A 56,855-nucleotide genomic window follows, 5' to 3' on the forward strand; every position below is an offset into this window, starting at 1 on the left:
ATTTGCCTGGCGGCCATAGCGCCGTGGAACCACCTGATCCCATGCCGAACTCAGAAGTGAAACGCGGTAGCGCCGATGGTAGTGTGGCATTCGCCATGCGAGAGTAGGACACTGCCAGGCACCCAATACAAGAAACCCCGCTCGATGAGCGGGGTTTTTTATTGGCTGCAATTCAGCAAGTCGCCTGATAATTGACCTTTTATTCCCTCTTCTTCTGCCGTTTTCTCTGTTTTTCCTCCTCTATTTTCTCCGGTTCTGCCATAAACCCCAGTTTCTGTAACTATATGATATTTATCTATTTGTTAATTTAACACCGATCTCTATGAGGTATGGCGGTCTGTTCTGCAGGACAATGACTTAAAGTCACAAATGATAATGATTATTGTTTAAGTGATCTGGGTGGGGTCGTTACAATGCGGGCTGATTAATAAAGTGCTTTTCAAATGAGCCTTTGCTAATGCTGCGCCTGGCCGGATGCCAGGGCGTTGTAACGAGTGAAGTAAGGGAATACGCCACTTTCCTACTAAAAACGTTCAGGCCAAAACATGACAACAGTGAAACCGAACAAGCTTGCCTTGCTGATCTGCTCCCTTCTTGCGTCCCAAGCCTATGCTGCCGAACAAGAGGTGATGGTCGTCACCGCCTCCGGCTTCCAGCAGAAGATTGAAGACTCTGCTGCCTCCATCTCCGTTATCACCCGTGAGCAGCTGGAGAAGCGGGCATATCGCGATGTGACCGATGCCCTGAAGGATGTACCCGGCGTTGTGGTGACGGGTGGTGGCAGCAGCAGTGATATCAGCATTCGTGGTATGGGTTCGAAATACACCTTGATGCTGGTTGATGGCAAGAAGGTGGATAGCCGCGGCACTCGCCCCAATAGCGATGGCCCGGGTATCGAACAGGGTTGGTTGCCGCCATTGCAGGCGATCGAGCGGATTGAGGTCGTCCGTGGCCCCATGTCATCCCGTTATGGTTCGGATGCCATGGGCGGCGTGATTAACGTGATTACCCGTAAGACCACCGGACTGGCCTGGCAGGGCTCGGTGCACGCTGATTCTACCTTCCAGGAGAACAAGGATGCCGGCAACAGCTTCCAGACCGATGCTTATACCGCAGGTTCACTGATCGATGGTGTATTGGGGCTGCGTTTCAATGGTCAGCTGGCGCATCGTGGTGAAGACAAATTTACCCAGGGCTTTGCTGAGCAGGAGACTCGCAGTGGCACGGCCGTGCTCAGCTTCAAGCCTGACGACCATAACCGCTTCGATCTGGAAGCCAGTCGCAGCCTGCAGGATCGGGATCGTACGGCCGGCAATTCACTGGATGCCAAGGCGAAAGATAGCCTTAACCGCTACGAGCGCACCAACTATGCGCTGACCCATGATGGTCAGTATGATTTCGGATCTTCCAGCAGTTATCTGCAGCAGGAGACCAACACCAACCCCGGCCGCAAGATGGAGCTCACCAACACCATCGCCGACACCCATACCCAGTTCATTCTTGGGGATCACTACCTGAGTGTCGGTGGTCAGTACCGCTATGAAGACCTGCACGATCAGGGCAATACCCTGAAAGTAGCCAACCCTGCCGAGCAGCTGACCCGCTGGAGCTGGGCGATGTTTGTCGAGGATGAGTGGTCACTCACTGACAGCTTTGCTCTGACCGGTGGCGCCCGCATGGATCGGGACCAGAACTACGGCTCTCACTGGAGCCCGCGCCTCTACGGCGTCTGGCATCTGGACCAGAGCTGGACGTTGAAAGGGGGGGGCTCGACCGGTTACCGCTCCCCTGACTTGCGGATGTCGGCGGCCAACTGGGGTCAGGTCACCGGTGGTGGCAGCCTGGATGGCATGCTGGTCGGCAACCCGGATCTCAAACCGGAGACCAGCGTGAGTGAAGAGATTGGTCTGCTGTGGAACGGTCATCAGGGCTTCAACGCCGGGGTTACCCTGTTCAACACCGACTTCAAGAACAAGATCTCCGAAGTGCGTCGTTGCACCAGCAAGAGCGATCCCGCCTGTACCCTCAATGGTCACAGCTATGACTTCATCAGTGACCGGGTCAACGTCGACAAGGCGAACATGCGCGGGGTCGAGGGGATGATGGATTGGGCCATCAATGAGGATTGGTCGGTCAGTTCCAGCTACACCTTTACCCAGTCCGAGCAGAAGAGCGGCCCACTGGCAGGGTATGCCCTCAACCAGATGCCCCGCCATATGTTCAACGGCAGCGTAGACTGGCAGACCACCGAGGATCTCAGCCTCTGGTCACGGGTCAACTTCCGTGGCGAGACTTCCGAGTACCTGAGCCGGGTCAAGATGGCGGAGGGAACCCCATCCTACACCTTCTTTGACATGGGTCTGGTCTACAAGGCCAACAAGCATCTGGATCTGACCGCCGGGGTCTACAACCTGTTCGACAAGACGGTGGATTACAGCAGCTATGGCACTGTGCTGGACGGTCGCCGCTACAACCTTGGCGTGACCTACAACTTCTGATAGGGAACCTGTCATGCGGCCGCCATCTTCTGATGGCGGCCGTTTTTATTGCACGTCCGTCAGGGGGCTATGCCTGATAGGGGGCGGCTTGCCAGGTATTGCGCCCCAGTCCCTTGGCCTGATACATGAGGGCGTCAGCCTGCCGCAGTAGCTGGTCGGCATCAGCCTCTCTCTTTGCTTCTACCCAGACGGCCCCTGTGCTGATGGAGAGGGTCACCTCGCCGCTGCTGGTGTGCAGGGTTTGCCGGTTGCTCTCTAGGCAAATGCGCTCGGCCCACTGTTCTGTCTCTGCTAGCGTCGTCAGCGGCAGCAGCAGGCAAAACTCCTCGCCGCCGATGCGGGCCAGTAGAGCGCCTTCGGGCAACAGGTTCGTTACCGTAGTGGCCAGCTTTTCCAGCAACAGATCCCCGATGCCATGCCCAAAGCGGTCATTGGTCTCCTTGAAGTGATCCACATCGAACAGCAACAGTGCGCAGGGCGTGCCGTTTGCCAGCCGTTGCTCTATGGCGGGCATGAATGCCCGTCGGTTGAGCAGGCCGGTCAGGGGGTCGGTGCTGGCTTGCTTCTCCAGTCTGGCGTTAGCGCGGCTCAGCTCGGCGGTGCGGCTGGCGACGGCACGGCGTAGCTGCACTATGTGGGCCACCATGATCAACACCCCGGCCAGTAGCAGCCAGGGACCGAGGTGGATGGGATAGACAGTCTCGACATGCATCCACTTGCGGATGATCCGCTCCCGATCGCTCTCTTTGAGCTTGGCGAAGCCCTCTTCCAGCCGGTTTAACAGGGCAAGGTCGCCCTTTTTCACCGCAAAGCGGATCTGGTCGGTATAGAGGTGGCGAACCGGAATAAAGCGGGTGGGATCGTCCGAGGTATAGATGTAGAAGTTGGCGACCTGCAGATCGGCGATAAAGGCTTTTATGTCGCCCCGAAAGGCCGCCGCCAGCAGGGTGTCATTGTCATCGAAGGTCTGCAGTCTGGTACCGGGGAAGTAGCGTCTGGCGTAATACTCCTCGTAGCCACCGGCCACCACCCCGACCGTTTCATGGAGCAGGTAGTAGTGGACATCGGTGCCGCGCAGTTCGCTTGAGAAGAAGAGCTGGGAGTCGAGCTGGGCGAGGGGCTGACCATAGTCGAACAGCTTGTCCCGCTCCGGTGACCAGAGCAGCCCCGCGTGAACGTCCGCATTCCCCTCATGGAGCAAGTCGAGGGAGCCCTGCCAGTCGACCAGCCTGAACTCGATCTTCTGGCCGGTCACCCGGGCATATTCGCGCCACAAATCGATCAGCAAGCCATCCGGCTGGCCCGACTCATTGATATAGGAGAAGGGCTGCCAGGCTTTGGAGTTGGTAATGATGATCGGCTCTTCCGGGGCTTTGGCCCAGGCAGGCAGGGCAAGAGCGAGCAGCAGGAGCCCCCATCCGATACTGACTATGACTCCTGTCCTGGAAGAGGCCATCCTTGCTCCAATCCGTTGCCGTATACCGTCCCGTGGTCACCGATTATCACCGCCTTTCTCATCGAAGAACAAGCGCTCAAATGATGAAGTTTGCATGATGAAAAAGGCGCCATGACAAGGCTGGCGGATAGAGTGACTACTTACAGCGGCAGGCTGATCCGCGCTTCCAGTCCCCCTTGTGGTCGATTGAGCAGGGTCAGCTCGCCGCCATGCTGATGGACCAGAGTGCGAGCGATGGAGAGCCCGAGCCCCACGCTGCCCGACTCGGTGTTGCGCGCTTCGTCCAGCCGCACGAAGGGTTTGAACACATCCTCCAGCCGCGCCGGATCGATCCCCGGCCCGTTGTCGCAAACCCGGATCAACAGCTCTTCCTTGCAGCGTTCCAGCGACACTTCGGCGCTGCCGGCATATTTGATGGCGTTGCCGATCAGGTTCTGCAACACCCGGCGCAGGGTGTTGGCCCGGCAGGCGTAGACCTCTTTACCCTCTGCCAGACAGGTGACCGGCTGGCCGGTATCGGCATAGTCATCGCACAGGCTGACCAGCAGGCTGACCAGATCCAGCTCGCGGGTCGCCTCCTGTTGCCCCTCCTCGCGGGCAAAGCTGAGGGTTGCCGCCAGCATCTGCTCCATCTGTTGCAGGGTCTGCTGGATGCGCTCCTTGTCCTCGCCATCGGCCAGAAACTCGGTGCGCAGCCGCAGGCTGGTGATGGGGGTGCGCAGATCGTGGGAGATGGCCGCCAGCATCCGGGTTCTGTCCTGCACGAAGCGGTCGAGCCGGGTGTGCATCCGGTTAAAGGCCTGAATCGACTCACGGATCTCGGTCGGCCCCACCTCCTGTAGCGGTTCGATATCCTCGCCGCGACCCAGCCGCTCGGCGTTGCCTGCCAGCTGCTGTAGCGGGCGGGTGGCACGGCGAAACAGCAGCACCATCAGCCCGATCACCAGACTGGCGACCAGCATCAGGTTGAGGGTGGTCTGCCACGACCAGCTGCCCGCCTCCTTGTCGACCAGCGAGCTGAACTGCAGCCAGCCCCCCTGCGGCAGTTCGATGGAGCCATAGAGCCGCATATCCCGTGGTGGGGGCGGCCCCTTGCGATCCCGCATCATGCGGGCGTGATGCTCCCACGCCTTGCTGCGCTGGGTATCCTCTTTCAGCTCAGCGCTGATCTCGACGGTGAGGCCGGGGGGATAGTTGAGGCGCGAGCGCACCAGTTGCTCGAAGCGGGGGCTGCGGTTATCCGGTTGCAGCGGCTCATCGGAGAGGCGCAGCAGCAGGGTCTCGTTGCGACTGGCTTTGAGGATCTCATCATAGAGAGACGGGGGGGAGAGGGAGAGCAGCCGCACCACCGAGATGATCCGCTGCATGGCGTTGCGGCTGTTGACGAAGCCGAGCGCCTCCTCCCGATCCGAGCGGTAGATCTGGATACTGAGCAGCTGGATCAGGATCAACCCCGCCAGCGCCACCAGAATGATCTGGCCGGTCAGTCCCTTGGGCCACATCCGTGCCCACAGTCTTCGCAAGGCGCTCACTGCTTAAACCTGCGTCACGTCGGCGGAGAACATATAGCCACCACCCCAGATGGTCTTGATCAGCTCGGGGTTCTTGGGATCCCGCTCCAGCTTGCGGCGCAGTCGGCTCACCAGGGTATCGATGGCGCGATCGAACGCCACCGCCTCGCGGCCACGGGCCAGATCCAGCAGTTGATCCCGACTCAGCACCCGCTGCGGGCGCTCGAGAAACACCTTGAGCAGATCGAACTCGGCGGTGGAGAGGCTCAAACCCACCCCATCCTCATCGACCAGCTCCCGGCGATTGATGTCGAGCAACCAGCGATCGAAACGCAGATCCCGGGTCAGGGTCTCGGCGGCGGGCTGGGTCTCTGCTTGGGTACGGCGCATCACCGCCTTGATGCGCGCCAGCAGCTCGCGTGGGTTGAAGGGCTTGGCCAGATAGTCGTCGGCCCCCATCTCCAGCCCTATGATGCGGTCGGTCTCTTCCCCCATGGCGGTCAGCATGATGATGGGCAGGCTCGATTTGACCCGCAGCTCGCGGCAGAGGGTCAGGCCATCTTCACCCGGCATCATCAGATCCAGCACCAGCAGGTCGAACTCCCGCTCCTCCAGCAGTCGCTTCATCTCTTTGCCATCCCGGGCGCAGCTGACCCGCAGGCCGTGCTGTTCCAGAAAGCGCTTTAAGAGATCGCGGATCTCGCTGTGGTCGTCGACCACCAGAATGTGGGTGTTGCCTTGATTCATGGGAAGGGCTCCTGCTTGACGTTGGCACGAGTATACGAAAATCCGACCTGCGGTTTGTGTCAAAGTGTGCCAGATCCGCACGATGCCACACTCTGCTACAAAAAAGGGCGATGCTGGCAAAGTTCAGACACTTGACGGGTGTTTACTTGAGGGCAAGGCAAGAGCGCCGAACCAGAATCATCCCTACCGGAGATAGACCATGAAAAAGCTGACCAAAACCCTGTTGACCGCCACCCTGATCCTTGGCCTGCCGCTGGGCGCCTATGCCGCCAGTGAAGCTGTCCCCACCGGTCAGCCCGGTGCCATGATGGACTGCCCGATGGATGGCAGTGGTATGAAAGGTGGCAAACACCACGGTGGCCGCCACGACAAGATGGCCCGCATGCAGAACATGACCCCGGAGCAGATCCAGGCCAACCTGCAGCAACGTTATGACCGCATTGAAGATCCAGCCAAGAAGGCGGAGTTCATCAAGAACCTCAACGAGCGTGTCACCGGCATGACCAAGCACGCCGAAGCGATGAAGCAGTTCGCCGACGCGAACCAGTAACAGCGCCTGCTGTTGCACATGACAGTGACAAACCGAAGGGTGGCCGAGGCCACCCTTTTTGTGATCCCATCGATCCATTTTTGCTCGAATCCTTATCTTGCTATCGCTTATGTGAGCGATGGCAAACGCGCCATGAGCGAATTGCAAGATAATGCTCGCTCATATAACAAGCTGCAGTTAGCAGTGGCCGTAAACAGGAGAGGGTATGGGTTGGGATCTGGGGACGATCAAGGGGCGATATACCGCCGTTTTTTTGGGATTCATGGTGGCGGTCTGTGTGCTGACCGTTATCGGCATCCAGTTATGGGTCAAGCCCGAGCTGCAACGGGCGGGTGAGCAGAATCTGGTGCTGCGGGTCAGCGAGATTGCGACCGACATTCGCGACCAGCTCAACGGGGTGCAGAGCCAGTCACGCAGTATCACCCAGCTGGTTGCCCAGCTGCCGAGCGAGCAAATCGATGCCGTTCTCCCTGCTCTGATCGATCAATATGGCAATGCCATGGTGTTTGGTGGCGGCATCTGGCCGATGCCGGATCAGCGGGAAGCTGGTCGCATCAAGTTCAGTACCTTCTTTCATCGGGATGGTGCCAACCAGCTGATCCCCAACACCTACTGGAACTCGGCCGAGGCACCCAACTATTTCGAGCAGCCCTGGCACAGAGCCGGGCAGCAGGCGGCGAAAGGCATGTGTGTCTGGGCGGCGGCTTACAAGGACGGTGCCAGTCAGCAACCGCGAACCAACTGCGCCATGGGGATCTACCGTGATGGCTCCCTCTACGGGGTGTCCACCATCGATGTGACGCTGGGTTTCTTCAATGATCTGGTCGCCAAAAAAGAGCAGGAGATCGGTGGTCAGGTGATGATCGTCGAAGCCGATGGCAAGATCCTCAGCAAGAATGGCCGTTTGAACGGGGATGTGGTGCTGGGCAATCTCTCATCTCGCGGGGACTATCCCTTTGCCAGCGCCATCGCCAGCCTGCTGGGGCTGGGTAATGGCGCCGCGTTGCAGCGCACCACTTTTCAGGATCTGGGTGAAGAGCAGACATTGCTGATGCAACCCATCGAAGGAACCCCCTGGCTGTTGGCGGCGGCGCTGCCGACCAGCACCCTGACCCACGACAGTCAGGAGGTGCTCAAGACGCTGGCAGCGATCCAGCTACCGCTGGTGGTGCTGCTGTTTGCGCTGATGTTGATGGCCATCAAGCAACTGGGCAGTCGACTCGACACCCTCAAGCAGAATATCGATGCGCTCTCGGCCGGAGATGCTGACCTGACCGCCCGGATCCGGGTCAAGGGGCACGATGAGCTGGACCATATCGCCCAATCGGTGAATCGCTTTATCGCCTATCTGCAGCAGATGATGTTGCAGGTGACCGAGACCACAGAGCTGATTACCCGTGAATTGGCCCAGCTGGACCAGCAGACGGGGCAGGCCAGACGCATTCTCGGTGAGCATGCCGCTGAGACCGATCAGATAGTGACAGCCCTGACCGAGCTCAGCTCCACTGCCGACAGCGTGGCGCACCACGCGAGCGATTCTGCCAGCTTTACCGAGTCGGCCAATGGTCAGGCGATTCAGTCCCGTCAGGTGGTGGGTCAGGCCTCTGCCAGTGTGGCGGCGCTGATCGATGAAGTCGATCTAGCCGCGACCAAGGTACTAGGGATGCAGGAAGATGCCCGCCAGATCAGCAGTGTGCTCAGCGTGATCGGCGATATTGCCGCCCAGACCAACCTGTTGGCACTCAACGCGGCCATCGAGGCGGCACGGGCTGGTGAGCAGGGCCGTGGTTTTGCCGTGGTGGCCGATGAGGTGCGAGCGCTGGCGGCGAGAACCCAGAATAGCACCGCCGAGGTGGGGAGCATGCTCTCCCGGTTGACGCAGGGGGTGGCCGAAGCAGTGGTGGCCATGGAGCACACCAAGCAGAGCTGTCAGGCGGCGACCGAAAATACCGAGCAGGTGACCGGCGGGCTCGACAAGATGGCTGATGCTGTGGTGCAGATCAACGATCTGGGCACCCAGATTGCGACTGCCGCAGAGGAGCAGAGCCGGGTGACCGAAGAGATCAACCGCAACATGGTCACTATCCGTGACATGGTCAATCTGCTGGTAGATAACGGGCAGAATACCGAACAGAGTTCAGCCACCCTGCTAGAGTCCAATCGCCAGCTGGTGGCACTGGTGCATCGCTTCAAGGTGTAACAAGCAGATAATGAAAGAGGGGGAGCCTGATGCTCCCCCTCTTGCTATCCGTGCAGGTGCGGGCGTGTCGCCCTGTCCACCGGACGAGTGAACTTAGCCCTGAGCCTTGTCGGTCAGGTCTACTTTCTTGACGGTTTCGCCTTCGAACTTGATAACGACGTTCTTCTTGGCTGCGTCGGTATCTTTCAGTAGGGTCTTGGTGGTTTCTGCCAGCAGCGGAGAGGCCTTGTTCAGGGCATCCAGATCATAGGTCCACACTTCCAGGCCGGCTTCGGTCTTGGTAGAGGCCGGTGCGCCCAGCTTCTCTTTGATAGCCTGCTTGTTGGAGCCGCCTTCCTTGATATCCAGCGCCTGCTTGATCGCTTCGTTGGATGCGCTGTCCACGGCGCCAGATACGGCGGTATTGGCCGCATCTTTTACGCTGCTGGTGACGCTGTCGGTCAGCGAGTCCATCAGGCCAGCATTGGCAAACAGGGGCAGGGTGGTGAGGGCTACCAGCAAAGTCTTTTTCATTTTCTACAGATTCCATTGGTTCAAATGAGGCGGCTATGGAACCAATAAAAGCCTCGGGTGTCAAGTGAGGCATATAATTGAGTGTTCTGTTAACTGGTTCTCACTTCTCACCGGCCACAAATAGCTTTGGTATCTCCCGCACCAGCCAGCTCTTGGCCTTGCCCATGGTGTCCCGCCGCCAGGCCAGCACCACTTGCAATTGATGACGATATTCGGGGCTGATTACCTTGAGTCGCCCGGCCCTGATGTCTTCGTCGATCCAGCTTTGCGGCATGGTGCCGACGCCAATCCCTGCCAGCAGGGCGTCGCGTTTCTCCGCCATGGTACTGACAGTGAGGCGCGGCTGTTTGTCCAGCAGGCGATAGGTGAGCACCGGCTTGCGCAGGGCCGAATCGGCTACTGCGATGGCGCGGTAGCGGCGCAGGGTTTCGTCCGCCAGCGGCTCCGGCTCCTGATGTAGCGGATGATCGGGATGGGCGACGTAGAGCATCACCTCTTCCTTGATCACCTGATGTTTGATGCCGGTCATCATGATATCGGGATTGATCGAGGAGATAAGCAGGTCGGCACGACCATCTTCCAGACACTCCCAGCTGCCCGCCAGCACCTCGGCGCGCAGCCGCAGTCGGGTATCGGTCTGTTCGGCCAGCTTCTCCACCAGGGGGTAGAGGGCCTGCAGCGGGACCAGCGCATCGACGGCGATGGTGATGTCGGTCTCCCAGCCACGGGCCAGCGCCCGGGTCTCGCCCACCAGATGTTCGGCCGCCTCCAGCAGCACTCGACCACGCTCCAGCAGCATGCGTCCCGCCGGGGTGAACTTGGTACGGTGGCCGCTGCGGTCAAACAGCATGGCATCCAGTTCGTCTTCCAGCTTCTGCACCGTATAGCTCAATGCCGAGGGCACCTTGCCCAGCTCGTCGGCCGCCGCCGCGAAGCTGCCACGGCGGTCGATGGCGTCCAGCACCCGGATTGCCTCCAGGGTCAGCGCCCGTTCCTTGTTTGATTCCTTGGCCATTTCATACCTTCAATTTTTTTGAATATGTTTGCCAGTTTATCTCGCTAACAAGTTAGGCCAAGTGTCTTTAATATTCAATCAACGCTTAGGCAGGAACGTCGAGCGGCCAAATATGCGGGAAGTTCCGCACTGTGACACTCCAAATCGGTCTGTCTGATGTCGGTGAAAGAACAACACACTATTTGAATAACCTCTTGCATGGATGCATTGATTCTGGCCGAAAAGGCCTTGGCAATGACATATAAAACAAGAGAGTGAATGAACATGAAAAACGTAATCAAGATGCTGGCCGTTGCAGGCCTGATGACCACAGGTTTCGCCAACGCTTCCGTACCGGCTGACTTCAACGCCATGCCCGGCGTGCTGTTTGTGAACTGGAACGCCACCGCTGCAATGGATGGCAAAGCCAATCCGATGCTGGAAGTGCGCGATGAAGCCGGTGACCTGATCACCTCCGCGCATGCCGACCTGACTGGCACACAACAAATTCGCTTGCCGCTGCGTACTCAAGGCACAGTGACCGTCAGCCTGGCTGGCCAGAGCAGCGAATACCGTATTCCGTTCGGCATCGGTGGTGGCAACCCCCGCTAAGTCGAACCCCGGATAGATGAGGTGCAGACCATGATGCAATTGAGAGCCGCAGAAGCGCGGGGCAAGGCCAACTTCGGCTGGCTGGACGCGCGCCACAGTTTCTCCTTCGGTCACTACTATGACCCGGAGTGGATGGGACACTCGGTGCTGCGGGTGATCAATCAGGATCTGGTTGCGCCGGGTGGCGGATTCGCCACCCACCCTCACGCCAATATGGAGATCCTCACTTGCGTGCTGCAAGGCAACATTGAGCACAAGGACAGCCTCGGCCATGCCGAGCAGATCCCGGCAGGGGATTTCCAGCTGATGAGCGCAGGCAGCGGGATCCGCCACAGCGAGTACAACCCCTCGCAGACGGAACCTCTCTCCCTGTTGCAGATTTGGATCGAGCCGAACGAGTTCGGCACGCCACCCGGATATCAGCAGAAGAAGATCGAGTCCAGACCGGGCATGACGCTGGTGGCGTCACCGGATGGCGAGGCGGGATCGTTCAGGATCCGCCAACAGGCCCGCGTATGGCGGCTGGAGCTGGCCCCGGGCGAAACGCTCGAGTGGGCACTGGCTGGCCGACACGGTTACCTGCAGATGATTTCAGGTACGCTTGCCGCCAACGGTCTGGCTGCCCGACCCGGCGACGGGGTTCTCAGTCGTGATGAATACCGGTGGGAGTTGGTCGCGACCAGTGCCACTCAAGCCCTGTTATTTGACCTACCCTGAAGCAGTCAGCGGTGATGTGACACAAACGAGGAATATGAAATGGACAAGATGAAAGATTTGGCACTGCTGGCGGGTCGTGTACTGCTGGCGCTGATGTTCGTAATGGCGGGCTGGAGCAAGATCGGTGGTTACGCTGGTACTCAGGGTTATATGGAAGCGATGGGCGTGCCGGGCTTTATGTTGCCGCTGGTGATCCTGCTGGAGCTGGGTGGTGGCCTTGCCATCGTGCTCGGCCTCTTTACCCGCAGCCTCTCCGTGCTGCTGGCCGGTTTCACCCTGATGACTGCCTTTATTTTCCACTATCAGCCTGCCGAACAGATGCAGATGCTGATGTTTATGAAGAACGTTTCAGTGGCCGGTGGTTTCCTGGCGCTGGCGGCGGCTGGTGCGGGTGCATTCAGTGTGGATGCCCGTCTCGGCAAAAACTGGTAACAGCCAGTCAGTTTGAGGTTTCCAATGCCTTTTGGCCGGTGCAACTGCACCGGCTTTTTTCTGCCTGTGTTTTCCGGGTAGGTGAGGCGGCGGACCAAATCTGCGGCGCCCCTCATGATTCCGCCGCTTGCCTGCCGCTGGCCACAAGTGCCTTTTGCATCTTATCCCCCGATCCCTGACAATTCCTTTTCTTGTGAAGTGATGGAAATGGCTCGCCTTTTCCCTCGCCCCCTCTCATCCACAGGCGGGAATTGCTCATGTTTACCCTCTACCACTCCAATCAGCTGGATCTGCTCAAAGAGCTGCTGGTGAGCCGCATCCGGCAGGCCCCTCTCTCTCACCCCTTCGATCGGGAGCAGATCCTGGTGCAGAGCCCGGGCATGGCCCAGTGGCTCAAGCTGGAGCTGGCCAAAGCGTTTGGCATTGCCGCCAATATCGACTTTCCGCTGCCCGCCAGTTTTATCTGGGAGATGTTCACCCGGGTGTTGGCGGATGTGCCTCGCATAAGCCCCTACAACAAGGGCTCCATGAGCTGGCAGCTGATGACCATTCTGCCCGCCTTGCTGGACAGGCCCGCCTTTGCGCCGCTGGCAGCCTATCTGGGCGGTGGGGATGACGTGGATCCCGCCAAGGATCCCGAGCAGGTGCGGCTGTGGCAGCTCTGCCAGAAGGTGGCGGATCTGTTCGACCAGTATCTGGTTTACCGGCCGGACTGGATCGCCCGTTGGGAAGAGGGGGAGGGACTGGTTGGCACAGGCAGTCAGGAGCTGGCTGGGGTGAGCGGTCAGGATTGGCAGCCCGAGCTGTGGCGCGAGCTGGTGGCCCGCACGCTGGCGCTCTCTCCGAGCGGTTACCACCGTGCCAACCTCTACGAGGAGTTTATCCACGAGCTGCAACGCACTGCCGATCTGCCGGGCAAGCTGCCGCAGCGGGTCTTCGTGTTCGGCATCTCGGCGCTGCCGCCGCGCTATGTGGAGGCGCTGCTGGCCCTCGGCAGCCGGCCGGAGGTGGAGGTGCACCTGTTCGTCACCAACCCCTGTCGCTACTACTGGGGGGATCTGCTGGATCGCAAGACCCTGGCTCGGTTGGAGAACAAGCTCAAACCCGGCACCGATATCGAGACGTTGCAAGGCCCCGCCAACCCGCTGCTCGCCTCCATGGGCAAGCTGGGGCGCGACTACCTGCATCAGCTGATGGAGCTGGAGGTGCCGCAAATCGAGGCCTTCGTCGATATCGACGAAGTGGATGCCAAAGGCAATGTCAGCCTGCTGCGCGCCATCCAGAAGGATGTGCTGGAGCTAGGTTCACGGGGCGAGGGCCAATTTGATCTCGACAGCAGCCACCACAAGAGCCCGATCGATCTGGCGGATGGATCCCTGCAGATCCACGCCTGCCACGGCCCTATGCGGGAGCTGGAGGTGCTGCACGACCGGCTGCTGGCGCTGTTCGAGCAGGACCCGACCCTCACCCCGAAAGATGTGGTGGTGATGATGCCGGATGTGAACAGCTACGGCCCCTACATTCAGGCGGTGTTTGGGGCGCGGGGCCAGATCCCGTTTGCGGTCTCGGATCGGGCGGCGAGTCAGGAGAGCCCGCTGCTGCAAAGCTTCCTCGCCCTGCTCAGGCTGCCCAACGCCCGCTTCGGGGCGGGCGAGCTGCTCGCCATTCTCGAGGTGCCCGCCGTGCTGCGCCGCTTCGAGCTGGATGACGACGAGTTCAACCAGCTGCGGGTTTGGGTGCAGGAGACCGGCATCCGCTGGGGGCTGGACGACGGCTACCCCGTCCGTTTCGATCTGCCGCCCATGTCCGGCAACAGCTGGCTGTTCGGTCTGCGCCGCATGTTGCTCGGCTTTGCCATGGGGGATGGCGAGCCGGTGGCGGGTATCCTGCCCTACGCCGATATCGAAGGTCAGCAGGGGCTGGCACTCGGCAAGCTGGCCTGGTTTGTCGATTCGCTGGCCGAGTTTTTGCCCCGGCTGCAACAGGCGCAGCCGCTGGCCGAGTGGAACGCCTGCCTGCTGGCGCTGCTGGAGCGCTTCTATCTGGCCGACGAGGATGAAGAGCGTCAGCTCCAGCTTATTCGCAGCCAGCTGGTCGAGTGGCAGACCCGGCTCGGCGAGGCTCGCTTCGAGCAGCCCATCACCGCCGACCTGCTGCAGGATTACCTCGGCAGCGTGCTGGGGGAGTCCCGCTCCAGCCAGCGCTTCCTCGCCGGTCAGGTCAACTTCTGCACCCTGATGCCGATGCGCTCCATCCCCTTCAAGCAGGTCTGCCTGCTCGGCATGAACGACGGCGTCTACCCGCGCACATTGGCTCCCATGGGGTTCGATCTGATGGCGGTGGCGTCGCGGCGGGGGGATCGCTCCCGCCGCGATGATGACCGCTACCTCTTCCTCGAAGCGCTGCTCAGTGCCCAGCAGGGGCTCTATATCAGCTATCAGGGCTTCAGCGCGCAGGACAACAGCGACAAGGTGCCCTCGGTGCTGCTGGCGGAGCTGATCGACTATGTGCGGCAGGGCTTTGTGCTGGCGGGGGATGAGGAGCTCGACGACGAAACCTCCGGCAAGCGGCTGCTCAACCACCTGATGGTGGCGCATCCGCTCACCCCCTACAGTCGCAACTACTTCTACCCGGAGCCGGGTTCACGCCTCTTTACCTATGCCGCCGACTGGCTGCCCGCCCTTAACCCAGAGCGCGGCGCGGCTAACTTCCAGAGCGGCGAGCTGCCTTTGCCGCCAGATTGGAACAGAGGGGGGGGCAAGGAGCAGGGGCTGGAGCTGGCGGAGCTGCTGCGCTTCTATCGCCAGCCCACCAAATATTTCCTCAACCGCCGCCTCAAGGTGTGGTTTGAGCTCAACGAAGCCAACATCGAGGACAGCGAGCCATTCGAGCTGGATGGCCTGCAACATTATCAGCTGAAAGATCTGCTGCTCGATGCCCATCTGGCGGAAGGAGATAGTACCGAGCGTCGCGAACGGTTGCAGCTCACCGGCCTGCTGCCGCAAGGGTGGTTTGGCAGCCTGCTGCTGGACGATCTGGATGCCGAGATGGGCAAGTTGGCGGACCGGCTGCGGCCATGGGTTGCTGCCAATGAGTCAGAAAAGCAGGCGGTGGAGATCGATATCTCCCTCACTCAGGGCCAGCTACAAGGTTGGATCGACACCCAGAAGGGGCGCTTGCTGGTGGTCAAACCCGGCAGCTTCAACGGCAAGGATCTGCTGCTGGGCTGGATCCAGCACCTCTGCCTCTCATTGAGCGGCACCCCCGGCGACACCCTGCTGTTCGACGCCAAACAGAGTCTGCGGTTGCCCAAGCTCTCGGCCGACGAGGCGCGGCCCAAGCTGGCGGCGCTGGTGGCGTGTTGGGCGCAGGGGATGAAGCGGCCGCTGCCGTTTTTCCCCAACACCGCCTGGGATTGGCTCAAGGCGATCGAGAAGGATCCCGACAAGCCGGAGGCGGCTGACAAGGCGGCCCTCACCCGTTTCAACGGCGGCTGGATGATCAATGGGGAAGGGCAGGACGTTTACGTCGCCCGCTGCTTCCCCGAACTCGATAACGAGGTGCTGGGGCAGTTGCAGGCACTGGCCCGCGAACACCTGACCCCGCTGCTGACCACCATGGAGATGATGTAATCATGGCTAACCCGCTTAATACCCTGCGTTTTCCCCTCCATGGTGAACGACTGATCGAAGCCTCCGCCGGTACCGGCAAGACCTACACCATCGCCGGTCTCTACCTGCGCCTGCTGCTGGGCCACGGCCCGCTCATCGAAGAGGGGGCTGATGCCGGTCAGCCGAGCGCCCACGAGCGGCCACTCTCGGTGACCGAAATTCTGGTGGTGACTTTTACCGAAGCGGCCACCGCCGAGCTGCGTGGGCGGATCCGCGGCCGCATCCACGAGGCACGGCTCGCCTTTATGCGCGGCCATAGCAGTGACACCCTGCTGGCCCAGTTGCTGGCCGAGGTAGACGATCACGAGTTGGCGGCCCGTCGCCTGCTGGCCGCCGAGCGGCAGATGGACGAGGCGGCGGTCTTTACCATCCACGGCTTCTGCCAGCGGATGCTCAAGCAGAACGCCTTCGAGTCGGGCGCCCTCTTTGAAACCGAATTTCTTACCGACGACAGCCAGCTCAGGCTGCAGGCGGTGAGCGACTACTGGCGCGCCGAGTTCTATCCGGTGGATAAAACCCTCGCCAGTTCGGTGCGCGCGCTCTGGCCGAGCCCCGCCGCCCTGCTGCGGGAGATGGGCAGCTGGCTCGACAACAGCGAGCTGGAGATCCACCCTGCGTTGGGGGACGAGACCCTCGCCGCCCGTCATCAGGTGGCCATGAGTCGCATCGCGGCGGTGAAGTGCGAATGGCTGGCGCAGGCGGACGAGATCCGCCGCCAGACCGATGGCCAGATCAGCCGCTACACCGGCAAGAACTACGAAGGGTGGCTTGCCAAGATAGCCGACTGGGCGCAGGACGAGGGCAGTGGCTACGCCATTCCCAAGGAGCTGGAGCGCTTTGGCCAGACGGTGCTGGAGGAGAACCTCAAGAAGGGGGGCGCAGTGCCGACCCTGCCGCTGTTCAGCCAGATCGACCAGCTGCTGGCGAGCCGCCCCGGTATTCGGGATCTGATCCTGCAACGGGCCGCCAAGGTGGTGCGCAGCCGGATGCAGGCGAGCAAGCGGCAGGCCCATCAGCTCTCGTTCGATGACCTGCTCAAAGATCTCGACGGGGCGCTCGGCTCCAGCCTTGGCGAGCGACTCTGCGAGCGCATTCGCGCCACCTATCGGGTGGCGATGATCGACGAATTTCAGGATACCGACCCCCAGCAGTACCGCATCTTCCATCGGCTCTATGGTTTGCAAGAGAGTGGCGGCCACACAGACACGGCGCTGTTGATGATCGGTGACCCCAAGCAGGCCATCTACGGCTTTCGCGGCGCCGACATCTTTACCTATATTCAGGCACGGCGAAATGTGAGCGCCCACTACACCCTCGGGCGCAACTGGCGCTCCAGCAGTGTGCTGGTGGGGGCAGTCAACGGCCTGTTCGAGCGGGCCAAGGATCCCTTTATCTACGAGGCGGATATCCCCTTCCTGCCGGTGGAGGCGCAGGGCAAGAGTAAGGCGCTTGTTCTCGATGGCGCCACCGCACCTGTGCTCCACTGCTGGCAGCTGAGCGGCCAGCCCACCTTCAATCGGGGGGATTACCAGAGCAAGATGGCCCGCGCCACCGCCGCTGAGATCCACCGTCTGCTGACCCTGGCCCGCGAGGGCAAGGCGCTGATCGGCGACAAGGCGGTCAAGTCCGGAGATATCGCCGTGCTGGTGCGAACCGGCGCCGAGGGCAAGCTGGTGCAGCAGGAACTGGCGCGCCTCGCCATCGCCTCCGTCTATCTGTCGAACCGCGAGAGTGTGCTGGAGCAGACGGAGGCGCGGGAGATCCTGCTGATTTTGCACGCCTGCCAGAACCCGAGCGAAGAGCGCAGCCTGCGGGCGGCGCTCGCCACCGGCCTGTTTGATCTCGACGCCAAGGCGCTCGATGGGCTGGCCAGCGACGAGCGGGCGTGGGAGAGCGCGGTGCAGGAGTTTATGGAGTACCGCAAGATCTGGCACCGCCGCGGTGTGCTGGCGATGCTGCGCGCCCTGCTGCACCGGCGCAATCTTGCCTCTTCGCTGTTGGCGAGCCCCTACGGCGAGCGGCGGTTGACCAACTTCCTCCATCTTGGCGAGCTGCTGCAACAGGTGAGCAGCGAGCTGGACGGGGAATATGCCCTGCTGCGCTGGCTGGGGGAGGCGGTGAGCCGCCCCAACGGGCAAGATGCGGAGCAGGTACTGCGCCTCGAATCCGAGCGCAAGCTGGTGCAGATCGTCACCATCCACAAATCCAAGGGGCTGGAGTACCCGCTGGTGTTCCTGCCCTTTATCTGCAGCCACAGACCCGCCGAGACCCCGCTCTATCACGAGGCGGGCAATCGCACCATTCTCGATCTCACCGGCGCCGAGGGCTCCCTGGCGGAGGCCGACCGCGAGCGCCTCGCCGAAGATTTGCGGCTGCTCTATGTGGCGCTGACCCGGGGCGTCTACGCCACCTGGCTGGGGCTGGCGCCGGTGCGGGCGGGGGCGGGCAAGTCGGAGAAGACCGATCTGCACCACACCGCCATCGGCTACCTGCTGCAAAAGGGCGAAGAGGGGGATGCGCAGACGCTGGCGACCGCTCTAACCGAACTGGCACAGGCGCTGCCCGGGGTGGCCGTCGGTGAGCCCTCGCTCACCCGTCCGGCCCCGCTGCCGCCTGAAGAGGAGCAGTTGGGCGAGCCGCAGGTGCGCCACTTTACCGGTCGGCTGGAGCGGGACTGGTGGATCAGCTCCTACTCCGGGCTTGCGGCGCAAGGAAATGGTCACAGCAAGGGGGTGCTGGCCAATCCCGGCTTCGATGACGAGGTGGTGACCGAGGCGGCCGCGCTGGCTGCCGAACTGTCTACAGCACAACAGGAGGAGGCGTCCCAGCCTTCCATCTTCACTTTCCCGAAAGGGGCGCGCCCCGGCACCTTGCTGCACAGCCTGTTCGAGACCATCGACTTTCAAAGCGCCGCTGGTGAGCCGCTGGCAGAGCATATCGCCACACTGCTGGCGCAGGATGGCTTTGACGAGAGTTGGGCCGAGGTGCTGCAACAGCAGGTGGAGGCGGTACTCGATACCGAATTGCCAGTTGAGCATGGCGAGCCGGTGCGGCTGCGGGATCTGGCGCCCGAGCGCAAGCAGGTGGAGCTGGAGTTCTTCTTGCCCATGGGGCGGGTGACGGCACCGGCGCTGACCGCCCTCTGCCAGCAGCACGACCCGCTGTCGCGGGGCAACAAGCCGCTGAGCTTTGCCACCGTGCAGGGGATGCTCAAGGGCTTTATCGATCTGGTGTTCGAGTGGCAGGGGCGTTGGTATCTGCTCGACTACAAATCGAACCATCTCGGCATGAGCCCCGCCGATTACAGCCGTCCGGCGCTGGAGCGGGCGATGGCCGAGCACCGCTACGACCTGCAATACCAGCTCTACTCGCTGGCGCTGCACCGGCTGCTCACCCTGCGCCTGCCGGGCTACGACTTCGAGCAGCATTTTGGCGGGGTTTTCTATCTGTTCCTGCGCGGCATGCCGCAGGGGGGCATTTTCCATACCCGCCCGAGCCGTGAATTGGTGCAGGGGCTGGATAAGTTGTTTCGCGAAGGCAGTGAGCTGCCAGCAGCGGGATTCCAAGCATTGAACGAGGTAGAAGCATGAGCGGCACCATGATCAGCACCGCGACCAGCGCAATGATGGTTGAACGGTTAAAAGCACTGGCGCTGGCTGGCCGTATTCGCCAGCTGGATCTGCAATTTGCAAAGCTGGTGGCCGATCTGGGCGGCAGCCCCGAGCTGGTGCTGGGGGCTGCGATCACCTGCTTCGAGCTGGGGCGTGGCCATGTTTGTCTGCCGCTTGAAATGCTCATCGCCGGCTCATTGCGCCCGTTCGGGTTGGATCCCCAGCAGAGCCGGGATCTGCTGCTGGATCTGGCGGATCCTGCCCGCTGGCCCACCCTGTTTGCAGCAAGCCCGCTCGTTGGCACAGAACAGGATGACGGGCTTGCCCCGCGCTGGCCGCTGCGGCTGTGGCACGGGCGGCTCTACCTCACCCGCTACCACGATCACGAGCAGGGGGTGGCCCGCCATCTGCGCACTTTGAGTGAAAGAGCCGAATGGCCGGAGATAGCCCCCGCCCTGTCGCGGCTGTTTGCCCGCGACTACGGGCTGGTGTTCGCGGCGCTGCTCAAAGCCCGCCTTGCCCCCGACTTCTCGGCCCGCCACTTTATCGAGAAGTACCTCGATCTGGTGTTCCCGAGCGAAGTGGATTGGCCCGCCATCGAAGGGCTGCTGGCCAGCGCCCAGGCGGCGAGCGACTTGAGCAAGCTGGATGCGCTGGTGCCCGAGGCGCTCTGCTGCAACGGCCAGAAGCTGGCGGCGGCCACCGCGGCGGCGCGCCCCTTTGCGGTGATCTCCGGCGGCCCCGGCACCGGCAAGACCACGACTGTGGCCAAACTGCTCGCCATTCTGGTGGAGACCGGCCTGCAAGCAGGCAAGGCCCCGGCGATCCGGCTGGTGGCCCCCACCGGCAAGGCGGCGGCGCGCCTCACCGAGAGTATCGGCTCTGCCCTGCAGGCCCTCGATCTGCCCCCCGAATGGGTCGAAGCGATCCCCACCGAAGCGGGCACCTTGCACCGGCTGCTTGGGGTGATCCCGGGGCGCAGCCAGTTCCGCCACCACGCGGGCAACCCGCTGCACCTCGACCTGCTGGTGGTGGATGAGGCCTCCATGGTCGATTTGCCGATGATGGCGCGCCTGCTTGATGCACTGCCCAGCCACGCCCGCCTGATCCTGCTCGGCGACAAGGATCAGCTCGCCTCGGTGGAGGCGGGGGCCGTGCTCGGCGATATCTGTAGCTTTATCGAACAGGGCATCAGCCCGGCGCAGGCGGACTGGCTCTCCCGCCAGACCGGCTACCGCTTGCAGGGCACGCCAGCGGGGGCTCCGGTGCGCGACAGCCTCTGTTTGCTGGCCAAGAGCTGGCGCTTTGATCAGCATTCGGGCATCGGCCAGCTGGCGCGCGCCTGCAACAGCGGCGATGCCACGGCGGTGGAGGCAGTCTGGGGCGCAGGATTCGCCGATATCAGCCTGCACCCCTGGGCGGGGGAGGCTTACGATGGCCTGATTGCCCAAGGGGTGGCCGGTTACGGCAGCTATCTGAAGGCGGCCCGCGCCGGGGAGGCGCCCGCCGCCGTGTTCAAGGCATTCAACAGCTTCCAGATCCTCTGCGCCCTGCGCGATGGCCCGTTCGGCGTGCTGGGGCTTAACGAGCGGCTCGAACTGGCCCTGTCACGGACTGGCCTGATTGCTCGCGATGGCGACTGGTATGCCGGTCGCCCGGTGATGGTGGTGCGCAACGACCACGGCGTTGGCCTCTATAACGGCGATATGGGGCTCTGCCTGCCCGATGAAACCGGGCGGCTCAAGGTCTGGTTTGAGCAGCCGGATGGCACCCTGCGCGCCCTTCTGCCAAGCCGCTTGCCGCCCCATGAGACGGTCTACGCCATGACCATCCACAAATCCCAGGGTTCGGAGTTCGCCCATACCGTGCTGGTGCTGCCCGATAGCTCCAGCCCGCTGTTGACCCGCGAGCTGGTCTATACCGGCATCACCCGCGCCAAGGCGCGGCTCGATCTCTACGGCGATCGCGCCCTGCTGGCACAAGCGGTCAGGAAAAAGACCGAGCGTTATTCCGGATTGGCGGAGAGGTTGGGGGAGTAATTGTGTTTAGCAGGCATAATTGCCTGCTAAACACATAATTGAAGTTAATTTTTTTTAGGTGGGGGCGGTGGGGTTGGCGATGGTTTTTCATATCTTGTTGGGGGTGGTGGATTTCTACTGTTCTTTTGTGTATCTGGGCCTGGATATGTTCTCTTATCAGACATAAATCACCATCACTTTTTGGTTGGAGTTGGAGGGGCTGGTGTTGGTTTAGGTTTTACGTAATTTAATGGTGGTGGTGGGTTTTTTCCGGACTTTTCAATAGGCTTTTTATTCTCATTGCTCATCAGAATTACCCTCCTTCAAAAATTCAACGAATTCTATTTCTTCGGCTTTGATTACTATGTATTGTGCGCTCAACATAGGTATATATTCACCTTGTTCTGATATCCACTCTGGATTTTGTAAAACAATATGACCTTTGGATGGGTCTGAGGGCCATACACTAGGCCAACCAAAAATCCTTCGTCCATCCTTTAGATCTAATATTACAAAAGATGTTACGCTATTAAATATGTCTTCCCACTCACTATTAAATGATGACTGGTTGGTTATTTTTAATTTTTGTAGGAGTTCATGAAATTTAGAGTTGTTTGTGTAATAAGAGAGAACCAAGCCCAACAGAAATGCAATGATGATAGATGTTGCTAGTTCTTTTCCTGCAGACCATTCAAAAACCTTATAAAAACCGCCAATGTGGATAGTTATCTCTTTGAATAAATCTGAAAGAACCTTAACCAATAGTGTGAAAATTAAAGCTTGTATTACTCTTTCAAACTGAGATTGTTTAGGATACGCGGTTAATGCGTGGAAAACCCAAGCAGTTAAAAACCCAGGTAATAACTGCCTCAATAACTCGAGTAACTCAGAACTGATATCCATATTTTAAAGCTCTTGGCTATATCGTGGTTTTTATGATTGATTTATAAGTCAGTATCACCAAAAAACGCTTGATGAGTCAATGCGTATTTATATTGAAATGTGAATTTTTCTTATCTTATATGCGGTTAATATAAAATTTTTTGCATTATCTATATCTCGTATGTTGGGCTTCGCAGGTTCAGCACCAACTTACCGATTGTGTAGGTTGTGGCTGAGCGTAGCGAAGCCCAACGTTTACCGCGTGCTCTCTTTTTTCCTACCCCTCATCCCCAGCCCTTCTCCCGCAAGGGGAGAAGGGAGATTTGGCTCCCTTTGAGTTGGTTTACACGGCGTTGTTTCCCAAATCAGCCAGCAAGTCATGACTTCCCCAGCCCTAGGTGACCGCTACACTCGGGGCTTTCTGACAGGCAGACCAAGGGTGTTCAGTTTGTTGATTGCACCAACATACGCCATCACTTCCCCTACCTGACCGTTGTATGTTCGCAGACTGATTTTGCCCGTCATCAACTGCTTGAACCGATACATCGCCGTCTCTGCCAGCGAGCGACGGTGATATCCCGATATCTTCTTCCAGTGCGCTAGCCCCTCCTTGCGCATCACCAGCACCGCCTCATTTCTCGGATGTCCCTTTTCCCATAACCCCGCGTTCTTGCGAGGCGGGATACAGGCTGTCGCCCCTTTGCGCGAGATTAGCTGATGGCTGGCTTTGCTGTCATAGGCGCCATCCGCATAAACATGTCCCAGCTTGCGCCGCAGTGGGTTGAGCAAGGTCGGCAGCACCTCGGCATCATGGACATTTTCCAGCGACACTTCCGCCGCCACGATATCGTGGGTCACCGGGTCTACCGCCAGATGCAACTTGCGCCAGACTCGACGTTTCTCCGCGCCGTGTTTTCTGACTTTCCACTCGCCTTCACCAAACACTTTCAGACCCGTCGAGTCGATAACCAGGTCGGTAATGCGCCCCTTGGGGGGCTGCCGATAGGCCACCTTCACTGTGCGTGCGCGCTTGCTGACACAGCTGTAGTCCGGGGCACACAGCGGCACATTCATCAGCTCGAACAGGGAGTCGAGTAGCCCCTGAGTGGCTCGCAGCGTGAGGCTGAAAATCCCCTTGAGCATCAGGAAGGTACAGATGGTCTGGTCAGTGTAGAGCTGGCTGCGGCCCCGCCGCCCATGATGGTCGTGGTGAAACCAGTTGCTCATGGCCTCGGCATCAACCCAGAAGGTGAATGAACCACGGTTAATCAAAGACTTGTTGTATTGAGGCCAATTGGTAATGGAATGAAGTGATGTGCCCATGATGCAGACTTGAAGAGGATGGTGGTGATCAGATCCCCACCTCCTCAGTTAGTTCCATTCAAGCTGTATCGATTTGGGCAACAACGCCGGTTTACACCACAGGTTTATCGGGCATGGGTAGGTTCGATTAGCGAAGCGTAATCGGACGATCGCGTAATTGGACAATCGTGTAATCGAGCATCATGTAATCGAATATCGCATCGAACATTCGTGCAATCAGCCACTCCCGAAATTCCACCATTGCCAACGCCATATCCTCGATGCCGGATGATCCCCTCTCCCTTTGGGAGAGGGCTAGGGTGAGGGCGGGTCGGGTGCAAAGAACGAAGTGAATTGCACCGCTGCTATTTATCTGCCAAAAGGTGTAATGCGCTTCGCTTTTTACACCCTACATATCTCGTATGTTGGGCTTCGCAGGCTCAGCACCAACCTACCGATTGTGTAGGTTGTGGCCGAGAGTAGCGAAGCCCAACGTTTACCGCGTAATCTCTTTTTTCCTCCCCCTCATCCCCAACCCTTCTCCCGCAAGGGGAGAAGGAAGCAAGGCCGTTACCGCTGTCCGATTACGCTTTACTAATCGAACCTACATGATTGGCGATCATATTTCCGGTGCCGCTTTATCCCCTCTCCCTTTGGGAGAGGGCTAGGGTGAGGGGAGCGGGTTGGCACAATATGCTGCACTTGGTCACTCCTCTTACACCACCCGATAATCCCATCCCCCAAATGACTGAATTGTGCGTTAAATCCGGTAAATGGGGCGCACTTGAACCACACTTATGGCTCCCCTGATTCAGCCTGTGTCGTGAGTGGCCGATAACCGGGGAAACGGTGATGCGGTGGGGTTCTGGCTGACAGATGTATGGCGATATGCCAAGGTAGCGCCTCACGATAAAACAGCGATTCCCCGTGGTGGCGCGGGGCAGAAGAATAAGGGTAACCGCTATGGTGCAGGACAGTGACAGGGTCAGGATCTCGGATGTCAGCGAAGCCGTGGTGCACGGCATTCTGGAGGTGATCAGCGATGGCATCTGGGACTGGAATGCCAATACCGGTTTTGTCTATCGCAATTCCGGCTGGTACCGGATGCTGGGTTATGAGGCTCACACCCTTGGCAATACCGTCTTTACCTGGGAGCAGGTGATCCACCCCGATGATCTGGCCGCTGTGATGGCGAATTTTGATCTCTGTCTGAGCGGCAATATCCCTGAATATCGCGCCGAGTATCGTTGCCGCTGCCGGGATGGCAGTTATATCTGGATTGAAGATTGCGGTCGGATTATAGAGCGCAACCCCGATGGTTCTGTGGCGCGCATGATCGGCGCTCATCACAATATCCACGCCAGCAAGTTGCTGCTGGATCAGCTGGAGCTGCGCAATCATTCGCTGGCGCAGCTGGTGGCTGAGCGTACCGCCGAGCTGGTGCGGCTGAATGAGGCGCTGCAACAGAAAGCAGAAGAGAATCGCCAGCTGGCGGAGACTGATGCCCTGACCGGCGCTGCCAGCCGCTATCGGCTGGAGCGGGCGTTGCAGCTGGAGTGCGAACGGGCCCGCCGTTTTCATCAGCCCTTTACGGTGATCGCCATGGATGTGGACAACTTCAAGCAGATCAATGACAGCTATGGTCATCACATCGGGGATCAGACCCTGATCAATGCAGTGGCGCGGGTGCGTAGCCATATCCGCGAGATCGATCTGCTGGCCCGCTGGGGAGGCGACGAGTTTATGGTGCTGTTGCCCAACACCGGCCGTGATGATGCGCTGGTGGTGGCGGGCAAGCTTCAAGCATGGATGGCGAGCGAGCCCATCTGCCCCCACGGCCCCACCACCATGAGCTTCGGGTTGGCGGAGTATCAGCGGGATGAGCAGAAGGAGAGTTTGATGGTGCGTGCCGATCGGGCGCTCTATCAGGCCAAGCAGCTGGGCAAGAATCAGATCTGCTAACGGCGAACTCGCCAGTAAAAAGGGCCGCAGGATAAGATCCTGCGGCCCTTTTGCATTGTTACTGACGCGGCGCGACTTAGAAGTGGTAGCGCAGGCCCAGCTTGAAGGTATCCAGAGAGTAGTGCTCGTCACCCAGGCTCAGGGCGTTGAACTGGCGCTCGTAACCGATACCGGCAGAGAAGTGGTCGTTGAAGGCGTAGTCCAGACCTACTTCCAGATTAGGGTGTACCTTGCTCTTGGTTGCGTTGTCGCTTGCCTGACCGCTGATACCGAGGATGGTGGCGTTGCCGACAAATTCCACTTCGGTGCGAGTGTAGGCGATGCCCGGCTTGGCATAGGCGCTGAAGCCCCAGGCCAGCGGCTGGCTCAGCTTGGCGGCCAGGCTGATGCTGCGGGTTTCGATGGAAGTGTCGGCAAAGCCGGTCGCACCTTGGGAGGTAACCCAGGTCAGCTGATCCATCTGTTGGGCGTGCAGGCCACCTTCAACGGCCAGCCAGGGTTTGAAGCTGTAACCCACGATCAGGCTGCCGCCGTCGAGCTGGTCGTCGATCACCTTGGCGTCATAGACGCGCTGGGCCGCACCGTCGAGATCCATCTTGGAGGTGGTCAGATCCAGACCTGCGTACCAGCCTTCGGCATGGGCACCGCCATTCATGGTCAGGGCAAGCAGAGAGAAAGCGGCAATTTTATTAAACTTGTTCATGGATAAATAACCTTATGTTGCGTGAACTGTGTGTGATTTATATTGCTCAATCCATGAAGCTTTTTATATTTCCGTCACATCTCTGTTTCCACAGAGGGGCCGCAGTATAGTCAGCGAATTTCTGAATAACAAGAGTGTGATCTCTCCATGAATCTAAATGACGCTGGCTGCAAGTAGGGCTATTTTGTTTAATAAATGGTGTTATTAGAGTTTTAGCTTTATTGAGCTTAAAATAATTAAGTGGCGAGTTGAGTGGCTGTCGGCGTGTTCACTTTTGATTCTATGTGATTGATTTTTATCGGTATAGTTTTTATCTTAGAGCGGAGGTATGTCTAGGAGACCAAAGATGGGCATCTCAGATGCCATTAATAGGCGCGAGTCTCTTTGTGGTTGTTTTTTGAGCGCCCCACAAGATGAAACCGTGAGAAAAAAATCTATCTTTTTGCCTGTTTTTTGCTCTTTTTGTGGTTTGGGATTGTTCCCATTGTGATTTTTGGTGGTCTTTTGAGGCTGTTTTGGCGGGTGTTGATGTTGCCATCAGATGCGCAGGTGGGCTCTTATGGGTTTCTTTTCTCTTCACCTGGCTGTACTTGTTGGGGTGGGCGCGGGGTGTGATGAGCAGATATTGGTAGCGCTGGGTGATTAATTTTATTGGAATATTTATATCAACCATTTAAAAATGATTTTTTGGTATTTTAAAAGAAGGGTTGATATTGGTTTTTATATTAAATAAAGATTTGTTATGCACCGCTTTAAATATATTGGATGCCAATAAAAGGGTATTGATGGCCGTTTAGGATACCTTGCCAGAGAGGTCGTTGTGGCTGGTTCATCGGTGGGCTGCGTGTGGCCGGTGACACTTCCCTTGCCGGGGCTCTTGACCTGACCCGCGAATTCAGGGAAAAGAAAAAGGCGGTGCTATCAGCGCCGCCCAATGCCAGGAAAGAGAAAAAACCTTGCGGTTTAAAAACAAAAATTTGGAAGCAAACAATCGATTTCTCAACCAGGAAGGGTCTTGAATTCGATACGTTTCGATTATGCGCGATGTTCTATGCAGCACTAGCAAAATGTTTGCGGGTTGAAAGATATGCACTGTCTGGTGTCAGATTTTGCGACCTCGCTGCTTAACTGGTCTGTCCTGATGGGCGTTCTAAGCGGTTTTTTCTCTGGGGTGTTTTTTCGGTGTCAATATCTGAGCCTTGAAGGTAAAAACAGGTCAGAAGCTGACTCGGCATAACCATGCAATGAAAGTGCGATAACAAGGAATAGTGGCATGACTTACAGCCAGACCCTGGCCAACAATATTCTCGACACCCTGAAGAAGACCCTGACCGACAAGGGGATCCGCTATCAGACCCTGGCGGAGGCGATGGGCGTCTCCATCGCTACCGTGAAACGGATGATGAACAAGCCCTCGCTGCCGTTCGATACCCTGTTGGAGATCTGCCATCTGGTGGGGCTGTCGTTCGAGGAGCTGCTGGATCGCACTCAGGATGCCCAGAGCCGCCGCGCCGTCTTCACCCAGGAGCAGGACGAGGCGTTTCACAAGGAGCCGGGGCTCTACGCCTTTCTCGCCAATATCTTCTGGCGCGACAAGACGCTGATCGATCTCAAGCGGGAGTACAGCCTGACCGACGCCTCCTGCTACCTCTACCTGCGCAAGCTGGAGAAGCTTGGCATTTTGCAGCTCGGTATCGACAACAGTTACCACTTCCTGATCAGCGAGCGGATCAGCTTCGAGCAGCACAGCCGTTTCGCCCGTCAGCAGGCACGCCAAGCGATGTCGGTGCTGGGGGAGTATCTGGTGGAGAACATGCACAAGTCGAACAACTATATGGCGCTCTGCCAGTTGCACCTCAACGAGGGTGAGGCAATGGCGCTGATCGACCGGATGAAGGAGTACTGGCATCAGGAGCTCAAGCTCAACCGCCCCGCCATTGGCCAGCGGGAGCATGCCAAGACCTACACCATGTCGCTGCAACTGGCCGACTGTGGCTATCAGAGCTTCGACGACATGATCCCCAATATCGACAACTGATCCCGGCGGATCCTGCGGGATCCGCGTGTTGCGTCTGGTTATTCCGTGAGTTGAAAGGTCTGCGATCTGCTTGCGACCGGTTGCAGCGCTCGGGTGTCCAGACAGATGCGGATGGCCACTGTGCTCGACAGTGCTCTGGATATTCCCTAATCGGCGAGCCGAGTTTGTTGCAGCTTGCCAGCGAGCGGCTGCAATGCACGCGTATCGAGACAGATACGGATTGCGTCCGGTCGCCAGTGTTCGATATCGCAATCCACCAGACCGCCCCGCTCGTCGTAGTTGACCCGCACCAGCCTTAGCACGGCGCTCCCCTCCGCCAGATTGAGGGCGCGGGCGATGGCGCCCCGCGCCGCCGAGGGGGTGATCTCGAGGCTGGCACCGCCTTGGCCTATGCCATAGTGCTGCTGATAGAGCTCGGTGAGGGAGCTGGCCAGCGGCGCGCTGGCGATATCGGGAAAGCGGCTGGCCAGCAGGTGGTGGCTGACGTGCAGCACCGGGCGGCCGTCGATCAGCCGCTGGCGGCGGATTTCGTAGAGCGGGGTAAAGGGCGCAAGTCCCATCCAGCGGCACAGTTCGCTGCTGGCAAGCTCGCTGCCGTGGGCCAGCACCCGGGTTTCGGCGGTGCGTTGCTGCTCGCCGATCCACTGATGAAAGTGGGTATGGATGGCGGGGTCGTAGGTGAGGCGGGGCGGCGCCACAAACCAGCCGCGGCGCTCGGCCCGGTAGATAAGGCCATCCGCTTCGAGGCTGGAGAGTGCCTCCTTGATGGTGATGCGGGTGGTGGCGAAGCGCTCGCTGAGCGCCCGTTCGGCGGGCAACTGCTGCCCGGCCACCAGCTGGCCGCTGCCGATATAGCGGCGCAGGGTCTGGCAAATCTGTTCGCACTTGGAGGAGGATCGGCCATCGGCCATTCTCTGTTCGTTCAATATCTGCTCGCTCAATCTCGGCTCGGTCACACTCATATCCCTGTTGGTCATTCCGGTTTGCACCCGCATGGAGTAGACCAGCGGCTGTCGGCCCTGAGTTGTAACCGCGCTGGATGACAGCGACATGACAGGGCAATTGTCATCAAACTGCCATCAAAGCGCCCCGCCACCGTCATATTTCCCCTCTAGCATCCCTCTCGAACCTTAACTGACCTAGTCCAGAGGGATGGGATGATGAAAAGCGTGATCGCAAGTGCACTGGCCCTGGTGGCCATCAGCCAACCGTTGTTTGCCACAAATAGCTATGCCGCCGAGAATATTGCGGATCTTGAGAAGGCCGCCCGTGGCGAAGGGCAGCTCAGCAGTATCGGCATGCCCGACAGCTGGGCTAACTGGAAGGATACCTGGCAGCAACTGGGCAGCATCTACGGCATCAAGCATCAGGATACCGACATGAGCTCGGCGCAGGAGATCGCCAAGTTTGCCGCCGAGAAGGCCAATGCCACCGCCGATATCGGTGACGTGGGTGGCGCCTTCGGTCCGGTGGCGGTCAAGCAGGGGGTTACCCAGCCCTACAAACCCTCCACCTGGGCCGATATTCCCAACTGGGCCAAGGATGCGGACGGTCACTGGATGCTGGCCTATACCGGCACCATCGCCTTCCTGATCAACAAGGATCTGGTCAAGGCTGCCCCCACCAGCTGGCAATCCCTGCTGGGTGGCGACTACAAGGTGACCCTGGGTGATGTGGGCGTGGCCTCTCAGGCCAACAACGGCGTGCTGGCGGCAGCCTATGCCACCGGCGGCAGCGAGAAGAACCTCAAGCCTGCACTGGATCTGTTCGGCCAGCTGGCCAAGCAGGGTCGCCTGTCACTGAACGACCCGACCATCGCCAACATCGAGAAGGGCGAGGTGGAAGTGGGGGTGCTGTGGGACTTCAATGCCCTCAACTACCGCGACCAGATCGACCCCAAGAAGTTTGAGGTGGTGATCCCGAGCGACGGCTCCGTCATCGCCGGTTACACCACCATCATCAACAAGTGGGCCAAGAACCCCAACGCCGCCAAACTGGCCCGTGAATACATCCTCTCCGATGCCGGTCAAATCAACCTGGCCCGTGGCTATGCCCGCCCGATCCGCAGCAATGTGACCCTGCCGGATGACGTGAAGGCCAAGCTGCTGCCAGCCGAGCAGTATGCCAATGCCAAGCCGGTCAGCGACCATGCTGCCTGGGAGCAGAGCTCCAAGGCCCTGCCGCGCCAGTGGCAAGAAACCGTCATGATCAACATGCAGTAAGGGAATCCAGTGCAACACAAGGTGATAGTGGTACTTGTGGATGGTCTGGCAGCCGAGGTAGCCCACACCATGGGCTACCTCGGTGGCATGGTGGAGGCGGGGCGGGGCCTGCATACGACCCTGAATGCTGCCCTGCCGTCTCTCTCCCGGCCTCTCTACGAGTGCATCCTGACCGGCGTGCCACCGGTGGCAAGCGGCATCACCCACAACGGGGTGAGTCGCTTGAGCCAGCACGACGCCATCTTCCATCTGGCCCGCGCCGCGGGCAAACGCACCGCAGCGGCGGCCTACTACTGGGTGAGCGAACTCTACAACCGCAGCCCCTGGCTGGCGGCTCGTGATCGCTTTACTCACGACGAGCAGCTGCCGATCCAGCACGGCTGCTTCTACTGGGATGACAACTATCCCGACAGCCATCTGCTGATGGATGGCGAGTGGCTGCGCAGCCAGTACGATCCCGATTTTCTGCTGATCCACCCGATGGGGGTGGATGATGCCGGCCACAAGTTTGGCCTCGATTCGCGCCAGTACCGCAATCAGGCGCGCCGGATGGACAGCCTGCTGGCCGATCTGCTGCCCCAGTGGCTGGCGGAGGGGTATCAGGTGGTGGTCACCTCGGATCACGGCATGAACAACGACCTGAGCCACGGCGGCACCCTGCCTGAAGAGCGCACCGTGCCGCTCTGGCTGCTTGGCGATGCCTTTATCGAGCGCTGGCCGGATGGGGTGGTGATCGCCCAGACCCAGCTCTGTGCCCTGATGGCCGACTTGCTGGGCATCCCCCACGACAAGCCGGTGGCTCCTCCGCTGCTCAAGGCAGCCTTTATGCGCGAGGTGCACTGATGATGCCTGCAACCACCGAGATCCTCGTGGATCAACCCGTGGCCACCCGGCGCCAGGTGCGCCGCCACTGGCTGCCCGCGCTGGTGCTGCTGCCGTTTGTCCTGTTGATGATCCTGTTCCAGCTCGCCCCCATGGTGTGGGTGCTGGTGGGCAGCTTTCAGACCCCGGATGGCTGGGGCCTCGACTACTACCGGGAGATCCTGAGCTCCCCCTTCTATCTACAATCGTTCGGCAACTCGTTGCGGATCGCCGGTATCGCCAGTCTGGCGGGGCTTGCCATCGGCACTCTCGGGGCTGCGGCGTTGCGCCACAGTGGCGAGCGGGTCAAACGGCTGCTGCTGGCGTTTGTCACCATGACCGGCAACTTCAGCGGGGTGCCGCTGGCGTTCGCTTTCATCATCATTCTCGGTATCAACGGCGCGGTTACCCTGCTGCTGAAATCCTGGGGATTGATCGACGGCTTCAACCTCTACTCGGGGTCGGGCCTTATCCTCATTTACACCTACTTCCAGATCCCGCTCGCCCTGCTGCTGCTCTATCCGGCGTTCGATGCGCTGCAGGATGAGTGGCCGCAAGCGGCCGCGCTGTTGGGGGCGAGCAAGGGGCAGTATGTGTGGCACGTGGCGCTGCCGGTGCTGACGCCTGCGCTGCTCGGCACCCTGATCATCCTGTTTGCCAACGCGGTGGGGGCCTATGCCTCCGCCTACGCCCTCACCACCGGCAACTTCAATCTGGTGACCATCCGGGTGGCCAGTCTGGTCTCCGGCGATATCTTCCTCGAACCCAATATGGCGGCGGCGCTGGCAGTGATCCTGATGGTGCTGCTGGGGGTGGTGACGGCCGCCAACCAGTGGCTGCTGAAAAAGAGCTATGTGAACAAGGGGCAATCCCATGCATGATTTGACGCCGCGCTGGCCCAAGTGGGTGCTGGGTGGGCTGGTCGCCACCCTGCTGCTGCCGCTGCTGGCTACTTTTCTCTACTCCATCTCCACCCGCTGGGGGGCGACCCTGCTGCCGGATGGCTTCACCCTCGACTGGTATCTCAAGCTGTGGGGCGACCCGCGTTTTCTGGCGGCGTTTGGCCGAAGCCTCCTGGTCTGCTTCGCCACCTTGCTGCTGGGGACCCTGGTGCTGGTGCCGACCGTGCTGGTGGTGGCCTACTACTTCCCCAAGCTGGATCCCTGGATGAACCTGCTGATCCTGCTCCCCTTCGCGGTACCACCTGTGGTCTCGTCGGTGGGGCTGCTGCAGATCTACGCCGACGGCGTTCTGCCCATTATCGGCACACCGTGGATCCTGATCGGCACCTGGTTCACCGTGGTGCTCCCCTTTATGTACCGGGCGCTGGCCAACAGCCTACAAGGGGTGCCGCTGAAAGATCTGATGGATGCCGCCCACCTGCTGGGGGCGAGCAGCACCCGCGCCTTCCTGCTGGTGGTGATCCCTTGTCTGCGCAAGGGATTGCTGGCGGCGCTGTTTCTCTCCCTCTCCTTCCTGCTCGGCGAGTTCGTGTTCGCCAACATGCTGGTGGGCACCCGTTACGAGACTCTGCAGGTTTACCTCTACAACATGCGCGCCACTTCGGGCCACTTCACCAGTGCGCTGGTGATGAGCTACTTCCTGCTGACCCTGCTGCTCACCTGGGCAGCCAACAGATTTCATCGGTGATCCAAGATGTTTCATTTAGAAGTCAATCAGTTGCACAAATCCTATGGTGAGACCCCGGTGTTCGAGGGGATCGAATTCGGCATCCGCAAGGGGGAGCTGGTGACCCTGCTCGGCCCCTCCGGCTGCGGCAAATCGACCCTGCTGCGGGCGCTGGCCGGGCTCACTCCGGTGGATGGCGGTCAGGTGCGGGTGGCCGGTGAAGACATTACCTGGCAGGCACCCCAGAAGCGGGGTATCGGCATGGTGTTCCAGAGTTATGCGCTGTTCCCCAACATGACGGTGTGGGACAACGTGGCTTTCGGCCTCAAGATGAAACCCCAGCCGGGGCGGGAGCTTGCGGCCAGCGTGAAAGAAGCGCTGGAGCTGGTGGAGCTGATCGGCTTCGAGCGCCGCTATCCGGGGGAGCTCTCCGGCGGCCAGCGCCAGCGGGTGGCACTGGCCCGTGCTTTGGTGGTACGGCCAAGGATCCTGTTGCTGGACGAGCCGCTCTCGGCGCTGGATGCCCGCATCCGCCGCAGCCTGCGCCAGCAGATCCGCGAGATCCAGCAGCGGCTCGAACTCACCACCATCTTCGTGACCCACGATCAGGAGGAGGCGCTCACCATGTCGGATCGGATCTTCCTGATGAACAAGGGATCCATAGTGCAGAGCGGTACGCCGGAGCAGATCTATACCCGTCCCGCCAGCGAGTTTGTGGCGAGCTTTATCGGCAACTACAACCTGCTTGGCGCAGAGCAGGGCAAGTCGCTGTTCGGCCCCCGTTTTCAGGGCAAGCTGGCGCTGCGGCCAGAGTCTATCACCCTGCTGCCCGCCGGGGCGACCAGCAGCGAGCCCAGCCTGCCCGGCATCATTCGCCAGCAACAGTTGCTCGGCAACGTGATCCGCTATCAGGTGGAGTGCGAGGCGGGGCTGTTGACGGTGGATTGCCTCAACCGTTCGGCTGGCGATCTGCTGGCCACCGGCAGTGCCGTGACCCTGGCGGTGGCCCGGGATCAGCTGTGTGAGGTAGCATGACACCGCATTTCATTTCCATTTTCACTGCGAGGAGCGCCCATGGCACTGGCACTGTTTGATCTGGACGAGACCCTGATAGCCGGGGATTCCGCCAGCCTTTGGCTGGAGTACATGGTGGCCGAATCGCTGGCTCCGGCGGGCATGATGGCCGAGGAGCAGGGGATGATGTCCCTCTACCATCAGGGCAAGATGGATATGCACCAGTACATGGCTTTCACCCTGCAGCCGCTGGCGGGCAAGTCACGCCAGTGGCTCAGCCAGCAGTGCCACCACTTTGCCGAGCAGGTGCTGCGCGAGCGGCTCTACCCCGAGGGGCTGGCGCGTATCGAATGGCATCGGGAGCGGGGCGACGATCTGGTGCTGATCTCCGCTTCTGGCGAGCATCTGGTGGTCCCCATGGCGAAGATGCTGGGGATGGATCACTGCGTCGCCATCCTGCTTGATGAGGAGGAGGGGATGCTGACCGGCCAGACCCGCGGCACCCTCAGTTTTCGGGAGGGCAAGGTGGCCCGCATCAACCAGCTGTTTGCCGGAAGGGATAACCTCTGGCAGGGGAGTTTCGGCTACAGCGACTCTCACAACGATCTGCCGATGCTGCGAGCGGTGAGCCATCCCCATGCGGTCAATCCGGCCCCTGCGCTGCGCCAGCAGGCCGGGGAGCTGGGTTGGCCGGTGTGGGAGTGGCTGCGCTGAGTCGCGCCCTCACACAGGCTTAAAGTGCGGCAAGAACAGCGATAAAAACCAAGAGAGAGGCAGTTGCCTCTCTCTTGGTTTTTGTGTCCCGCTGGTGATCACCCTTCCACTTAATGGGCATGCCGTCGAGTCTGATTAAAGTGAGGAGGGGGATCCTCTTCCATCGGGTCATGGGCACGACTCTGGGGGAAGCAGATGCGGTTTTTCCCCTCCCGCTTGGCCTGATAAACCCCCTTGTCGGCCAGCTCCACCAGCTCTTTGGCCGAGAGGCCCGAGTGGCTAAAGGCTGCCCCGCCGCTGATGGTGATGTTGAGGTCGGGTTCGCGCCATTCCAGCTGCTCGACCGCGAGCCTGAAGGTCTCCAGCAGGGAGGCGACCTCGTTCATTTTCATCTCCAGCCGGAAGATCAGCACCAGCTCTTCACCGCCGTAGCGGCAGAACCAGCCCCAGTCGTGGAACAGATTCATGCCCAGCTTGCTCACCCGTTTGAGCACCACGTCCCCCGCCTGATGGCCGTGGGTATCGTTGACCCGTTTGAAATCATCCAGATCGAACATCACCACCCCGAAAGGTGCGCCACTGCCGCTCTGCTTTTGCAGGCACTCGTCGAAGAAGCGGCGGTTGTAGAGGCCGGTGAGTTTGTCCTGATTGGCTTGCAGGCGCACATCCGCGACCTCTTTGCTGGCGGCATCCATCTCGGCGTAAATAGCCGATAGCTCACTCATCTGGCGTTCAGGTACGCGTTGGTCGCCATTAAAACTAGCCCGGATCATGCCACTTATCTCCTGCAGCATGCGGCGGAAGTAACGTGACCAGCGCAGCGCCAGCACCAGATAGAGGATGGAGGCGAGCGCTATCATGGCGAGCACGTTGAGGGATACGTTGTCGATTATCTGATTGAGGCCTGCGGTTGGGATCACGCTGAGCAGGATCCAGCGCTGCTCAGGGATGCGGTCGTAGGAGACCATCATGCCGCTGGCATCATCGAGGAAGAACCCCTGCGGCTGTTGCATCCGAGCCAGCCAGTCGGGGTGGGCGAGGGGTTTGAAGACCTGCTCGCGATCCGGATGGGCCAGCACCAGCCCGTCATGGTTGAGCAGGATCTGATAACCCGCTCCCAGAGGATGGGTCTCATCATGCTTGTCGTTGAGCCAGCTGGCGAGGGGAGTGAGCTGGGTATCCAGCGAGAGCACACCGACCCGTTTGCCGTCAGGATCTTCAATCACCCTTGCCAACGCTATGGTGAGAGTGCCAAGGGTGTAGTCGTAATAGGGATCAGTCCAGACCATCTTGCCGGGGTTGCTGGCGGCCAGCAGATACCAGGGACGGGTTCTGGGATCGAACTTCTCGTCTGCCTGCCATGCCGGATGGATCAGCATCTTGCGTTGTTCGGTGCCGACATAGACGTAATCGAGCTCCATCACCTTGTGATAGGCCTGCCACTGCTGCAGGTAGCGCTCGCCATTGCGGATTTGCGGGCCGCTGAAGTCCTGATAATTTACCTGCTGATAAATGAGCGTAAACTGGCGTTTGAGTGTCGCCAGATAGGGTTCGATCAGGGTGTGGAAATACTGGGTGTTACGAGCAATCAGGTTCTGTTGCTGCTCGTAATGCAGGGTGCGCTTCATATGCAGGTAGTAGATGCTGCCAAGCAGCAAGACCGGAATAAAGAGCAACAGGAGGCCCAGCCGCATGCGGGTGATCAAAGACCAAGTGTTCTTGGGCTTGCCGGGGGACATGAACAGATCCTTTTCGTCTCGGGTGACACCAGCATATATGATGCGGTGCGGCTCGTCTAAAGGCAGAAAATGAGATTTTTCCGATGCTGAACCACACTCTGCTCTCAATGGCCCACTACGGCAGCATAGCTGTGCTGATCTTGGCCCTCTGTGTCGAATATCTGATCTTTCGTCGCGGCCTGAATATGGTGCGGGTGCGCCGTCTGCTGCTGGCAGATGGGGTGGCGGCGCTGGCGCTCTTCTCCATCTTTGCCACCGGTTGTCTGCTGGCCCACGAGCATGCCAGTTCGGTGGCGCAGATCTTTGCCCATCCTGTCCACGGCCTCAAAATGGGGCTGTTTCTACTGATTGTCTGCTCCCTCGACTACCCCAGCCGTCTCTTCTATCGTTGGCGTCGCGCCCTGCGTCTGGGCAAGGCGCCGATGATCTCCATCCAGCAGCACTTCCGGGTGGTGTGGATCCTGCGGGGCAATCTGGTGCTGGTCGCCCTGCTTGCCGTGCTGACCAAGCCGCCACTGCTGTAAAACGAGCGACAGTGAAGAACACTGCGGCGCAGAGCGTGGAGACACAGAGCGAAGACAAAGAGTGGAGACAAGAGGATAGGGAGGCGGGTATCTTGGATCGGATAACCCGTCACGCGCCGATTTAAGGAATAATCGCCATGCGCTCCAATCTGATGTTGCTGATGGCTGCCACCATCTGGGGTATGGGCTTTGTCGCCCAGCGCCTCGGGATGGATCACATGGGGCCCTATACCTTCAATGGCCTGCGCTTTCTGCTCGGCGCCCTCTCCCTGCTGCCGCTGCTCTGGTGGCTCAAATCCCGACAACCTGTTGCCGTCGCGGGCGACCATCGCCAACTGCTGACCGGTGGCATGCTGGCCGGGCTGGTGCTGTTCTGTGCCGCTTCCCTGCAGCAGGTGGGATTGCTCTATACCACCGCCGCCAAGGCCGGTTTCATCACCGGGCTCTACATCATTCTGGTGCCCGTGCTGGGGCTGTTGCTGCGCCACAAGAGCGGGCTCAATACCTGGATTGGTGCCCTGATCGCTTTGAGTGGCCTCTATGTGCTGAGCGTCACCGACGAGTTCACCATAGGCTACGGCGATCTGCTGCAGGTGGTCGGCGCCCTGTTCTGGGCCATTCATCTGCTGCTGGTGGATCACTACTCCAACCGGGTTGCTCCCATCAAGCTCGCCGGGGTGCAGTTCATAGTCTGCGGCCTGCTCAGCCTTGCCACTGCTTTTGTTATCGAAACCCCGACTGTGGCTGGTGCCGTGGCCGGTTGGCAGGCGCTGCTCTACGCCGGGCTGGTGTCGGTCGGGGTGGGTTATACCCTGCAGGTGGTAGGGCAGCGGGGGGCTCATCCGGCCCACGCCGCCATCATCCTCAGTCTGGAGACCGTCTTTGCTGCCGTGGGGGGCGTGTTGCTGTTGGGTGAGACGCTGGACGAGCGCGCCATCGCCGGTTGCGCCCTGATGTTGGCGGGAATGCTCATCTCCCAGATCAGGCTGCGCTGGTGGTGGAAGTCGCGCCGCGACAAGGTGCCTGCGACCAAGTAAACCGCAGCCCGCTGCATAACAAAAACGCCCCGACAGTCGGGGCGTTTTGCATGATGGCGATTCGGATCAGGGGCGCTGATCCAGCTCGCGCTCCAGCTCCATGGCCTTCTGACGGGCCGGATGGGTATTGAGGCGCTGCCAGTAGGCTTGCAGGTGCGGGAAGTGGGCCAGCTGGCCGCTTTGCGCCAGCAGATCCACCAGGAAGGAGTTCATGATGTCGGCGCCGGAGAGGCGATCCCCCACCAGATAGTGACGGGTTGCCAGTACATCGTTGAGGTAGCCCAACACCTTGGCACACTCCGCCTTGGCGTAGTCCGGCAGGAAGCGCATCGGGCTGCCATCCTTGCGCACGAACATGTCGAGCAGCAGCGGCAGAATGCCCGAGCTCTCGGCAAAGTGGAGCCACTGCAGGTATTCGGGATACTCCGGGCTATCTGGTGCCGGAGCCAGTCGTTCGGCGGCGTAGCGGGCAATCAGGTACTCGGTGATAGCACCTGATTCCGCCAGCACCCGGCCGTCGAGCTCGATGACCGGCGACTTGCCGAGGGGGTGGATGGCCTTGAGCTCGGGCGGTGCCAGAAAGGTGGTGGCATCGCGCTGATACGCCTTGATCTCATAGGGTTGGCCCAGCTCTTCGAGCAGCCAGATGATGCGTTGGGAGCGAGATTTGTTCAGGTGGTGCAGGACTATCATAACGACCTCGATTCGGTGGTAGGATGGGGTATACGAGCGGGCGAGGGGGGCGGTTCACCGCCAGAGAAAAAAGAGCGGGCTGATGCCCGCTCCCTCGTTGATTGACTTATGCCTCCAGCGCTTGATCCAGATCCGCCAGAATGTCCTCGATCGCCTCGATCCCCACCGACAGCCGGATCATCTCCGGTTTGACACCGGCCCTGGCCTGCTCGGCCTCGCTCAGCTGGCGATGGGTGGTAGAAGCGGGGTGGCAGGCCAGCGACTTGGCGTCACCGATATTGACCAGCCGCTTGAAGATCTTCAGTGCATCGTAGAAGCGCACGCCCGCCTCGTAGCCATCCTTCAGACCGAACGAGAGGATGGCCGAGGGGCGACCGGCCATGTACTTCTCCGCCAGCAGATAGTGCGGGTGACCCGGCAGACCGGCGTAGCTGACCCAGGCCACCTTGGGGTGATGCTTGAGGTGGTGGGCGACCTGCAATGCGTTATCCACGTGGCGCTCCATCCGCAGGTTCAGGGTCTCCAGCCCCTGCAGCAGCAGGAAGGCGTTCATCGGCGCCAGCGCCGCGCCGGTATTGCGCAGCGGCACGGTGCGTACCCGCCCGATAAAGGCGGCCGGGCCAAAGGCCTCGGTATAGACAACCCCGTGGTAGGAGGGCTCGGGTTTGGTCAGTTGCGGGAAGCGCTCGGCGTGATCCGCCCAGGGGAACTTGCCCGAGTCGACCACCACGCCGCCCAGCGAGTTGCCGTGGCCGCCGACATATTTGGTCAGGCTGTGCACCACGATATCGGCGCCGTGTTCGATGGGCTTGCACAGCACCGGGGTGGCGACCGTGTTGTCGACGATGAGCGGCACGCCACGGGCGTGGGCTGCCTTGGCCAGTGCGGCCAGATCGACGATATTGCCTGCCGGGTTGCCGATGCTCTCGCAGTAGACCGCCTTGGTCTTGTCATCGATCAGGGCGGCGATGGCTTCGGCACTGTCATCCTTGGCGAAGCGCACCTCGACCCCGAAGCTCGGCAGCATGTGGGCGAACAGGGTGTAGGTGCCGCCATAGAGCTGGGGGGTGGAGACGATATTGTCACCGGCGGCAGTCAGCGCCTGAATGGCGTAGGTGATGGCGGCGGAACCTGCCGAGACCACCAGCGCGGCGATCCCCCCTTCCAGCGCGGCCATCCGTTGCTCCAGCACATCGTTGGTGGGGTTCATGATGCGGGTGTAGATGTTGCCCGGCACCGCCAGATTGAACAGGTCCGCCCCGTGCTGGGCGCTCTCGAACTCGTAGGCCACTGTCTGGTAGATGGGCACGGCGACCGCCTTGGTGGTGGGGTCGCTGGAAAAGCCGTGGTGCAGGGCCAGGGTCGCATCTTTCATCACACACTCCTTGTTGGATGTTGCTTGTCGCAGTTATAGCTGAGCAGTTATAGATGGATAGACGTCCAATCTATCAGGCCCGTGGCCGATGTAAACAGCAAGATCCGGCAAAGCAATGTCGCCCGCAGGGGATGCGTGGCCCGATGGCGGGTAGGGCCGCTGTACTCAGAGGCGACGGCGATACTCCTTGTCGTCGATATGCAGCATGTCCCACTGCATCAGGTGGTTGAGCTGGCTCATGGGATCCTCGATGAGCGACAGCGGGCGCGGCAGGATCCGCTTGAAGTAACGGCGCAAGGTCTGCTGGATCCGGTTCGGTTTGAGGGGGTTGGCGTGGCTCATGATGGTGCTCCTCTGCTGGGGTTCTCACGTTCATCAGCAGTATTGAGCTAAAATGCGGAAGTAAAAACTGATGGCTTACAGCAACAGGATTTCCTCTTTTATGCCGACCGGTCGCCTCTACCAGCAATTTCAACGACTCGCCCAGCTGCTTGGCAGCGATGAGCGGGAGATCAGCCTCGCCGAGGTGGCGGATCTGCTCTGCTGCACCCCGCGCAACGCCCGCCTGCTGCTGAGGCGGATGCAGGATCAGGGCTGGCTCAGCTGGTCGGCCGAAGCGGGGCGGGGGCGGCGCTCCCGGCTCACCCTGCTCGACAGTCAGGAGAGTCTGACCCGGCGCCGCTTGCGGGATCTGCTCAGTCAGGGCCAGCTGGCGCAGGCGGTGCGGCTGGCGGAAGATCGCCTCGATTTGCTCACCCCGCTGCTGCTCGAGCAGCTCGGTCAGGCCACCCGCGAGGGGCGCCAGATCCTGCGGGTGCCCTACTACCGGCCGCTGCCGCAGTTGCTGCCCACCGGCCCGATGCGTCGCTCCGAAATTCACCTGAGCCGCCAGATCTTCAACGGCCTCACCCGGCGAAATGAGGAAAATGGGGAAATCGAAGGGGATCTCGCCCACCACTGGGAGTGTCTGGGCCCCTGTCACTGGCGCTTCTACCTGCGTCCAGCGGTGCGCTTTCACCACGGCCGCGAGCTGGTGGTGGAGGATGTGATGGAGAGCCTGCTGGCCCTGCGGGATCGCCCGCTGTTCGCCCATCTGGATCGGCTGGAGAGCCCCTGGCCGCGCACTCTGGATCTCTATCTCGACAGTCCGGATCCCTGGCTGCCCCAGCTGCTGGCGGAGCCGGTGGCGACCATCTTGCCGCGGGAGCTCAAGGGGGAGGCGGGCTTTGCCCTGCAACCGGTGGGCACCGGCCCCTACCGGGTCGCCGCCAACGATCCCCTGCATCTTTGCCTTGCCGCGTTCGACGATTTTTTCGGTTTGCGGGCCCTGCTCGACGAGATCGACATCTGGATGCTGCCGGAGCTGGCGGAGCGACTGGAGACCCACCTGCAGCTGGGGCGCGACCGCCCGGAGCTGGGCTCCATGCGCGGCGAGTCGGAGCTGGAGTCGGGCTGCTACTTCCTGCTGCAGGATGATCGTTCCGGATCCTTGCAGGATCCCGCCCTGCGGCAGTGGCTCGGCCAGCTGCTCAATCCGGTCACCCTGATGGGGCGGGTCGCCCCCGAGTTGCAACGGGGCTGGACCAGTGCCCTCGGCCTGCTGCCCCACTGGCGCGAAGCACAGCCCGCGCCTTTGCCCACTCCGGCGCAGTTGCCGACGACCCTGGTGCTCGCCTGCTTCAACCAGCATCTGGAGTTCAACGAGTGCGCCAACGCCATGAGCAGCCTGCTGGCCGAACAGGGGATCCGGCTCGAGGTGCGCACCCTCGATTACGGCCGCTGGGTGAGCGGCGAGGATGAAGACGTGGATCTCTGGCTCGGCACCCTCAACCTCGAACATGCCGGCCCCTTTGCCCCTTACGCTTGGTTGCAGGGCACCCCGTTGCTGTGCAAGGTGTGGAGCAGCCAGCACGAGCTGTGGCAGGGATTGACGCAGTGGCGGGCCAGCGGAGAGGAGCCCGGCCCCCGCGCCCTGCTGGCTAGGGTGCAGCACCAGAGCTGGTTTGTGCCGCTGTTTCACCACTGGCTGGAGCTGGAGAGCCGGGTCGGCGTGCACGGGGTTCGCATGACCGCGCTCGGCTGGTTCGATTTTCGCAGCGTCTGGCTGCGGCCCGAGCCGGCCCATCAGCCCGCAGAGGCGCCATAGTTCGTCCAATTCCTGTCGCGGCTGACGTGCACGCTGGGGTCGCTTTCGTGAAAGATCCGTAAAGCGGCCGCCGCTGCACAGTTTGTGTCATGCCTCTGTGCCATGCTGTTTCAGGTTATGGACAGCAGAGCAAATGAGGAAAACGATGAGCAACAATTCAGACAATTCCGCAGGAAAATGCCCGGTGATGCATGGGGGCGCCACCTCCGTCGAGACGTCCAGAATGGCGTGGTGGCCGAAGAGCCTCAACCTCGACATTCTTCACCAACACGATACCAAGACCAATCCGCTGGGGGCCGGTTTCAACTATCGGCAAGCCTTGAAGGGGCTCGATATGGCGGCCCTCAAGCAGGATGTGACCGCCCTGATGACCGACAGTCAGGATTGGTGGCCCGCCGACTGGGGCCACTACGGCGGCCTGATGATCCGCATGGCCTGGCACTCAGCCGGGACTTACCGCATCGCCGATGGTCGCGGCGGTGGCGGCAGTGGCAACCAGCGTTTCGCCCCCCTCAACTCCTGGCCGGATAACGCCAACCTCGACAAGGCCCGTCGCCTGCTGTGGCCCATCAAGAAGAAGTACGGCAACAAGATCAGCTGGGCCGACCTGATCATTCTGGCGGGCACCGTGGCCTATGAGTCCATGGGGCTCAAGACCTTCGGTTTCGCCTTTGGCCGCGAGGATATCTGGCACCCCGAGAAGGATATCTACTGGGGCTCGGAACAAGAGTGGCTGGCGCCCAGCGGCAAGCCGGGCGGTCGCTACTCCGGCGAGCGGGATCTGGAAAACCCGCTGGCGGCGGTGATGATGGGGCTTATCTATGTCAACCCGGAAGGGGTGGATGGCCAGCCCGATCCCCTGAAAACCGCGCAGGATATGCGGGTCACCTTCGCCCGCATGGCGATGGATGATGAAGAGACGGTGGCGCTGACCGCCGGTGGCCATACCGTCGGCAAGGCTCACGGCAACGGCGACGCCAAACAGCTCGGCCCCGAGCCGGAAGGGGCTAGCCTCGAGGAGCAGGGGCTCGGCTGGATCAATCACCACAGCCGCGGCATCGGCCGCAACACTGTGACCAGCGGCATTGAAGGGGCCTGGACCACCCACCCGACCCAATGGGACAACGGCTACTTCGATCTGCTGTTCAAGTACGACTGGTGGCTGCAAAAATCTCCGGCGGGGGCCCATCAGTGGCAACCGATCAATATTGCCGAAGAGGATATGCCGGTGGATGTGGAGGACCCGTCGATCCGCTGCAAACCCATGATGACGGATGCCGATATGGCGCTCAAATTCGACCCCGAGTATCGCAAGATTGCCGAGCGTTTCCGCGATGATCCGGCGGCCTTCTCCGACGCCTTTGCCCGCGCCTGGTTCAAGCTGACCCACAGGGATATGGGGCCGAAGAGCCGCTATGTCGGCCCCTATGTGCCGACAGAAGATCTGATCTGGCAGGATCCGGTGCCAGCCGGACGTGCCGATTATGACGTGGCGGCGGTGAAGGCCAGGATCGCCGCCAGCGGCCTCTCCATCAGCGAGCGGGTCACTACCGCCTGGGATAGTGCCCGTACCTTCCGTGGCTCCGACAAGCGGGGCGGAGCCAACGGCGCCCGCATCCGGCTGGCGCCGCAGAAGGATTGGCCGGGCAACGAACCGGCGAAGTTGGCGAAGGTGCTGGCGGTCTATGACAAGCTGGCGGCCGAGTGTGGCGTCAGCGTCGCGGATCTCATCGTGCTGGGGGGCAACCTCGCCATCGAGCAGGCAGCCCAAGCCGCCGGGGTGACGGTGAGCGTGCCGTTTGCACCGGGCCGGGGGGATGCTACTCAGGCCCAGACCGATGTGGCCTCGTTCGAGGTGCTGGAGCCGCTGGCCGATGGCTTCCGCAACTGGCTCAAGCAGGACTATGTGGTGACGGCGGAGGAGCTGCTGCTGGATCGCGCCCAGCTGATGGGGCTCACCGCTTGCGAGATGACGGCGCTGGTCGGCGGGATGCGGGTGCTCGGCACCAACCACGGCGGTACCGGGCACGGGGTCTTTACCGATCGGGTTGGTGTGCTCAGTAACGACTTCTTCGTCAACCTGACCGACATGGGCTACCAGTGGTTGCCGAAAGCGAGCAATCTCTACGAGATCCGCGATCGCCGCAGCGGCGCGCTGAAGTGGACGGCCACCCGGGTGGATCTGGTATTCGGCTCCAACTCGGTGCTGCGCGCCTATGCCGAGGTCTATGCCCAGGATGACAACAAGGAGAAGTTTGTCTGTGACTTCATCACCGCCTGGAACAAGGTGATGAATGGGGATCGCTTCGATCTGCCGGGCTAGTCCCCGAGCCGTTTAGCTAGCTGCGCCAGCCCCGCACACTCTCTGTGTGCGGGGCTTTTTACTGCCCGCTTTTCTGCATAGCCCCACAATCCGCCGCGCTGCGACATCCGCTGGCCGGTCGCGCAGGGCTGCTGGCATCCCTGTCCTTGGGCCAGCAGTATCATGTAACATGCTGATCCGCTGATGATGCCTGGCGGCCACCTATTGGCCACTTATGTCCAATGAACAGGACAAGGACAGAAACAAAGAGACAAGGAGTCAACTCATGCTGGAAATGCAGATCCAACCCCGCTTTCAAGAGACAGATGCCCTCGGCCATATCAACAATACGGTGCCGGCGATCTGGTTCGAATCGGCGCGGGATCCCCTGTTCCGGATCTTCTCCCCCGAGCTGGATGTGCATAACTGGCATCTGATCATTGCTGGCTACACGGTGCAGTTCAAACGGGAGCTGTTCTACGGCCAGCCGGTCACCATCAAGACTGGCGTGCGCCGCATCGGCACCAGCTCCTTCACGGCCTGGCAGGAGGCCTGGCAGGGCGGCGAACTGGCCGTCACCGCCGAAACGACCCTGATCCATTTTGACTACCGGGCCCGTCAATCCCTGCCCCTGAGCGATGCTCATCGGGAAGGGTTGCGAGCCTGGCTGACAGAGAGTTAACCACGGGCCGGATGGCCCATCACAGGAGTGCTATGTACAACTCAATGCGCAACACAGCGATCGCGCTGACCCTGGGATTCTGCTCCCTCCCTTCTCTGGCCGCTTCTCTCGCCGAGCAGTTTACCCTGATTGATAAGGGGGCCGAGAACGCCCTCGATACCCGTCAATTCAGCCATGACGGCGTCGATATCAAGGCTTGGATCGATGGCGCCCCCGTCATCATTGCCGTGCCCATCATGAACGAGCTGGGCAAGCTGGAAGGGGAGAGCCGCTACTACTTCAAGGGCGGCAAGCTGTTCGGGGTCAAAGAGCCCGCCGCCCAGTTCGCCTTTGACGACAGCGGCAAGCTGACCCAATGGCTGGACGAGAAGGGTCAGCCTGCCGAGTTTGTCAGCAAGATGAGCATGCAGCAGCGTCAGGCGTGGCTCACCAAGCGGGCCGCCGAGCTGAGCAAGCTGTTTGTGGTGAGCGCGGCCGAGCAGAAGGCCGCCAAGGGCAGCGTCAAGCTGAAGGGGGCGGATCTCGCCCATTGGCTCTGCAACGGCAAGCTGATGGAGCTCGCCCACGGCGACAAGGTGATCTTCGAGCAGGAGAAGCTGAAGATTGGCGAGCAGGGGATCGAGGGGGAGGTCTCCCTGCGCCAGGATAAGGGGTGGCAGGAGCTGAGCCTCAAGTGCGAGGTGCAGGGCACTCAGGTGACCCGCCTCACCTGGCAGCCGCTGCCGGGTGCCAACAAGCCGCAATAAGCGCAACAGCAAGGGGGCCCATCGCGGGCCCCCTTCTCATTCGGCTTGTGGCTCCCCCAGTTTGAGCCGGGTGAGCGCCTCGACCCGGCGCCACTGTCCGGGCTCGAACCAGCGTGCCAGCAGCTCCTGCTGCTGTTCGGCCCGGGCCTCGTTCGGCAGTTGTCTGAGCTCGGCCAGAAAGCCGCTGAGCTGTTCGTTGAACCCTTGCCGGTTCTGCTCCAGCTGGCGCATCCGATCCACTGCCTCTGGCCCTCCCGTCTCCAGCAGCAGGGACTCCCGTTTGGCCGGGTCCATCTGCTCCAGCCCCTCAAGCAGGCGGCTGTTGGCCTCCGCCTCGCGAAACCAGTTTGGTTGCTCCGCTAGCCAGAGATCCAGCTCGCTGGCCAGCTGCGACTTGTCGCTGTCTCTCGCCTCTGCCAGCGCCCTGCGGCGCAGGGTCAGCTGCTCCACCAGCCGATCTTCGGTAAACAGCTGTGCTTGCTCAGCCGGGGTAAAGCTCTGCTGGCGCAGCTGTTCCCGCTCGTCAAACAGGATCTGCAGGCTGGCGAGGGAGATCTCGGTGGGCACCGTCAGGCTGCTCTGGGCGGAGATAAAGGTGCGATAGCGCGCCTGCAGCACATCGGTGGCCTCCTGCTCGGGAGCGTGTGGTTGGCTCAGGGCGTGCTGGCTGGCTTGAGCGGGTGATGAGCCTGCCGTCGGTGCCGTGGGCCAGAGCAGCACCCCGCCGATCAGCAGGGCAATGGTACAGGGCACGGCGAGCAGGGCCACGAGCCTCATAGTTCCAGCTCCTTGAGACGGTTGGCATGCTGGCGATAGAGGGTGACCGGATCGGTCTCGAACAGATGGTGGATGCCGAAGGACTGGTTCACTTCATCCAGATGGTTCATCCGGTAGCCGGTGCCGATCACCTTGCCGAGGTGGCTGCTGCAGACCCCGACCAGCCCGTCATTGGGCTCTTTGAAAAAAGCCCCGGTCAGCGCCAGCGCAGGATCCACCGGATCCAGCAGATTGGTCAGGTTGCCGCGTCCGCTCCAGGAGAAGTAGTAGACGCCGTTGGCTGCCTGCATCGGCCCCTCGCCGCAATAGCGGCTGGGCAGCCCCTCCGGGTAGCGCTGGTTGAACTGGCTGGCCCCCTTGCTGGTGAGGGCATCGAGGGCGGCGACCGGATCTTGCGGTAGCTGGCTCCCGCCCGAGAGCAGTGAAATCATGCCGGAGAGGGCGTGGGCAGCGGCGGCGGTCAGTTTCTCGGCGGCGCTGCCGGGGGCGGCGTTGGCTCGCACCAGATCGGCAATCTCGGAGCCGTAGTTGACCCCGCCGACGCTGGTGGCGGAGGCAACCAGATCGGGCGCCACCGAGGCGACATAGCGGATGGTGGGGCCGCCGTGGGAGTGGCCGATCAGGTTGACCTTCTCGGCGCCGGTGGCCGCCAGCAGCAGCTCAATCTGGGCGAGCAGCTGCTCGCCCCGTTGCTCCGAACTGGCGGTGGCCGACACTTGGGCCACGTAAACTTTGGCACCATCCCGGCTCAGGGCCTGGGGAATGCCGTAGAAGTAATCGACCCCGAGCAGCTTGTCGAAGCCGAACAGGCCGTGCACCAGCACTATGGGGTAGCGGGTCTGGGTGTATCCGTTGGCGTGTGCCAGCATGGGCAGGGTGCAGAGCAGCACCAGAAGCCATCTCTTCATCATCAGCATCCTTGTTGATTCGTGAGGAACAGATTGTGTGGCGTACTCCATGTTCGCCGGTGCCAGTATGGTGGCTGATTGAAAAACGGGCTGTGAGGGGGATCGCAACTCAGGATTCAAAAGAGATTGTTGCTGGCCTGGCCTGGCTTAGGCGCGGGCGAGGAGACTGAACTCCCCGCCCTGCGGCTTATTGCCACTCCACCAGTTGATACTGCTTCTTGCCCCGGCGCAGCAGCAGGTAGCGGCCAAACAGCCGATCATCGGCATTCAGCTGCTCATCCTGCTTGAGCACACCATTGAGGCTGATGGCCCCCGCCGCCAGCAACTCGCGGGCGATGCGCTTGGAGTTCGCCAGACCGCACGCCACCAGCAGGGTGACCAGATCAGTCTCGCCGCTGACTGTGCTGCTCGGCATGCCATCCTGCGCCAGCTGGGCCAGATCGCTCTCGCCGAGGCGAGCCATATCGCCGCTAAACAGCAGCTCGCTGATGCGCTGCACCGCTGCCAGCGCCGCCTTGCCGTGCACCAGCTCGGTCAGCTCGTTCGCCAACACCTGCTGGGCCTGCTTGCGCCCCTGCCGCTGGGTATCTTCGGCCTCCAGTACATCAATCTCGCTCAGCGACATAAAGCTGTAGTAGCGCAGGAAGCGGTAGACATCCTCATCCGCGGTGCCGAGCCAGAACTGGTAGAAGGCGTAAGGGGAGGTGAGCGCCGGATCGAGCCAGACCGCGCCACCCTCGGTCTTGCCGAACTTGGTGCCGTCCGCCTTGGTGATAAGGGGCAGGGTCATGCCGTGTACCTGCGCCTGATGGAGGCGGCGGGTGAGATCCATGCCGCTGGTGATATTGCCCCACTGGTCGTTGCCGCCAATCTGCAGGGTGCAGCCGAGCCGCTGGTGCAGCACCGCAAAGTCGTAGGATTGCAGCAGAGCGTAGGAGAACTCGGTGAACGAGATGCCCTGATCCGGGCGAGCCAGCCGCTGGCGTACCGACTCCCGCGCCAGCATGGCGTTGACCGAGAAGTGCTTGCCGATATCCCGCAGAAAATCGAGGGCGGACATCTGTCCCATCCAGTCGCCATTGTTGACCAGTTGCGGGGCCGACAGGCCATCATCGGCGGGCAGCAGCGCCCTGATTTGGGCCGACAGGCTGGCGACCCAACCCTGCACGGTATCGGCACTGTTGAGGCTGCGCTCGGTCGCCTTGAAGCTGGGGTCGCCGATAAGGCCGGTTGCCCCGCCCACCAGTGCCACCGGGGTGTGGCCCGCCAGCTGGAAGCGGCGCAGCATCAAGAGCGGCACCAGATGACCGATATGCAGGCTGCCGGCGGTGGGATCGAACCCGCAATAGACGGTGCGCGGGGTGGCAAGATGATCGGCCAGGGCCGCCGGGTCGGAATTCTGGGCCACAAGGCCGCGCTCGGTCAGCTCATCGAGCAGGTGGGGGTTGATCATGGGTTCTCCAACAGCAGGGGAAAAACCGTCATCCTCGCCGTTCTGGCCGGTGGCGGATATGTCCCCTAAGGGACAGTTTTGCCACTCTCGTGCTAGCATTCAGCCATAGCGGGGAATCGCTCCCCGTCACCGGAAACGAGCCACCATGACCCAGTTATTCACCACAGATGCCTTGACCCGCCGCATGACCGAGGTGGTCGATGTCCTGCACAGCAGCGCCTTTCCGGCGGCGCTGGTGCGATTGATCCAGCAACAGGTGGCGTTTGATTGCGCCCTGCTGCTCGGGGTAGGGCAGCGGCCCGTCTACCTCTACGACAACCTCAACCATCAGCGGGCTCTGTTGTTTGACCGCTACCTCACCAGCCATTTCAGTCAGGATCCCTTTATGCAGGCGCTGGAACAAGGCTTGCCTGCCGGCGTCTGGACCCTGGCGCAGGTCTCTCAAGGGCGGCTCGATCCCGAATATCGCCACCACTTCTATCAGGCCACCGGCTGGCAGGAGGAGGTGGGGCTGATCCTGCCGGTGCGGGACGGACTGACGCTGATGCTGTTTCTGGGGCGGCTCGACAAGCGCAGTACCCTCAGCCGTGACGAGCTGGCGAGGCTGGAGCAGCTGTTCCCGCTGGTGCATTCGCTCTGTCGTCAGCAGTGGCGGCAGAGTCAGCCGCTGCTGGCACAGAGCACTGCGCTGCCCGACAGCGCCAGCCTCCGGAGTGCGGTGGAGCTGGCGATGGCGAGTGTCGGGGGGGATCTGCTCACCCGGCGCGAGCGGCAGGTGGCGGAGTTGCTGCTGCAGGGGCTGGATACGGAGGCGATTGCCGCGGAGCTCGGGATTGGCAGCGGCACGGTGAAGAATCACCGCAAGCATCTCTATGGCAAGCTGCGACTCGGCTCGCGGGCCGAGCTGTTCACTCTCTTTTTGAACCACCTCATTACGGCGCCGATGGAGGCATCCCCCGTTTCATCGATGGGAGATACAACGAGCCCGCCATAGGGCGGGCCGGGGTTACTCTAGGCGCGGGATGGGGGGATTGGTTTCGGGCAGGATACTGAGCAACTGGTAGCGCTTCACCAGCTGCTTGTATTCATCCCCCTGTCTGACCTTGTCCAGCGCCTGTTGCAGGCGGGCAACCTGTTGTTTGTCTGCCCTCAGGTTGAAGGCGAAGCAGTTATCCTGCTCTTCAATAATCGCGACGGTGACAAAATCCTCGCTGGGGAAACCCAGCTCCTTGGCCTGATGGCGCAACATCACCTCGTTGCCCGCCACCAGATCAGTGCGCGCCATGATGAGCTGGCGCACCACCTGCTCCATGCGCTCCACCGACATCATATTACCCGGGCTGATCCCGCGATTGAGCAGCAACTGCTCCCCGACATCCGCCTGCATCACGCCGATCTGCAGCTTGGCGAGATCCGCTTTGCTGGCCACTTTGGGGGCATCCTGCTTGCGGCCCACCAGCGCGACCCTGGAGTGGCTGATGGGGCAGACCCAGAGGAAGTGGGGATCCCGCTCCTTGGTGTGCGCCGTGGTAAAGAGCACGGCCTCTTGCTGCTGGGTCAGCAGATACCAGCCGCGGGCCCAGGGCAGAAAGTGGATGGGTTGCTCAGGCTCCCCCATTTCACGCCACATCAGGCGCAGCAACTCGACCGCCAACCCCACAGGCTGACCATTTTTATCCTGGCCATTGAGCGGCATGTTCTGCTCCGAATAGTAGATAAGTGCCGGAGCCGGGAGCGCGATAAACAGGGCGAGAGAAGCGAGAGCAGGGAGCAGACGACGCATGATGCACTCCTTGTGCGGGTAGTTACCTAACAGTCTATGTGGCCTTTTCCATAACGTCATGATCCGGTAGCGGGATAAAAAACAGGCCACCTTGCGGTGGCCTGTCGGTTTATTTCAGCAGGGCTTCCATCTCCGCCTCTGCCTTGGCGCGAGCCTTGGCTTCCGCCGCTCTGGCGGCATCGGCGACGCTCTCTCCGGCCGTATGAGAGGCGGCACTGACGGCCTGCCGGGCTGGTTCGGCAACGGCCTTGGTTGCCTCTTGCGTCACGGTGGCGGCAGTGCTGCTGACGGCCTGTTTGGCGGGAGCGGCTACGGCCTTGGTGGCTTCCTGTGTCACGGCCGCCGCGGCACTGCTGACGGCCTGTTTGGCAGGAACGGCAACTGCTTTGGTCGCTTCTTGCGTCACGGTTGCTGTGGCGCTGCTGACTGCCTGTTTGACAGGAGCGGCAACGGCTTTGGTGGCTTCCTGCGTCACGGTGGCGGTGGCACTGCTGGCTGCCTGTTTGGCGGGTACGGCCACAGCCTTGGTGGCTTCCTGCGTCACGGTGGCAGCGGCGCTGCTGACGGCTTGTTTGGCCGGAGTGGCAACGGCCTTGGTGGCTTCTTGGGTTACGGTCGCAGCGGCGCTGCTGACGGCTTGCTTGGCAGGAGCGGCAACAGCCTTGGTGGCTTCTTGCGTCACGGTGGCGGCAGTGCTGCTGACGGCCTGTTTGGCAGGAGCGGCAATAGCCTTGGTCGCTTCTTGCGTCACAGTGGCAGCGGTGCTGCTGACTGCCTGTTTGGCAGGCGCGGTTACCGCTGTGGTTGCACTGCGAGTCAGGTCGGTCGCGTTCTGGCTCACCGATTGGGTGGCCTGTCCGGTGGCCTGTCCTGTGGCGTTGGCGGCTGCGCCGCTGATGACCTGGCTGGCGCTGTTGGCCAGCGAGCCGGTGACGCCGCTGGTCACTGTGCCCAAGGCGCTACCAAGGGAGAAGGGGGAGGCGCCGCTCTGACTGGTTGCAGTTCCGGTCAGGGCATTGTCCGCCGGGGTGAGCTGGCTGGCGGGGGTCTGCCAGCCCTGCATGGTGGTTGGCCAGGTCGGTGCCGTGCCCGCCAGATTCTCGCCAAAGGTCTGGGTGGTACCATCCCCTTTTTGCAGCAACACCGACATCTGGTTGGTTTGCGAGTTCCACACCATGCCCGCCTGCTTGGCGATATCCGGCACCGGCGCATACTCGGAGAGCACATAGAAAAGCGGCCCCTCCTGCTGTAACTTGTCGGCGGTCTTGAGCAACTGCATGGTGCTGTCGTAGTTGGGGCCAAGGATGGCGGTCATCCGATCCTTGATCAGGGGTTGTTCGAACAGATTGACCTCGTTCGGGTCAAAGCCGACCAGCGGCTTGAGCAGGGCCCACATCAGCTGGCTGGTGGGGCTCATCATCAGCAATGGGGCAACGCAGGCGGACAACATCAGGCTCAGGCAGGCCGCCTGAAGCAACGGCATGATACGCATTGGGATAATATCCAAATAACGATTTGATAAATAAGGTTATATTTTGTCAGGAAGTGACAAATTTACCGGAAGTTTGCGGGTGGCAACGAGAGCCTGCCCGCAGGCGCAGGCAGGCTACCATATTGGTTCCACAATGCCAGCAGGCAGTATGATTGTCAGTCAAGTAAACCTCGGGACTGGTCGCTCCATCGAGGGCACCCCGCAACGAAACAGGATCTACCCCATGAGAAATATATTGTTCTGCCTGCTGGCCGCCTTCTTGCTGGCACCTGCATCGGCTACCCCCAAAACCACAGTGGCGGGCGAGTCTGCCAGCCCCGAGCTGGTGCTGCCACTGGGCGCTTTGCCAGAGCGGGTGTGCTGGTTTGCGGATCAGAAATATTCTGAAGGGGGGCGGATACTGCAGGGAGATATCTGGCTGGAGTGCGGCCCGCTGAATGATCTCGAGAGTAATGGCCCGCTGGCCTGGCGATCCCCTGCAATGGTGCTGCCTGCCACCAGAGGAGCGAAAGATCAGAAGACGATTTCCGTGGGGCAGTGAGGCTTTTCTTGATCCAGCTAAAGACATGGACGTGATCCCTGTCGCATAATGCAGCTCCTTTCTTCTCTTGGCTGGAACCTAAGAAATGGCTCGTCGCTCTTCCAATGCACAACGTCGTCGCAGTAGCTGGTGGTACAAACGCTTGTTGGCAAGGGAGCGGGAAGAGCGCGAATCGCGTTCCGTCAGGGATTGATACTGCATTGAAAAACGGAGCCTCGCGCTCCGTTTTTGCGTTTATTACCCTTAGCTGCATAACAACGGGGGCCGAAAGGCCCCCGTTTTGTTTTGCTGTCTTTTACCTGTCAGATCATGGCCTAGCGTTGCAGCGCGGCCAGTGCCAGTTCGATCCGCTTGGCGTACTCGGGGTCGGCCTGCTCGAAGTGCTTGAGCTGAGCCGCGACGATGGCGTCATCCTCCACATTGATGAGGGAGCGCGCCAGGTTGGCGGCGAGCCGTGAGCGCTGCCCCTCGTCCATGATACGGAACAGGTTGCCCGGCTGGCTGTAGTAGTCGCTGTCGTAGTCACGGAAGTCGTAGTGCAGGGCGGCCCCTTCCAGACTCAACGCCGGTTCGTGCTGCTCGCTCGGTTGCTGGGTACCAAAGCGGTTCGGCTGATAGTTGGGGCTGGCGCCGCCATTGCTGTCCGCTCGCATGGCGCCATCACGATGGGCGCCGTGATGGAACGGGCAGCGTGGGGCGTTGACCGGCAGCAGGCCGTGGTTGACGCCGAGGCGATAGCGCTGGGTGTCACCGTAGGAGAACAGTCGTCCCTGCAACATGCGATCTGGCGAGAAGCCGATACCGGGCACCACGTTGGCCGGGGTAAAGGCGGCCTGCTCCACGTGGGCGAAGTAGTTGTCCGGGTTCTGGTTGAGTTCCAGCATCCCCACCGGGATCAGCGGGTAGTCGCTGTGCGGCCACACCTTGGTGAGGTCGAACGGGTGGATCTGGTAGGTCTGGGCATCGGCCTCTGGCATCACCTGCACATAGACCTTCCAGCGCGGGAAGTCGCCCCGCTCGATGGCGTTGAACAGATCCGCCTGGCTGGTCTCCCGATCCTGCCCGACGACATTGGCCGCCTCTTCATCGGTGTAGAAGCTGTGGCCCTGCTCGGTCTTGAAGTGGAACTTGACCCAGAAGCGCTCGTTGGCGTCGTTGATAAAGCTGAAGGTGTGGCTGCCGTAGCCGTTCATCTCCCGCAGGCTCTTGGGGATGCCGCGATCGCTGAACAGTATGGTGACCTGATGCAGCGATTCCGGATGGCGGGACCAGAAGTCCCAGGCGGCGGTGGCGCTGCGCAGGTTGGTGCGCGGATCCCGCTTCTGGGTGTGGATGAAGTCAGGGAATTTCAGCGGATCGCGGATGAAGAAGATCGGGGTGTTGTTGCCCACCAGATCCCAGTTGCCCTGCTCGGTATAGAACTTGAGGGCGAAGCCACGCACGTCGCGTTCGGCATCGGCGGCACCCTTCTCACCGGCCACGGTGGAGAAGCGCAGGAAGACCGGGGTCTGCTTGCCGATGGCGTTGAACAGGTCGGCCTTGCTGAACTGGCTGATGTCGTGGGTCACGGTAAAGGTGCCGTAGGCGCCGGAGCCCTTAGCGTGAACCACCCGCTCGGGAATGCGCTCGCGGTCGAAGTGGGCGAGTTTCTCCATCAACCAGATATCTTGCATCAGGACGGGGCCGCGCGGGCCGGCGGTGAGGCTGTTGTTGTTGTCGACGACGGGTGCGCCGTTGGCGCTGTGCAAGGTCTTGTCAGTCATGGCTTCTCTCCTTGTTGATATGGGGCCAGCCTACGGATCTGCGCAATGATCGGCCAATGGGCCTTTCCTCGCCCTTTGATAGGCAAGACAAATGGTTGTGGGTGGGGGATGTGTAACCGCGCCGGATATTGCATGATTGAGGTTTCGAGAAGGAGCCTCATATGCAGATTACGATCCGTCATGCCGAACCCGTCGATGCCCCCGCCTTGCGGGATCTCTACGCCCTGCCTAATGCCCAGGCGGGCACTCTGCACCTGCCTATGCCTCCCCTTAGCCAGTGGCGGAAGCGGTTGGAGAGCAGTGATGTGGTCGCCTTGGTAGCCGAGGCAGATGGGCTGCTGGTGGGCCAGATCTCATTGCATGTGGAGCCCAATCCCAGACGCAAGCATGTGGCTGGTATCGGCATGGGGGTACGGGATGACTGGGCAGGCAAGGGGGTTGGCTCGGCCCTGCTGGCTGCGGCGCTGGAGCTGGCCGATAACTGGCTCAACCTGCACCGGATTGAACTGACGGTTTTCGTCGATAACGAAGCGGCGCAGGCGCTCTATCGCAAGTTCGGCTTTGTGGAAGAGGGGCGGGCCCGTGACTATGCCTTCCGCCAGGGGCGCTATGTGGATGTGTTCTACATGGCCAGAGTTGCGGGGGGCGCCAGTCGCTAACGGCATGGTCGATTATCAGGTCAGATTGCGCCCGGTGATCCGGGCGCTGGAGCAGAACCCCGAGCTCTGCCTTCGCGAGGCGGCCAGTCTCGCGTCGCTCTCCAGCTATCACTTTCATCGGGTCTTTACCGCCGTCACCGGCGAAACCCCGGCCGAGATGCAGCGCCGCCTGCGGCTGGAGCGGGCGGCCCGCGCGCTCTGCTACAGCCGGGATCCGGTGACCGAGATAGCCTTCTCGGCCGGTTTTTCCAGCTCGCAGGCCTTTGCCAAGGCGTTTCGCAAGCAGTTTGCCATGACGCCGGGGGCGCTACGCCAGCAACCCTCGCTGCTGCAACTGAGCAAGAATGGACACGCCGCCCCCCGTGAGGCTGGTTATGCTGAAAGCCATTCCCATGAAAGGAGGCAACCGATGAAAACCGAACAGATGGCCCCGCGCACCCTGGCTTATATCCGGGTGACCGGCCCTTACGGCACTGGCTATGAACCGGTATGTGACCAGCTCTACCAGTGGTCTGCCGAGCAGGGGCAGGCCGAGGGGGAGTGGATCTTCATCTACCACGACAACCCCGAGATCACTGCGCCCCAGCAGTGCCGCACCGATATCTGCGTCACCGTTGCGGCGGGTACCAAAGGCAGCGGTAATGTGGAGATCCAGCCGCTGGCGGGCGGCCGTTATGGCCAGTCACGTTTCACCGTGACCGACCCGGCCCAGTATCCTGCGCTCTGGCAACAGCATATCGGTGAGGTGGTGGCGGCCGGTTTCGAATTTGATGATCGACCCTGTTTCGAGCTCTATCACAGCTTCGATCCGGTGACCAAGATCGCGGATGTCAGCTTCTGCTCCAGCCTCAAGGGGTAGGGCACAACAAGACGGAAGGGGCGGTGCAGAACGCCGTGCAGCAACGAGAGAGCCGGACAGTGTCCGGCTCTTGTGTATCTGGCGATTGGGGCGGCGGTTAGCGCTGGAACCCCTTCTGGGCGAACTTGGGGCGGGCGTTCATGATCTGCTCCACCTGCTCGTCGCTCATCTTGCCACGCGACAGCCCCAGCACCTTGTAGGTGAGTAGCGGTCGGGCGGGCAGGGCGATCATCAGGGCGCGGATCTGGTTCTCGTCATCCTTCTCTCGCACCGGCTTGCCGTAGGCGTAGGTGAGGACGCCGGCATCCATCAGGTTTTTGACGGCGGGCTCGGTGATCGGCAAGTTTATGACGCTTTTACGCTGCAGCACGAACTCGCGCAGTACCGCCTTCTCGTTGAAGTCGAGGAAGCCGATCATCTGGGTCAGCTGGTCCTGCTGACGACGCGCCTGCCACTCCTCACAGGCCCACTCCCAGGCGATCAAAAAGCCCTGACTGCAGAAGTAGGAGATGGCGATCA

49 protein-coding genes and 1 rRNA gene (1 of these 50 running past the window's edge) are annotated in these 56,855 nt (G+C 60.9%); 29 read left to right on the forward strand and 21 right to left on the reverse strand.

Annotation, left to right across the window (positions count from 1 at the left end; all coding sequences use genetic code 11):
• Window positions 1–5 precede the first annotated feature (5 nt).
• A 5S ribosomal RNA gene (gene rrf, locus BN4575_RS13860) occupies window positions 6–120 on the forward strand.
• 425 nt (window positions 121–545) lie between these two features.
• On the forward strand, window positions 546–2,498 hold the full coding sequence (locus BN4575_RS13865; RefSeq protein ID WP_068978611.1) for a ligand-gated channel protein: 1,953 nt from the start codon (window positions 546–548) through the stop codon (window positions 2,496–2,498).
• 67 nt (window positions 2,499–2,565) lie between these two features.
• Here the strand turns inward: BN4575_RS13865 and BN4575_RS13870 are convergent, their stop codons facing one another.
• From BN4575_RS13870 to BN4575_RS13880, 3 genes are all read right to left on the reverse strand, one after another.
• A complete protein-coding gene (locus tag BN4575_RS13870) occupies window positions 2,566–3,954 on the reverse strand; it encodes a transporter substrate-binding domain-containing diguanylate cyclase (protein WP_068978612.1) in 1,389 nt (462 codons plus the stop codon).
• Between the two features lie 140 nt (window positions 3,955–4,094).
• Window positions 4,095–5,456: an ATP-binding protein gene (locus BN4575_RS13875; protein WP_068978613.1), complete on the reverse strand. Its 1,362-nt coding sequence runs from the start codon at window positions 5,454–5,456 to the stop codon at window positions 4,095–4,097.
• A gap of 33 nt (window positions 5,457–5,489) precedes the next feature.
• Window positions 5,490–6,212 carry a response regulator gene (locus BN4575_RS13880; RefSeq protein ID WP_042019874.1) on the reverse strand — a complete coding sequence of 241 codons (723 nt, stop codon included), beginning with the start codon at window positions 6,210–6,212 and terminating at the stop codon, window positions 5,490–5,492.
• Window positions 6,213–6,411: 199 nt separating this feature from the next.
• On the opposite strand from BN4575_RS13880, the gene BN4575_RS13885 reads away from it, so the two are divergent.
• On the forward strand, window positions 6,412–6,762 hold the full coding sequence (locus BN4575_RS13885) for a hypothetical protein (RefSeq protein ID WP_068978614.1): 351 nt from the start codon (window positions 6,412–6,414) through the stop codon (window positions 6,760–6,762).
• Between the two features lie 205 nt (window positions 6,763–6,967).
• The gene (locus tag BN4575_RS13890; protein ID WP_068978615.1) at window positions 6,968–8,962 is read left to right on the forward strand and encodes a methyl-accepting chemotaxis protein; all 1,995 of its coding nucleotides are present in this window, start codon (window positions 6,968–6,970) and stop codon (window positions 8,960–8,962) included.
• Between the two features lie 93 nt (window positions 8,963–9,055).
• On the opposite strand, the gene BN4575_RS13895 is transcribed toward BN4575_RS13890, so the two are convergent.
• Together BN4575_RS13895 and BN4575_RS13900 are read right to left on the reverse strand one after the other, a co-directional pair.
• Window positions 9,056–9,475, reverse strand: a complete 420-nt coding sequence (locus BN4575_RS13895) for a hypothetical protein (RefSeq protein WP_068978616.1) — start codon at window positions 9,473–9,475, stop codon at window positions 9,056–9,058.
• 100 nt (window positions 9,476–9,575) lie between these two features.
• Window positions 9,576–10,490, reverse strand: a complete 915-nt coding sequence (locus BN4575_RS13900) for a LysR family transcriptional regulator (RefSeq protein ID WP_068978617.1) — start codon at window positions 10,488–10,490, stop codon at window positions 9,576–9,578.
• Window positions 10,491–10,748: 258 nt separating this feature from the next.
• Here BN4575_RS13900 and BN4575_RS13905 point away from each other — a divergent pair, with 258 nt between their 5' ends.
• The 6 genes from BN4575_RS13905 to recD all read left to right on the forward strand — a co-directional run bounded on the left by BN4575_RS13905 (window position 10,749) and on the right by recD (window position 21,551).
• On the forward strand, window positions 10,749–11,081 hold the full coding sequence (locus tag BN4575_RS13905) for a hypothetical protein (protein WP_058053589.1): 333 nt from the start codon (window positions 10,749–10,751) through the stop codon (window positions 11,079–11,081).
• A gap of 30 nt (window positions 11,082–11,111) precedes the next feature.
• Entirely contained in the window at window positions 11,112–11,798 is a 687-nt protein-coding gene (locus BN4575_RS13910) for a pirin family protein (RefSeq protein ID WP_068978701.1), read from the forward strand.
• Between the two features lie 39 nt (window positions 11,799–11,837).
• The gene (locus tag BN4575_RS13915) at window positions 11,838–12,230 is read left to right on the forward strand and encodes a DoxX family protein (protein ID WP_068978618.1); all 393 of its coding nucleotides are present in this window, start codon (window positions 11,838–11,840) and stop codon (window positions 12,228–12,230) included.
• A gap of 257 nt (window positions 12,231–12,487) precedes the next feature.
• Entirely contained in the window at window positions 12,488–15,862 is a 3,375-nt protein-coding gene (gene recC / locus BN4575_RS13920) for an exodeoxyribonuclease V subunit gamma (RefSeq protein ID WP_068978619.1), read from the forward strand.
• Between the two features lie 2 nt (window positions 15,863–15,864).
• Window positions 15,865–19,491 carry an exodeoxyribonuclease V subunit beta gene (gene recB / locus BN4575_RS13925; RefSeq protein ID WP_068978620.1) on the forward strand — a complete coding sequence of 1,209 codons (3,627 nt, stop codon included), beginning with the start codon at window positions 15,865–15,867 and terminating at the stop codon, window positions 19,489–19,491.
• Window positions 19,488–21,551 carry an exodeoxyribonuclease V subunit alpha gene (gene recD, locus BN4575_RS13930; RefSeq protein WP_068978621.1) on the forward strand — a complete coding sequence of 688 codons (2,064 nt, stop codon included), beginning with the start codon at window positions 19,488–19,490 and terminating at the stop codon, window positions 21,549–21,551. The genes recB and recD overlap by 4 nt, the downstream gene beginning before the upstream one ends.
• A 276-nt stretch (window positions 21,552–21,827) precedes the next feature.
• Here recD and BN4575_RS13935 read toward each other — a convergent pair whose 3' ends face one another.
• Window positions 21,828–22,433, reverse strand: a complete 606-nt coding sequence (locus BN4575_RS13935; RefSeq protein WP_068978622.1) for a DUF6338 family protein — start codon at window positions 22,431–22,433, stop codon at window positions 21,828–21,830.
• 384 nt (window positions 22,434–22,817) lie between these two features.
• Entirely contained in the window at window positions 22,818–23,735 is a 918-nt protein-coding gene (locus tag BN4575_RS13940) for an IS5 family transposase (RefSeq protein WP_068978623.1), read from the reverse strand.
• A 942-nt stretch (window positions 23,736–24,677) separates the two neighbouring features.
• Here BN4575_RS13940 and BN4575_RS13945 point away from each other — a divergent pair.
• Window positions 24,678–25,676 (forward strand): sensor domain-containing diguanylate cyclase, encoded by a 999-nt coding sequence (locus BN4575_RS13945; RefSeq protein ID WP_068978624.1) that lies wholly within the window; start codon window positions 24,678–24,680, stop codon window positions 25,674–25,676.
• A gap of 76 nt (window positions 25,677–25,752) precedes the next feature.
• Here BN4575_RS13945 and BN4575_RS13950 read toward each other — a convergent pair whose 3' ends face one another.
• Window positions 25,753–26,379 (reverse strand): porin family protein, encoded by a 627-nt coding sequence (locus BN4575_RS13950; RefSeq protein ID WP_068978625.1) that lies wholly within the window; start codon window positions 26,377–26,379, stop codon window positions 25,753–25,755.
• Window positions 26,380–26,734: 355 nt separating this feature from the next.
• Entirely contained in the window at window positions 26,735–27,052 is a 318-nt protein-coding gene (locus BN4575_RS21785; protein ID WP_141689803.1) for a hypothetical protein, read from the reverse strand.
• Window positions 27,053–27,225: 173 nt separating this feature from the next.
• Here BN4575_RS21785 and BN4575_RS21790 point away from each other — a divergent pair, with 173 nt between their 5' ends.
• Together BN4575_RS21790 and BN4575_RS13955 are read left to right on the forward strand one after the other, a co-directional pair.
• Complete coding sequence (locus BN4575_RS21790) at window positions 27,226–27,507, forward strand: hypothetical protein (protein WP_141689804.1); 282 nt, start codon at window positions 27,226–27,228, stop codon at window positions 27,505–27,507.
• Between the two features lie 145 nt (window positions 27,508–27,652).
• Complete coding sequence (locus BN4575_RS13955; RefSeq protein WP_068978626.1) at window positions 27,653–28,417, forward strand: helix-turn-helix domain-containing protein; 765 nt, start codon at window positions 27,653–27,655, stop codon at window positions 28,415–28,417.
• A 146-nt stretch (window positions 28,418–28,563) separates the two neighbouring features.
• Here BN4575_RS13955 and BN4575_RS13960 read toward each other — a convergent pair whose 3' ends face one another.
• The gene (locus BN4575_RS13960) at window positions 28,564–29,394 is read right to left on the reverse strand and encodes a UTRA domain-containing protein (protein WP_256028972.1); all 831 of its coding nucleotides are present in this window, start codon (window positions 29,392–29,394) and stop codon (window positions 28,564–28,566) included.
• Between the two features lie 183 nt (window positions 29,395–29,577).
• Between BN4575_RS13960 and BN4575_RS13965 the strand changes: the two genes are divergently transcribed.
• Genes BN4575_RS13965 through BN4575_RS13990 form a run of 6 tightly spaced genes read left to right on the forward strand, consistent with a single transcriptional unit; the run spans window position 29,578 to window position 34,857 of the window.
• Window positions 29,578–30,639: an ABC transporter substrate-binding protein gene (locus tag BN4575_RS13965; RefSeq protein WP_068978628.1), complete on the forward strand. Its 1,062-nt coding sequence runs from the start codon at window positions 29,578–29,580 to the stop codon at window positions 30,637–30,639.
• 9 nt (window positions 30,640–30,648) lie between these two features.
• A complete protein-coding gene (locus BN4575_RS13970) occupies window positions 30,649–31,482 on the forward strand; it encodes an alkaline phosphatase family protein (RefSeq protein ID WP_068978629.1) in 834 nt (277 codons plus the stop codon).
• Window positions 31,482–32,381, forward strand: coding sequence for an ABC transporter permease (locus tag BN4575_RS13975; protein ID WP_068978630.1), 900 nt, complete (start codon window positions 31,482–31,484; stop codon window positions 32,379–32,381). The genes BN4575_RS13970 and BN4575_RS13975 overlap by 1 nt, the downstream gene beginning before the upstream one ends.
• A complete protein-coding gene (locus tag BN4575_RS13980) occupies window positions 32,374–33,150 on the forward strand; it encodes an ABC transporter permease (RefSeq protein WP_068978631.1) in 777 nt (258 codons plus the stop codon). The genes BN4575_RS13975 and BN4575_RS13980 overlap by 8 nt, the downstream gene beginning before the upstream one ends.
• A gap of 6 nt (window positions 33,151–33,156) precedes the next feature.
• A complete protein-coding gene (locus BN4575_RS13985; RefSeq protein WP_068978632.1) occupies window positions 33,157–34,164 on the forward strand; it encodes an ABC transporter ATP-binding protein in 1,008 nt (335 codons plus the stop codon).
• Between the two features lie 39 nt (window positions 34,165–34,203).
• On the forward strand, window positions 34,204–34,857 hold the full coding sequence (locus BN4575_RS13990; RefSeq protein ID WP_068978633.1) for an HAD family hydrolase: 654 nt from the start codon (window positions 34,204–34,206) through the stop codon (window positions 34,855–34,857).
• Window positions 34,858–34,967: 110 nt separating this feature from the next.
• Here the strand turns inward: BN4575_RS13990 and BN4575_RS13995 are convergent, their stop codons facing one another.
• The gene (locus BN4575_RS13995) at window positions 34,968–36,596 is read right to left on the reverse strand and encodes a sensor domain-containing diguanylate cyclase (RefSeq protein WP_068978634.1); all 1,629 of its coding nucleotides are present in this window, start codon (window positions 36,594–36,596) and stop codon (window positions 34,968–34,970) included.
• An 83-nt stretch (window positions 36,597–36,679) separates the two neighbouring features.
• Here BN4575_RS13995 and BN4575_RS14000 point away from each other — a divergent pair, with 83 nt between their 5' ends.
• Together BN4575_RS14000 and BN4575_RS14005 are read left to right on the forward strand one after the other, a co-directional pair.
• A complete protein-coding gene (locus tag BN4575_RS14000) occupies window positions 36,680–37,120 on the forward strand; it encodes a DUF2214 family protein (RefSeq protein ID WP_042019835.1) in 441 nt (146 codons plus the stop codon).
• Window positions 37,121–37,257: 137 nt separating this feature from the next.
• Window positions 37,258–38,157: a DMT family transporter gene (locus tag BN4575_RS14005; RefSeq protein ID WP_068978635.1), complete on the forward strand. Its 900-nt coding sequence runs from the start codon at window positions 37,258–37,260 to the stop codon at window positions 38,155–38,157.
• A 66-nt stretch (window positions 38,158–38,223) separates the two neighbouring features.
• Here the strand turns inward: BN4575_RS14005 and BN4575_RS14010 are convergent, their stop codons facing one another.
• The 3 genes from BN4575_RS14010 to BN4575_RS21795 all read right to left on the reverse strand — a co-directional run bounded on the left by BN4575_RS14010 (window position 38,224) and on the right by BN4575_RS21795 (window position 40,567).
• Window positions 38,224–38,850 (reverse strand): glutathione S-transferase family protein, encoded by a 627-nt coding sequence (locus BN4575_RS14010; RefSeq protein WP_068978636.1) that lies wholly within the window; start codon window positions 38,848–38,850, stop codon window positions 38,224–38,226.
• Between the two features lie 106 nt (window positions 38,851–38,956).
• Window positions 38,957–40,225: an O-acetylhomoserine aminocarboxypropyltransferase/cysteine synthase family protein gene (locus tag BN4575_RS14015; RefSeq protein WP_068978637.1), complete on the reverse strand. Its 1,269-nt coding sequence runs from the start codon at window positions 40,223–40,225 to the stop codon at window positions 38,957–38,959.
• A 165-nt stretch (window positions 40,226–40,390) separates the two neighbouring features.
• Window positions 40,391–40,567, reverse strand: coding sequence for a hypothetical protein (locus BN4575_RS21795; protein ID WP_141689806.1), 177 nt, complete (start codon window positions 40,565–40,567; stop codon window positions 40,391–40,393).
• 100 nt (window positions 40,568–40,667) lie between these two features.
• On the opposite strand from BN4575_RS21795, the gene sgrR reads away from it, so the two are divergent.
• The 4 genes from sgrR (at window position 40,668) to BN4575_RS14035 (ending at window position 46,101) form a co-directional block, all read left to right on the forward strand.
• Window positions 40,668–42,371, forward strand: a complete 1,704-nt coding sequence (sgrR, locus tag BN4575_RS14020) for an HTH-type transcriptional regulator SgrR (protein ID WP_068978638.1) — start codon at window positions 40,668–40,670, stop codon at window positions 42,369–42,371.
• Between the two features lie 145 nt (window positions 42,372–42,516).
• On the forward strand, window positions 42,517–44,694 hold the full coding sequence (katG, locus tag BN4575_RS14025) for a catalase/peroxidase HPI (RefSeq protein WP_068978639.1): 2,178 nt from the start codon (window positions 42,517–42,519) through the stop codon (window positions 44,692–44,694).
• Window positions 44,695–44,959: 265 nt separating this feature from the next.
• Window positions 44,960–45,355, forward strand: a complete 396-nt coding sequence (locus BN4575_RS14030) for an acyl-CoA thioesterase (protein ID WP_068978640.1) — start codon at window positions 44,960–44,962, stop codon at window positions 45,353–45,355.
• Between the two features lie 44 nt (window positions 45,356–45,399).
• Window positions 45,400–46,101: a hypothetical protein gene (locus BN4575_RS14035; RefSeq protein ID WP_068978702.1), complete on the forward strand. Its 702-nt coding sequence runs from the start codon at window positions 45,400–45,402 to the stop codon at window positions 46,099–46,101.
• Between the two features lie 36 nt (window positions 46,102–46,137).
• On the opposite strand, the gene BN4575_RS14040 is transcribed toward BN4575_RS14035, so the two are convergent.
• The 3 genes from BN4575_RS14040 to tyrS form a co-directional block, all read right to left on the reverse strand.
• Window positions 46,138–46,878, reverse strand: a complete 741-nt coding sequence (locus tag BN4575_RS14040) for a lipase secretion chaperone (RefSeq protein WP_068978641.1) — start codon at window positions 46,876–46,878, stop codon at window positions 46,138–46,140.
• On the reverse strand, window positions 46,875–47,786 hold the full coding sequence (locus BN4575_RS14045) for a lipase family alpha/beta hydrolase (RefSeq protein ID WP_068978642.1): 912 nt from the start codon (window positions 47,784–47,786) through the stop codon (window positions 46,875–46,877). The genes BN4575_RS14040 and BN4575_RS14045 overlap by 4 nt, the downstream gene beginning before the upstream one ends.
• A gap of 187 nt (window positions 47,787–47,973) precedes the next feature.
• A complete protein-coding gene (gene tyrS, locus BN4575_RS14050) occupies window positions 47,974–49,239 on the reverse strand; it encodes a tyrosine--tRNA ligase (protein ID WP_068978643.1) in 1,266 nt (421 codons plus the stop codon).
• Window positions 49,240–49,384: 145 nt separating this feature from the next.
• Here tyrS and BN4575_RS14055 point away from each other — a divergent pair, with 145 nt between their 5' ends.
• Complete coding sequence (locus tag BN4575_RS14055; RefSeq protein ID WP_068978644.1) at window positions 49,385–50,233, forward strand: helix-turn-helix transcriptional regulator; 849 nt, start codon at window positions 49,385–49,387, stop codon at window positions 50,231–50,233.
• Between the two features lie 12 nt (window positions 50,234–50,245).
• Here BN4575_RS14055 and BN4575_RS14060 read toward each other — a convergent pair whose 3' ends face one another.
• Both BN4575_RS14060 and BN4575_RS14065 read right to left on the reverse strand, forming a co-directional pair.
• Window positions 50,246–51,022, reverse strand: a complete 777-nt coding sequence (locus BN4575_RS14060; RefSeq protein WP_068978645.1) for a substrate-binding periplasmic protein — start codon at window positions 51,020–51,022, stop codon at window positions 50,246–50,248.
• Between the two features lie 109 nt (window positions 51,023–51,131).
• Window positions 51,132–52,514 (reverse strand): hypothetical protein, encoded by a 1,383-nt coding sequence (locus BN4575_RS14065; protein WP_068978646.1) that lies wholly within the window; start codon window positions 52,512–52,514, stop codon window positions 51,132–51,134.
• Between the two features lie 223 nt (window positions 52,515–52,737).
• Between BN4575_RS14065 and BN4575_RS14070 the strand changes: the two genes are divergently transcribed.
• On the forward strand, window positions 52,738–53,055 hold the full coding sequence (locus BN4575_RS14070) for a DUF1496 domain-containing protein (RefSeq protein WP_068978647.1): 318 nt from the start codon (window positions 52,738–52,740) through the stop codon (window positions 53,053–53,055).
• 314 nt (window positions 53,056–53,369) lie between these two features.
• Here the strand turns inward: BN4575_RS14070 and BN4575_RS14075 are convergent, their stop codons facing one another.
• Entirely contained in the window at window positions 53,370–54,818 is a 1,449-nt protein-coding gene (locus BN4575_RS14075) for a catalase (RefSeq protein WP_068978648.1), read from the reverse strand.
• Window positions 54,819–54,979: 161 nt separating this feature from the next.
• Between BN4575_RS14075 and BN4575_RS14080 the strand changes: the two genes are divergently transcribed.
• A complete protein-coding gene (locus BN4575_RS14080; RefSeq protein ID WP_068978649.1) occupies window positions 54,980–55,477 on the forward strand; it encodes a GNAT family N-acetyltransferase in 498 nt (165 codons plus the stop codon).
• A 4-nt stretch (window positions 55,478–55,481) separates the two neighbouring features.
• The gene (locus BN4575_RS14085; RefSeq protein WP_068978650.1) at window positions 55,482–56,336 is read left to right on the forward strand and encodes an AraC family transcriptional regulator; all 855 of its coding nucleotides are present in this window, start codon (window positions 55,482–55,484) and stop codon (window positions 56,334–56,336) included.
• A 97-nt stretch (window positions 56,337–56,433) separates the two neighbouring features.
• Here the strand turns inward: BN4575_RS14085 and BN4575_RS14090 are convergent, their stop codons facing one another.
• Window positions 56,434–56,855 carry the 3' portion of a superinfection exclusion B family protein gene (locus BN4575_RS14090; RefSeq protein ID WP_042024483.1) on the reverse strand. Its footprint extends 166 nt past the window's final position, so 422 of the gene's 588 nt are visible here — the last part of the coding sequence; the start codon falls outside the window, past its right edge — the gene reads right to left on this strand; it ends in the stop codon at window positions 56,434–56,436.

This window comes from Aeromonas sp. EERV15, from assembly GCF_900079845.1.
Taxonomy (GTDB): Bacteria; Pseudomonadota; Gammaproteobacteria; order Enterobacterales; family Aeromonadaceae; genus Aeromonas; species Aeromonas sobria.

Excerpts from the sequence above, each read along its gene's own strand:
- BN4575_RS13865 (WP_068978611.1), top strand. The coding sequence starts at position 546 with ATGACAACAGTGAAACCGAACAAGCTTGCCTTGCTGATCTGCTCCCTT.
- BN4575_RS13870 (WP_068978612.1), bottom strand. The coding sequence starts at position 3,954 with ATGGCCTCTTCCAGGACAGGAGTCATAGTCAGTATCGGATGGGGGCTC.
- BN4575_RS13875 (WP_068978613.1), bottom strand. The coding sequence starts at position 5,456 with ATGTGGCCCAAGGGACTGACCGGCCAGATCATTCTGGTGGCGCTGGCG.
- BN4575_RS13880 (WP_042019874.1), bottom strand. The coding sequence starts at position 6,212 with ATGAATCAAGGCAACACCCACATTCTGGTGGTCGACGACCACAGCGAG.
- BN4575_RS13885 (WP_068978614.1), top strand. The coding sequence starts at position 6,412 with ATGAAAAAGCTGACCAAAACCCTGTTGACCGCCACCCTGATCCTTGGC.
- BN4575_RS13890 (WP_068978615.1), top strand. The coding sequence starts at position 6,968 with ATGGGTTGGGATCTGGGGACGATCAAGGGGCGATATACCGCCGTTTTT.
- BN4575_RS13895 (WP_068978616.1), bottom strand. The coding sequence starts at position 9,475 with ATGAAAAAGACTTTGCTGGTAGCCCTCACCACCCTGCCCCTGTTTGCC.
- BN4575_RS13900 (WP_068978617.1), bottom strand. The coding sequence starts at position 10,490 with ATGGCCAAGGAATCAAACAAGGAACGGGCGCTGACCCTGGAGGCAATC.
- BN4575_RS13905 (WP_058053589.1), top strand. The coding sequence starts at position 10,749 with ATGAACATGAAAAACGTAATCAAGATGCTGGCCGTTGCAGGCCTGATG.
- BN4575_RS13910 (WP_068978701.1), top strand. The coding sequence starts at position 11,112 with ATGATGCAATTGAGAGCCGCAGAAGCGCGGGGCAAGGCCAACTTCGGC.
- BN4575_RS13915 (WP_068978618.1), top strand. The coding sequence starts at position 11,838 with ATGGACAAGATGAAAGATTTGGCACTGCTGGCGGGTCGTGTACTGCTG.
- recC (WP_068978619.1), top strand. The coding sequence starts at position 12,488 with ATGTTTACCCTCTACCACTCCAATCAGCTGGATCTGCTCAAAGAGCTG.
- recB (WP_068978620.1), top strand. The coding sequence starts at position 15,865 with ATGGCTAACCCGCTTAATACCCTGCGTTTTCCCCTCCATGGTGAACGA.
- recD (WP_068978621.1), top strand. The coding sequence starts at position 19,488 with ATGAGCGGCACCATGATCAGCACCGCGACCAGCGCAATGATGGTTGAA.
- BN4575_RS13935 (WP_068978622.1), bottom strand. The coding sequence starts at position 22,433 with ATGGATATCAGTTCTGAGTTACTCGAGTTATTGAGGCAGTTATTACCT.
- BN4575_RS13940 (WP_068978623.1), bottom strand. The coding sequence starts at position 23,735 with ATGGGCACATCACTTCATTCCATTACCAATTGGCCTCAATACAACAAG.
- BN4575_RS13945 (WP_068978624.1), top strand. The coding sequence starts at position 24,678 with ATGGTGCAGGACAGTGACAGGGTCAGGATCTCGGATGTCAGCGAAGCC.
- BN4575_RS13950 (WP_068978625.1), bottom strand. The coding sequence starts at position 26,379 with ATGAACAAGTTTAATAAAATTGCCGCTTTCTCTCTGCTTGCCCTGACC.
- BN4575_RS21785 (WP_141689803.1), bottom strand. The coding sequence starts at position 27,052 with ATGGTTGATATAAATATTCCAATAAAATTAATCACCCAGCGCTACCAA.
- BN4575_RS13955 (WP_068978626.1), top strand. The coding sequence starts at position 27,653 with ATGACTTACAGCCAGACCCTGGCCAACAATATTCTCGACACCCTGAAG.
- BN4575_RS13960 (WP_256028972.1), bottom strand. The coding sequence starts at position 29,394 with ATGACCAACAGGGATATGAGTGTGACCGAGCCGAGATTGAGCGAGCAG.
- BN4575_RS13965 (WP_068978628.1), top strand. The coding sequence starts at position 29,578 with ATGAAAAGCGTGATCGCAAGTGCACTGGCCCTGGTGGCCATCAGCCAA.
- BN4575_RS13975 (WP_068978630.1), top strand. The coding sequence starts at position 31,482 with ATGATGCCTGCAACCACCGAGATCCTCGTGGATCAACCCGTGGCCACC.
- BN4575_RS13980 (WP_068978631.1), top strand. The coding sequence starts at position 32,374 with ATGCATGATTTGACGCCGCGCTGGCCCAAGTGGGTGCTGGGTGGGCTG.
- BN4575_RS13985 (WP_068978632.1), top strand. The coding sequence starts at position 33,157 with ATGTTTCATTTAGAAGTCAATCAGTTGCACAAATCCTATGGTGAGACC.
- BN4575_RS13990 (WP_068978633.1), top strand. The coding sequence starts at position 34,204 with ATGGCACTGGCACTGTTTGATCTGGACGAGACCCTGATAGCCGGGGAT.
- BN4575_RS13995 (WP_068978634.1), bottom strand. The coding sequence starts at position 36,596 with ATGTCCCCCGGCAAGCCCAAGAACACTTGGTCTTTGATCACCCGCATG.
- BN4575_RS14000 (WP_042019835.1), top strand. The coding sequence starts at position 36,680 with ATGCTGAACCACACTCTGCTCTCAATGGCCCACTACGGCAGCATAGCT.
- BN4575_RS14005 (WP_068978635.1), top strand. The coding sequence starts at position 37,258 with ATGCGCTCCAATCTGATGTTGCTGATGGCTGCCACCATCTGGGGTATG.
- BN4575_RS14010 (WP_068978636.1), bottom strand. The coding sequence starts at position 38,850 with ATGATAGTCCTGCACCACCTGAACAAATCTCGCTCCCAACGCATCATC.
- BN4575_RS14015 (WP_068978637.1), bottom strand. The coding sequence starts at position 40,225 with ATGAAAGATGCGACCCTGGCCCTGCACCACGGCTTTTCCAGCGACCCC.
- BN4575_RS21795 (WP_141689806.1), bottom strand. The coding sequence starts at position 40,567 with ATGAGCCACGCCAACCCCCTCAAACCGAACCGGATCCAGCAGACCTTG.
- sgrR (WP_068978638.1), top strand. The coding sequence starts at position 40,668 with ATGCCGACCGGTCGCCTCTACCAGCAATTTCAACGACTCGCCCAGCTG.
- katG (WP_068978639.1), top strand. The coding sequence starts at position 42,517 with ATGAGCAACAATTCAGACAATTCCGCAGGAAAATGCCCGGTGATGCAT.
- BN4575_RS14030 (WP_068978640.1), top strand. The coding sequence starts at position 44,960 with ATGCTGGAAATGCAGATCCAACCCCGCTTTCAAGAGACAGATGCCCTC.
- BN4575_RS14035 (WP_068978702.1), top strand. The coding sequence starts at position 45,400 with ATGCGCAACACAGCGATCGCGCTGACCCTGGGATTCTGCTCCCTCCCT.
- BN4575_RS14040 (WP_068978641.1), bottom strand. The coding sequence starts at position 46,878 with ATGAGGCTCGTGGCCCTGCTCGCCGTGCCCTGTACCATTGCCCTGCTG.
- BN4575_RS14045 (WP_068978642.1), bottom strand. The coding sequence starts at position 47,786 with ATGAAGAGATGGCTTCTGGTGCTGCTCTGCACCCTGCCCATGCTGGCA.
- tyrS (WP_068978643.1), bottom strand. The coding sequence starts at position 49,239 with ATGATCAACCCCCACCTGCTCGATGAGCTGACCGAGCGCGGCCTTGTG.
- BN4575_RS14055 (WP_068978644.1), top strand. The coding sequence starts at position 49,385 with ATGACCCAGTTATTCACCACAGATGCCTTGACCCGCCGCATGACCGAG.
- BN4575_RS14060 (WP_068978645.1), bottom strand. The coding sequence starts at position 51,022 with ATGCGTCGTCTGCTCCCTGCTCTCGCTTCTCTCGCCCTGTTTATCGCG.
- BN4575_RS14065 (WP_068978646.1), bottom strand. The coding sequence starts at position 52,514 with ATGCGTATCATGCCGTTGCTTCAGGCGGCCTGCCTGAGCCTGATGTTG.
- BN4575_RS14070 (WP_068978647.1), top strand. The coding sequence starts at position 52,738 with ATGAGAAATATATTGTTCTGCCTGCTGGCCGCCTTCTTGCTGGCACCT.
- BN4575_RS14075 (WP_068978648.1), bottom strand. The coding sequence starts at position 54,818 with ATGACTGACAAGACCTTGCACAGCGCCAACGGCGCACCCGTCGTCGAC.
- BN4575_RS14080 (WP_068978649.1), top strand. The coding sequence starts at position 54,980 with ATGCAGATTACGATCCGTCATGCCGAACCCGTCGATGCCCCCGCCTTG.
- BN4575_RS14085 (WP_068978650.1), top strand. The coding sequence starts at position 55,482 with ATGGTCGATTATCAGGTCAGATTGCGCCCGGTGATCCGGGCGCTGGAG.